General features: G+C 57.7%; 57 protein-coding genes (2 of these 57 only partly in view). 23 read left to right on the forward strand and 34 right to left on the reverse strand.

From position 1 onward, the window contains the following. The 4 genes in view from GC165_14985 to GC165_15000 are tightly spaced (at most 2 nt apart) and all read left to right on the forward strand, a layout consistent with a single transcriptional unit that may run on beyond the window. Positions 1-245 carry the end of a hypothetical protein gene (locus tag GC165_14985; protein MBI1334173.1) on the forward strand. It extends 955 nt beyond the left edge of the window, so the window shows 245 of its 1,200 coding nt (coding positions 956-1,200); its start codon lies beyond the left edge, outside the window; the stop codon is at positions 243-245. Beyond that, the gene (locus GC165_14990) at positions 242-1,789 is read left to right on the forward strand and encodes an efflux RND transporter periplasmic adaptor subunit (protein MBI1334174.1); all 1,548 of its coding nucleotides are present in this window, start codon (positions 242-244) and stop codon (positions 1,787-1,789) included. Before GC165_14985 ends, GC165_14990 begins: the two co-directional genes overlap by 4 nt. Then, complete coding sequence (locus tag GC165_14995) at positions 1,786-4,833, forward strand: AcrB/AcrD/AcrF family protein (protein MBI1334175.1); 3,048 nt, start codon at positions 1,786-1,788, stop codon at positions 4,831-4,833. The genes GC165_14990 and GC165_14995 overlap by 4 nt, the downstream gene beginning before the upstream one ends. A gap of 2 nt (positions 4,834-4,835) precedes the next feature. Then, complete coding sequence (locus GC165_15000) at positions 4,836-5,816, forward strand: PQQ-binding-like beta-propeller repeat protein (GenBank protein MBI1334176.1); 981 nt, start codon at positions 4,836-4,838, stop codon at positions 5,814-5,816. Between the two features lie 9 nt (positions 5,817-5,825). Here GC165_15000 and GC165_15005 read toward each other — a convergent pair whose 3' ends face one another. Then, positions 5,826-6,941, reverse strand: a complete 1,116-nt coding sequence (locus GC165_15005; GenBank protein MBI1334177.1) for a hypothetical protein — start codon at positions 6,939-6,941, stop codon at positions 5,826-5,828. Positions 6,942-6,959: 18 nt separating this feature from the next. On the opposite strand from GC165_15005, the gene GC165_15010 reads away from it, so the two are divergent. The 7 genes from GC165_15010 (at position 6,960) to GC165_15040 (ending at position 13,573) form a co-directional block, all read left to right on the forward strand. Then, the gene (locus tag GC165_15010; protein ID MBI1334178.1) at positions 6,960-8,489 is read left to right on the forward strand and encodes a methylcrotonoyl-CoA carboxylase; all 1,530 of its coding nucleotides are present in this window, start codon (positions 6,960-6,962) and stop codon (positions 8,487-8,489) included. Positions 8,490-8,612: 123 nt separating this feature from the next. Next, positions 8,613-9,056 (forward strand): large conductance mechanosensitive channel protein MscL, encoded by a 444-nt coding sequence (gene mscL / locus GC165_15015; GenBank protein MBI1334179.1) that lies wholly within the window; start codon positions 8,613-8,615, stop codon positions 9,054-9,056. Positions 9,057-9,112: 56 nt separating this feature from the next. Further along, on the forward strand, positions 9,113-9,520 hold the full coding sequence (gene msrB, locus GC165_15020; protein ID MBI1334180.1) for a peptide-methionine (R)-S-oxide reductase MsrB: 408 nt from the start codon (positions 9,113-9,115) through the stop codon (positions 9,518-9,520). Between the two features lie 23 nt (positions 9,521-9,543). Next, complete coding sequence (locus GC165_15025) at positions 9,544-10,293, forward strand: ATP-binding cassette domain-containing protein (GenBank protein ID MBI1334181.1); 750 nt, start codon at positions 9,544-9,546, stop codon at positions 10,291-10,293. Continuing rightward, positions 10,290-11,489, forward strand: a complete 1,200-nt coding sequence (locus GC165_15030) for an ABC transporter permease subunit (GenBank protein MBI1334182.1) — start codon at positions 10,290-10,292, stop codon at positions 11,487-11,489. The genes GC165_15025 and GC165_15030 overlap by 4 nt, the downstream gene beginning before the upstream one ends. A gap of 333 nt (positions 11,490-11,822) precedes the next feature. Beyond that, on the forward strand, positions 11,823-13,175 hold the full coding sequence (gene dnaB / locus GC165_15035; GenBank protein ID MBI1334183.1) for a replicative DNA helicase: 1,353 nt from the start codon (positions 11,823-11,825) through the stop codon (positions 13,173-13,175). A 74-nt stretch (positions 13,176-13,249) separates the two neighbouring features. Further along, on the forward strand, positions 13,250-13,573 hold the full coding sequence (locus GC165_15040) for a DUF559 domain-containing protein (GenBank protein MBI1334184.1): 324 nt from the start codon (positions 13,250-13,252) through the stop codon (positions 13,571-13,573). 282 nt (positions 13,574-13,855) lie between these two features. On the opposite strand, the gene nuoG is transcribed toward GC165_15040, so the two are convergent. The 3 genes from nuoG to GC165_15055 are packed head-to-tail and all read right to left on the reverse strand — an operon-like array spanning position 13,856 to position 17,748. Continuing rightward, positions 13,856-15,835, reverse strand: a complete 1,980-nt coding sequence (nuoG, locus tag GC165_15045) for an NADH-quinone oxidoreductase subunit NuoG (protein ID MBI1334185.1) — start codon at positions 15,833-15,835, stop codon at positions 13,856-13,858. 56 nt (positions 15,836-15,891) lie between these two features. Then, positions 15,892-16,356 (reverse strand): hypothetical protein, encoded by a 465-nt coding sequence (locus GC165_15050; protein ID MBI1334186.1) that lies wholly within the window; start codon positions 16,354-16,356, stop codon positions 15,892-15,894. A gap of 6 nt (positions 16,357-16,362) precedes the next feature. Next, on the reverse strand, positions 16,363-17,748 hold the full coding sequence (locus tag GC165_15055) for a Sapep family Mn(2+)-dependent dipeptidase (protein ID MBI1334187.1): 1,386 nt from the start codon (positions 17,746-17,748) through the stop codon (positions 16,363-16,365). 175 nt (positions 17,749-17,923) lie between these two features. Here GC165_15055 and galK point away from each other — a divergent pair, with 175 nt between their 5' ends. Beyond that, the gene (gene galK / locus GC165_15060) at positions 17,924-19,063 is read left to right on the forward strand and encodes a galactokinase (GenBank protein MBI1334188.1); all 1,140 of its coding nucleotides are present in this window, start codon (positions 17,924-17,926) and stop codon (positions 19,061-19,063) included. A gap of 73 nt (positions 19,064-19,136) precedes the next feature. Here galK and GC165_15065 read toward each other — a convergent pair whose 3' ends face one another. The 7 genes from GC165_15065 to GC165_15095 form a co-directional block, all read right to left on the reverse strand. After that, entirely contained in the window at positions 19,137-20,135 is a 999-nt protein-coding gene (locus tag GC165_15065; protein MBI1334189.1) for a hypothetical protein, read from the reverse strand. Between the two features lie 23 nt (positions 20,136-20,158). Continuing rightward, positions 20,159-21,679 carry a glutamine-hydrolyzing GMP synthase gene (gene guaA / locus GC165_15070; protein MBI1334190.1) on the reverse strand — a complete coding sequence of 507 codons (1,521 nt, stop codon included), beginning with the start codon at positions 21,677-21,679 and terminating at the stop codon, positions 20,159-20,161. 47 nt (positions 21,680-21,726) lie between these two features. Next, positions 21,727-22,527, reverse strand: a complete 801-nt coding sequence (locus GC165_15075; GenBank protein ID MBI1334191.1) for a hypothetical protein — start codon at positions 22,525-22,527, stop codon at positions 21,727-21,729. Between the two features lie 57 nt (positions 22,528-22,584). Beyond that, the gene (locus tag GC165_15080; protein ID MBI1334192.1) at positions 22,585-23,085 is read right to left on the reverse strand and encodes a group 1 truncated hemoglobin; all 501 of its coding nucleotides are present in this window, start codon (positions 23,083-23,085) and stop codon (positions 22,585-22,587) included. 518 nt (positions 23,086-23,603) lie between these two features. Beyond that, entirely contained in the window at positions 23,604-24,293 is a 690-nt protein-coding gene (locus GC165_15085) for a response regulator (GenBank protein ID MBI1334193.1), read from the reverse strand. Further along, positions 24,290-25,912, reverse strand: coding sequence for a GAF domain-containing protein (locus GC165_15090; GenBank protein MBI1334194.1), 1,623 nt, complete (start codon positions 25,910-25,912; stop codon positions 24,290-24,292). Before GC165_15090 ends, GC165_15085 begins: the two co-directional genes overlap by 4 nt. Then, positions 25,909-26,088, reverse strand: a complete 180-nt coding sequence (locus GC165_15095; protein ID MBI1334195.1) for a hypothetical protein — start codon at positions 26,086-26,088, stop codon at positions 25,909-25,911. Before GC165_15095 ends, GC165_15090 begins: the two co-directional genes overlap by 4 nt. A 116-nt stretch (positions 26,089-26,204) precedes the next feature. On the opposite strand from GC165_15095, the gene GC165_15100 reads away from it, so the two are divergent. Continuing rightward, the gene (locus GC165_15100; GenBank protein MBI1334196.1) at positions 26,205-26,633 is read left to right on the forward strand and encodes a prepilin-type N-terminal cleavage/methylation domain-containing protein; all 429 of its coding nucleotides are present in this window, start codon (positions 26,205-26,207) and stop codon (positions 26,631-26,633) included. A gap of 59 nt (positions 26,634-26,692) precedes the next feature. On the opposite strand, the gene rplE is transcribed toward GC165_15100, so the two are convergent. The 13 genes from rplE to GC165_15165 all read right to left on the reverse strand — a co-directional run bounded on the left by rplE (position 26,693) and on the right by GC165_15165 (position 33,485). Continuing rightward, positions 26,693-27,289, reverse strand: a complete 597-nt coding sequence (gene rplE / locus GC165_15105) for a 50S ribosomal protein L5 (protein ID MBI1334197.1) — start codon at positions 27,287-27,289, stop codon at positions 26,693-26,695. Positions 27,290-27,340: 51 nt separating this feature from the next. Beyond that, positions 27,341-27,742 (reverse strand): 50S ribosomal protein L24, encoded by a 402-nt coding sequence (rplX, locus tag GC165_15110; GenBank protein ID MBI1334198.1) that lies wholly within the window; start codon positions 27,740-27,742, stop codon positions 27,341-27,343. Further along, positions 27,742-28,113, reverse strand: a complete 372-nt coding sequence (gene rplN, locus GC165_15115) for a 50S ribosomal protein L14 (protein ID MBI1334199.1) — start codon at positions 28,111-28,113, stop codon at positions 27,742-27,744. The genes rplX and rplN overlap by 1 nt, the downstream gene beginning before the upstream one ends. Positions 28,114-28,218: 105 nt before the next feature. After that, the gene (gene rpsQ / locus GC165_15120) at positions 28,219-28,485 is read right to left on the reverse strand and encodes a 30S ribosomal protein S17 (protein ID MBI1334200.1); all 267 of its coding nucleotides are present in this window, start codon (positions 28,483-28,485) and stop codon (positions 28,219-28,221) included. Further along, positions 28,485-28,691, reverse strand: a complete 207-nt coding sequence (rpmC, locus tag GC165_15125; GenBank protein MBI1334201.1) for a 50S ribosomal protein L29 — start codon at positions 28,689-28,691, stop codon at positions 28,485-28,487. Before rpmC ends, rpsQ begins: the two co-directional genes overlap by 1 nt. 14 nt (positions 28,692-28,705) lie before the next feature. Next, the gene (gene rplP, locus GC165_15130; protein ID MBI1334202.1) at positions 28,706-29,194 is read right to left on the reverse strand and encodes a 50S ribosomal protein L16; all 489 of its coding nucleotides are present in this window, start codon (positions 29,192-29,194) and stop codon (positions 28,706-28,708) included. Further along, positions 29,194-30,039, reverse strand: coding sequence for a 30S ribosomal protein S3 (rpsC, locus tag GC165_15135; protein ID MBI1334203.1), 846 nt, complete (start codon positions 30,037-30,039; stop codon positions 29,194-29,196). Before rpsC ends, rplP begins: the two co-directional genes overlap by 1 nt. Beyond that, positions 30,039-30,614, reverse strand: coding sequence for a 50S ribosomal protein L22 (locus GC165_15140; GenBank protein ID MBI1334204.1), 576 nt, complete (start codon positions 30,612-30,614; stop codon positions 30,039-30,041). Before GC165_15140 ends, rpsC begins: the two co-directional genes overlap by 1 nt. Before the next feature lie 11 nt (positions 30,615-30,625). Continuing rightward, complete coding sequence (gene rpsS / locus GC165_15145) at positions 30,626-30,913, reverse strand: 30S ribosomal protein S19 (protein MBI1334205.1); 288 nt, start codon at positions 30,911-30,913, stop codon at positions 30,626-30,628. Positions 30,914-31,009: 96 nt separating this feature from the next. Next, positions 31,010-31,843 carry a 50S ribosomal protein L2 gene (gene rplB, locus GC165_15150; protein MBI1334206.1) on the reverse strand — a complete coding sequence of 278 codons (834 nt, stop codon included), beginning with the start codon at positions 31,841-31,843 and terminating at the stop codon, positions 31,010-31,012. Between the two features lie 3 nt (positions 31,844-31,846). Then, positions 31,847-32,188 carry a 50S ribosomal protein L23 gene (locus GC165_15155; GenBank protein MBI1334207.1) on the reverse strand — a complete coding sequence of 114 codons (342 nt, stop codon included), beginning with the start codon at positions 32,186-32,188 and terminating at the stop codon, positions 31,847-31,849. Beyond that, positions 32,185-32,859 (reverse strand): 50S ribosomal protein L4, encoded by a 675-nt coding sequence (gene rplD, locus GC165_15160; protein MBI1334208.1) that lies wholly within the window; start codon positions 32,857-32,859, stop codon positions 32,185-32,187. Before rplD ends, GC165_15155 begins: the two co-directional genes overlap by 4 nt. After that, positions 32,859-33,485, reverse strand: a complete 627-nt coding sequence (locus GC165_15165; protein ID MBI1334209.1) for a 50S ribosomal protein L3 — start codon at positions 33,483-33,485, stop codon at positions 32,859-32,861. Before GC165_15165 ends, rplD begins: the two co-directional genes overlap by 1 nt. Before the next feature lie 355 nt (positions 33,486-33,840). Here GC165_15165 and GC165_15170 point away from each other — a divergent pair, with 355 nt between their 5' ends. From GC165_15170 to GC165_15180, 3 genes are read left to right on the forward strand one after another with little or no spacing between them, the layout of a single operon-like run. Next, on the forward strand, positions 33,841-34,653 hold the full coding sequence (locus GC165_15170) for a hypothetical protein (GenBank protein ID MBI1334210.1): 813 nt from the start codon (positions 33,841-33,843) through the stop codon (positions 34,651-34,653). 18 nt (positions 34,654-34,671) lie between these two features. Then, entirely contained in the window at positions 34,672-34,983 is a 312-nt protein-coding gene (locus GC165_15175; protein MBI1334211.1) for a hypothetical protein, read from the forward strand. A 4-nt stretch (positions 34,984-34,987) separates the two neighbouring features. Continuing rightward, positions 34,988-36,070: a hypothetical protein gene (locus GC165_15180; GenBank protein ID MBI1334212.1), complete on the forward strand. Its 1,083-nt coding sequence runs from the start codon at positions 34,988-34,990 to the stop codon at positions 36,068-36,070. Between the two features lie 604 nt (positions 36,071-36,674). On the opposite strand, the gene GC165_15185 is transcribed toward GC165_15180, so the two are convergent. Further along, the gene (locus GC165_15185) at positions 36,675-37,670 is read right to left on the reverse strand and encodes an alpha-ketoacid dehydrogenase subunit beta (protein MBI1334213.1); all 996 of its coding nucleotides are present in this window, start codon (positions 37,668-37,670) and stop codon (positions 36,675-36,677) included. After that, positions 37,670-38,686: a pyruvate dehydrogenase (acetyl-transferring) E1 component subunit alpha gene (locus GC165_15190; GenBank protein MBI1334214.1), complete on the reverse strand. Its 1,017-nt coding sequence runs from the start codon at positions 38,684-38,686 to the stop codon at positions 37,670-37,672. Before GC165_15190 ends, GC165_15185 begins: the two co-directional genes overlap by 1 nt. Positions 38,687-38,894: 208 nt before the next feature. On the opposite strand from GC165_15190, the gene GC165_15195 reads away from it, so the two are divergent. From GC165_15195 to GC165_15225, 7 genes are all read left to right on the forward strand, one after another. After that, positions 38,895-41,543: a response regulator gene (locus tag GC165_15195; protein MBI1334215.1), complete on the forward strand. Its 2,649-nt coding sequence runs from the start codon at positions 38,895-38,897 to the stop codon at positions 41,541-41,543. Further along, positions 41,540-42,592 (forward strand): response regulator, encoded by a 1,053-nt coding sequence (locus tag GC165_15200; GenBank protein MBI1334216.1) that lies wholly within the window; start codon positions 41,540-41,542, stop codon positions 42,590-42,592. Before GC165_15195 ends, GC165_15200 begins: the two co-directional genes overlap by 4 nt. 32 nt (positions 42,593-42,624) lie before the next feature. Beyond that, complete coding sequence (locus tag GC165_15205; protein ID MBI1334217.1) at positions 42,625-43,440, forward strand: TIM barrel protein; 816 nt, start codon at positions 42,625-42,627, stop codon at positions 43,438-43,440. 198 nt (positions 43,441-43,638) lie between these two features. After that, entirely contained in the window at positions 43,639-44,082 is a 444-nt protein-coding gene (locus tag GC165_15210; protein MBI1334218.1) for a response regulator, read from the forward strand. 11 nt (positions 44,083-44,093) lie between these two features. Next, on the forward strand, positions 44,094-46,850 hold the full coding sequence (locus GC165_15215; protein MBI1334219.1) for a PAS domain S-box protein: 2,757 nt from the start codon (positions 44,094-44,096) through the stop codon (positions 46,848-46,850). A 5-nt stretch (positions 46,851-46,855) separates the two neighbouring features. Continuing rightward, the gene (locus GC165_15220) at positions 46,856-47,311 is read left to right on the forward strand and encodes a response regulator (GenBank protein MBI1334220.1); all 456 of its coding nucleotides are present in this window, start codon (positions 46,856-46,858) and stop codon (positions 47,309-47,311) included. Positions 47,312-47,583: 272 nt separating this feature from the next. After that, a complete protein-coding gene (locus GC165_15225; protein MBI1334221.1) occupies positions 47,584-48,459 on the forward strand; it encodes a DUF1684 domain-containing protein in 876 nt (291 codons plus the stop codon). Positions 48,460-48,515: 56 nt separating this feature from the next. Here GC165_15225 and ftsZ read toward each other — a convergent pair whose 3' ends face one another. From ftsZ to GC165_15265, 8 genes are all read right to left on the reverse strand, one after another. Beyond that, entirely contained in the window at positions 48,516-49,757 is a 1,242-nt protein-coding gene (gene ftsZ / locus GC165_15230) for a cell division protein FtsZ (protein MBI1334222.1), read from the reverse strand. Positions 49,758-49,843: 86 nt separating this feature from the next. Then, positions 49,844-51,052, reverse strand: a complete 1,209-nt coding sequence (gene ftsA / locus GC165_15235) for a cell division protein FtsA (protein ID MBI1334223.1) — start codon at positions 51,050-51,052, stop codon at positions 49,844-49,846. 7 nt (positions 51,053-51,059) lie between these two features. Then, complete coding sequence (locus GC165_15240) at positions 51,060-51,494, reverse strand: DUF1290 domain-containing protein (protein MBI1334224.1); 435 nt, start codon at positions 51,492-51,494, stop codon at positions 51,060-51,062. After that, the gene (locus GC165_15245) at positions 51,491-52,246 is read right to left on the reverse strand and encodes a DUF881 domain-containing protein (GenBank protein ID MBI1334225.1); all 756 of its coding nucleotides are present in this window, start codon (positions 52,244-52,246) and stop codon (positions 51,491-51,493) included. Before GC165_15245 ends, GC165_15240 begins: the two co-directional genes overlap by 4 nt. Further along, positions 52,239-52,754, reverse strand: coding sequence for a hypothetical protein (locus GC165_15250; protein ID MBI1334226.1), 516 nt, complete (start codon positions 52,752-52,754; stop codon positions 52,239-52,241). The genes GC165_15245 and GC165_15250 overlap by 8 nt, the downstream gene beginning before the upstream one ends. Positions 52,755-53,013: 259 nt before the next feature. Beyond that, positions 53,014-55,368: a UDP-N-acetylmuramate--L-alanine ligase gene (murC, locus tag GC165_15255; protein ID MBI1334227.1), complete on the reverse strand. Its 2,355-nt coding sequence runs from the start codon at positions 55,366-55,368 to the stop codon at positions 53,014-53,016. A 5-nt stretch (positions 55,369-55,373) separates the two neighbouring features. Next, positions 55,374-56,558: a hypothetical protein gene (locus tag GC165_15260; GenBank protein MBI1334228.1), complete on the reverse strand. Its 1,185-nt coding sequence runs from the start codon at positions 56,556-56,558 to the stop codon at positions 55,374-55,376. Continuing rightward, a protein-coding gene (locus GC165_15265) for a hypothetical protein (GenBank protein MBI1334229.1) crosses the window boundary here: on the reverse strand, positions 56,368-57,457 show its 3' portion. The gene runs 215 nt beyond the window's last position; the window shows 1,090 of its 1,305 coding nt (coding positions 216-1,305); its start codon lies off the right edge, out of view; the stop codon is at positions 56,368-56,370. Before GC165_15265 ends, GC165_15260 begins: the two co-directional genes overlap by 191 nt.

Below are 57,457 nucleotides of genomic sequence, written 5' to 3' on the forward strand. Positions count from 1 at the left end.
TGCAGTATGAAGCCGCACAAAAGGCTGTCACAACCTACCAAAAACTGGCGGACGGAGCCCGTGACCTGTTGACCAAAATCCAAAGTGGCTTCGAACTCGGAGCAAGCTCGCTCATCGAGGTTTGGGACGCCAAGCGAGCGTACGCCGATGCCCTCGACGAACTATCCGCCGCTCGCCTGAAGCGGGACCTAGCCGCCACTGACCTCTATGCCGCCGAAGGCCAAATTCTGGGAGAGAAGGCATGAAGAAGATTCTTTTATTCGCCTTGTTTGGTGCCTTACTGGTCGGTTGTGGACCAAAGGGCGGCTCCGAGGAAGGGGAAGGCGCTGCCGTCGATGCGGTGGTGACCGTCGATATGGCAACCGCCACCACCCGATCGGTTCGCGATCTGCTTCCAATCGATGGCTCGTACGTCCTCGCCACCAACGACTTCGCCAAACTTGCCCCGCAAACCTCGGGACGATTACTTGATGTTTATGTGAAGGAGGGCGACGCGATCAAGCAGGGCCAACTCCTGGCAAAGATCGACACTTCGGTTCAGGATGCCGAACGTTCGAGCGCCGTCTCCGGCTCTGCCGCTGCTGACGCGCAAGCCAAGCAGAGTCAGGCATCGTTCCAAGCGGCGAAAGCCGAATACGAGGCCACGGTACGCGCCGCTAAACTGAACCTTGAAACAACGGTTACGGAAGAAAACAGCTCGGTCGATCAAGCCAAAGTCGATCTCGACCGCATCCGCGCTGGAGCTCGACCGCAGGAAATCGCCCAAGCGGAACAAGCCGTGAAGCAAGCCAAAGTCACTCGTGACAAGGCAAAGATCGATGCCGACCGTGACCAGAAGCTTCTGAAGGACGGTCTGGTTTCTGGACAGCAAGCCGACGCCAGCAAAGCCGCGTTTGAAGTCGCCGAGTCAGCCCTGACCCAAGCCAAATCGCAACTCGATTTGCTGAAGGCTGGAGCACGCCCCGAAGAATTGAAAGCCGCTGAACTGCGGTATCAGTCGGCGGTGGACCTGCGAAAGAAGAGGATCGACCTCGCCAAGGCGAACCTGGAGCAAGCCCAAAAGGCCTCCCTAGGGGTAGACGCCAAACGTCAGGAAGCCCTGGCGACGGCGCTCGCCGCACAGGGCAAGCGGTCCGACTCCTCAGCGGCGGCCGGCATGGCGGCTTACGGCGACATCCGAGCGCCATTCGACGGCGTTGTGACGAGGAAGCTCCTTGGCAAGGGTGCCTCGGTCGATTCGACCACACCGGTCCTCGAGGTCGCCCGCAAGAATGCGTTGGTTGAGTTCCTCGGGCAAACCTCCCCCCGAAACAGCACGAAGATTCGCGAGGGTATGTCTGTTCTGATCGAAGGCACGGACGACGAAGCTGGAATCGTTCGGTCGGTCGGCGTCGCCGACCCTCAATCGGGTCAAGTCCCCATCCGAATTGTCTTCAACCATCCGCCCGCCCACGTTTCGGCAGGGCTCTACGCTCGCGTCGATCTCGTCTTACGGCACATTTCGAACGCCATCGTCATTCCCGATGGTGCGATTGTCACGCGCGACGACAAAAAGGTTGCGTTCGTGGTCGAAGGCGACGAAGCGAAGATGCGAGAGATTGACCTCGGCCCGTCGGAAGGCGGCTTCACTGCCGTCGAAAAGGGTATCAAGCCGGGCGAGAAAGTCGTCATTGTTGGGCAGCACGAACTCTCTGATGGAGCCAAAGTACAGGATGCCGCCGCCCAACCCGACGAGAAGGCTGCTCCCGCTGGAGACAAGAAGCCGGCCAAGCAGGGAGACGGCGATTGAAACTCACGGATTGGGCCATACGGAACATCCGTCCAATCGTCTTTCTCACGACCATTCTTTGTCTGGCCGGAGCAGCGATGTATGCGTCGTTCCCGGTCTCCATCCTCCCCGACGTAACATTTCCCCGCGTCGTCGTCGTCGCTGAGGCAGGTAGCCGACCGACCAAAGTTATCGACGTCACCGTCGCCGCTCCGTTGGAGGAGGCCTTCGCCACCATTCCCAACGTAAAACGGGTTCGGTCAAAGACCAAGCCGGGCTCGACCGAGATTTCGGTGGACTTTCTCGACGGCACCGACGTCATCCAAGCCGAACAACTCGTCAACGCGAAGGTCAACGAGGTTCGTCCTCTCCTCCCGTCCGAGACGCTGACCGAAGTCGAGCGCATGAACCCGACCGTATTCCCTGTGCTAGGGCTTACGGTCAAGTCTAAGTCGCTCACGCAAACTGAACTTTGGAGTCTGGCTCGCTACACCCTTCGACCCAGGCTCGCCCGAGTGGATGGCGTCGCCCGCGTCGTGGTCCAGGGTGGACGTCCGCCCGAAATAGCGGTGACGCTTCGGCCTACCGATATGGCGGCCGCCGGGGTCACGAATACCGAGGTCGTATCGGCCATCCAAGCCAGCAACATCGTCCGGGCCGTCGGGCGAATCGACCACGAATTCAAGCAGTATCAGGTTCTGGTGGACAGCGAGCGTCAATCGGCGGCAGATATCGCAAAGATTGTGGTCGGCCAGCGAAACGGTGCACCGATCCAGCTAAGCGACATTGCCACCGTCCAGCCCTCGACCGAAGATCGCACCACGATTGTGTCGGCCAATGGCAAGGAATCGGTGCTCATCAACGTCATTCGCCAGCCCAGCGCCAACAGTGTGGCGATGGTGGATGCCGTTAACCAGGAGCTTCAAAAGCTCCGTTCCAGCCTGCCGAGCGACGTCGAAGTCGGCCTCTACTACGATCAATCGGTCCTTATCAAGGAGGCGGTTTCCAGCGTCCGCGATGCCGTCATCATCGGCGCAATCCTCTCGGTTTTCGTCCTCACCGTCTTCCTGCGAAACGTCCGCGCAACGGTTGTCACCGCTAGCATCATCCCGATCACGCTCCTCGTCACGTTCGTGCTGATGCGACTGTCGGGACTCACTCTCAATCTCATGACGCTCGGTGCCCTGGCAGTTGGAATCGGACTCGTAATCGACGACGCCATCGTCGTTGTCGAGGCCGTGTTCCGCCATCTTGGACCCGACGTTTCCGTCAAGCGCGCCGTGCAGGAGGCGTCCAGCCATATCTCCGCGCCGATGGTCTCCTCTACACTCACGACCGTCGTCGTCTTCCTTCCGCTGGCGTTTCTTCAGGGTGTCGCTGGAGCATTCTTCATGGCGCTTGCCCTTACGCTGACGATCGCCCTCCTTGTTTCGCTCGCCTTGGCGCTCTGCGTGAGCCCAAGTTTGTGCGCGGGATTCCTCCGCTACAGCCACGGCCTCCACGAAGAAGGTCGCTTCTTCACCTGGGTTACCCGGCGATACGAAGCGTCCCTGCGGTGGATGCTGAAGCATCGCTGGATCGTCCTGCCAATCGGGTTGGTCACCATCCTTGGAACCGTCTTCATGGCCGGTCGCCTGCAGTCGGGCTTTATGCCCGAAATCGACGAGGGCGCGTTTGTCCTTGACTACTGGAGTCCGCCCGGCACGTCGCTGGACGAAAGCGACCGCCTTCTTAGCCAGGTCGACAAGATTCTGGCCGAAACGCCGGAAGTGTCTTCTTTCTCGCGTCGAACCGGGGCCGAACTGGGTTTTGCCATCACGGAAACCAACCGCGGCGACTACGCCGTCATGCTCAAGCCTAATAGAGATCGATCCATCGACGACGTGATTTCCGAGGTTCGAGCAAAGGTTCAAGAGCAGGTCCCGTCGCTAGATGTTGATTTCATCCAAGTTCTTCAAGACCTGATCGGCGACCTGGCTGGAAACCCCGACCCTATCGAAATCCGCGTATTCGGTGAGAACAAACAGGACATCGAATCCCTGGCCGACAAGCTGGTGGAAAAGCTTTCGAACGTCAAGGGCTTGGCCGACGTCAAGTCGGGAGCCATCGAGTCCGGTCCGCAGATGCAGTTCGTCCCGAACGATGTCGAGATCGGGCGGCGGGGCATGAACAGCGATGAACTGGCCGACCAGCTTAATGCTTCCCTTCTCGGCACGGTCGCGACTGAGGTCGTCCAAGGCGACCGCCAAATCGCGGTTCGCGTTCGCTTGCCTATCGCTAACCGCTCCACTCTCAAGGCTCTGGAGACTCTTCCCGTCAGCACACCTTCTGGCATCGTCCAACTTGGCGATCTTGGCGAGATTAAGCTGATTCCCGGCACCACCCAATCCACCCACGAAGACCAGCGACGCTTGGTCGCTGTAACCGCGAGGCTCGAAGGTGTTGACCTTGGAACGGCGGTCAAGGAAGTCAAAGGCGTATTGGCCCAGGTAAAGCCGCCCCCCGGTGTCACGCTCGACCTGGCCGGACAATACCTCAGTCAGCAGGACTCGTTCCGTAACCTGACCTTGGTGCTCGCCGCTTCGGTCATCCTCGTCTTCTCGGTCATGCTGTTCCAGTTCCGACGCTTCGAGGCTCCGACCGTCATCCTCCTGCTGATGCCGTTGGCGATGTTTGGCGCGGTTCTGGCCCTATGGATCACCGGTACCGCGCTCAATGTCAGTTCCTTCATGGGCGTCATCATGCTTGCAGGAATCGTCGTCAAGAACGGAATCCTGCTCCTCGACCAAGCTCAAAACGCTTGGGAAAAGGGCGAAAGCGCCGATGTTGCCGTCATCAGCGCGGGTCGGACTCGCTTGCGCCCGATCCTGATGACGACCCTTACTGCCGTACTCGGCCTTTTGCCCCTCGCGTTTGGCATTGGGGCGGGTGCGGAGATGCAGAAACCCCTCGCCGTCGCCGTCGTGGGAGGGCTCCTCTTCTCCACCCTCATCACGCTCCTGCTCGGCCCCACGATTTACGCCGCCGTTTTGCGGCGCAAAAAATCAATTCAAGAGACAGACTAAAAATGCTTACCTTTCTACCCCTCTTTCTTCCGCCTCCCTCGGCACCTACTTTTGAGATCAAGCGACAATTCTCGGTTACCGGCGACGGAGGCTGGGACTATCTGACCGTCGATCCCGACTCAAAGCGGCTTTTCATCACACGTGGGACTCACGTGCAGGTCATGGACACCGAATCTGGCAAGTTGATTACGGACATTCCTGACACGCCAGGAGTCCACGGCGTAGCCCTCGATAAGGCCGCCAACAAGGGGTTCATTAGCAATGGACGAGACGATTCCGTTTCGATCATCGACCTGAAGACCCTCAAAGAAACTTCTCGCGTCAAAGTGGGCCAGGGCCCCGACGCGATCCTCTTTGATTCCTCATCCAACACCGTCTTTTCCTTCAATGGACGAAGCCACAATGCCTCGGCCATCGATGCGAAGTCGGGCAAGGTCCGCGGAGAGGTCGCCCTCGAAGGCAAGCCGGAGGACGGCATTAGCGATGGCAAAGGCGACGTCTACGTGAACCTGGAAGACAAGAGCGAGGTCGTCGAATTCGACGCCAAGTCGTTGAAGGTCCTGAAGCGATGGAGCCTTGCGCCCGGTGAAGAGCCAACCGGCATTGCCTATGACGCCAAGAAGGGCCTCGTCTTCTCTGCCTGCGGCAACGCCATGCTCGCGGTGTCGGACGCAAAGACCGGGAAGGTGCTCCAAACCACGCCGACAGGCGACGGAACCGACTATGCGGGATACGACCCTTCTTCGGGGACGGTGTTCACCTCCAACGGCGAGGGCACGCTTTCGGTCGTTCAGGCGAGTAGCGGCAAGTACTCCACGGTCCAAAACCTGAAGACCAAAACGAGCGCCCGAACGATGGCCGTCGATGCCAAACATCACTTGATCTACCTCATTGCCGCCGACTTTGAAGCGCCACAACCGGGCCGACGCCGCGGTGCCATGAAACCGAACTCGGCGATAATTCTGGTTGTGGGGGTTAAGTAGCCGCCCCGCCTATTGGGAGGGAGACCGAAACTCTTCGTCGAAGGCTTTCTTGGGTAGGTCCATTTCTGGGTCCTTCACGCCTTGCAAAGCCTTCCAAATCTGGTCGGCAGTAGCCTTCGGACCAGCGATGGCCTTCCCTTTCTTGATCGCGGTATCCACGAGGCTCCAATGCTCCAACTCACGGATGCCGCGCTTGCGCTTACCCATCGGATTCGAGTTCAGCCAGTCGATGGCGATCTGGGCATCGACCTTCTGCACGGCTTCGGCCTTGGCGGCCTCATAGTCGTCCATCTCCTCCCAAACATCGTTGATCGCCTGATCAAAGAGTCGGTCGAGTTCCTCATCGTTAGCCGCGTTGTTCCCGCTTAGGACGCCAACGATGGAGTTGGTGCCCTTCGCCCCACCCAAATGGGGAATCTGCACCCATGCCAGGCTGATAAGGGCCAAAAAGACGGCGACCAGAGTCAGAAGCTTGGTGTAACGAAGACTCCGGCGGCGGCGAACCCCTGTTCCCCAGGTGTAAATCTCGATGGGATTTTCGATGCCCTTAAGCTGAACTTTGCCCTGCTTAACCGGGTCGGGTAGGCCCTGGGCCTCGATGAGATCGACGACAATCTTGCTGGCGCAGACCGAGCCGGGCGTTGAGATCGCCTCCAGGCGCGAGCAAACGTTCACTGCGTCACCGTACGCGTCTCCTTCGGCACGGGTCACTTCGCCCGCGTGAATCGCCATCCGATGCTTCAGCGTCGAGTTCTCAAGATCGACCTGCGAGTCGATGCAGGCCCGAACCGCCTTCGGCGCGCTGGCAAAGAGGGCGAGGATTCCGTCGCCCGCGACCTTGACGACTTCCCCTCCATTTCGGGTGATGTGGTCGCGAATAATCTCGATGTCCGAACGGAGGAGTGACAGCACCTGCGGCTCGTTGGTCCGCATGAGTTCGGTAAAACCCGCAACATCCGTCATGACAACGGTTTTTAGGGATTGTTGGACTGTCACTAACGCAATAGCATAACGAACAATCCCGATCCTTCGTTCGCCCCACGCCGACAAATCTGGACGCGGCGGTAACATTTCTTTACTTTGGAGAAAATTGTTTCGCAGGTCGACATCAACGACGATGAGCATCGGAAGAACCGGGCCGCCATGGAGGCGACTCTGGCCGAGTACCGAGAGCGGATGGCAGTGGCCATGGCGGGCGGCGGTCCCGACAAAATCGAAAAGCACAAAAAGCGAGGCAAACTCCTGGCCCGAGAGCGCATCGACGGCATCCTCGATTCGGGAACTTCCTTCCTGGAATTCTCGACGATGGCGGCAAACGGAATGTACAACGACGACGCCCCGTGCGCGGGCGTGGTAACCGGCATCGGGCGGGTTCATGGCCGAGAATGCGTGATCGTCGCCAACGACGCCACCGTCAAGGGCGGCACCTACTTCCCCATAACGGTAAAGAAGCATCTGCGGGCCCAAGAGGTCGCCATGGAGAACGGTCTACCGTGCATCTACTTGGTGGACTCAGGTGGCGCATTTCTGCCTCTCCAGGCCGAGGTCTTTCCCGACAAGGAGCACTTCGGACGCATCTTCTTCAACCAAGCCCAAATGAGTGCCAAAGCCATTCCGCAGATCGCGGCCGTCATGGGCTCTTGCACGGCTGGTGGCGCCTACGTTCCGTCAATGTGCGATGAGTCGATCATCGTCAAGGAGCAAGGCACAATCTTCCTGGGCGGACCGCCCTTGGTGAAAGCCGCGACGGGCGAAGAGGTCGCGGAAGAAGAACTGGGCGGCGGCGATGTCCATACGCGCCTTTCTGGCGTGGCCGATCACCTCGCCGACGACGACCAGCACGCCCTCGACATCATCCGCAACATTGTCGAAAGCCTTGGTCAGCCCAAGCGACGCGAATCGGGCCAGATCGAGCCGGAAGACACCGCCTACAACGTCGAAGACCTCTACTCACTGGTGCCCAGCGAGACCAAACAGCCGATGAACATGCGCGAGATATTGGCGCGCATCCTCGACGGCAGTCGCATCCACGAATTCAAAGCCCGCTACGGCACAACCCTCATCTGCGGATTCGCTCGCGTGCACGGCCACCTCATCGGCCTGCTCGCCAACGATGGAATCCTTTTTTCAGAGTCAGCCCTCAAAGGCGCGCATTTCATCGAACTCTGCTGCCAACGCCAGATTCCCATCGTCTTCTTCCAAAACATCACCGGCTTCATGGTCGGCAAAAAGTACGAGAACGAGGGCATCGCCAAGAACGGCGCGAAGCTCGTCACCGCCGTCAGCACCGCCAATGTGCCGAAGTTCACCGTCGTGGTCGGCGGAAGCTATGGCGCGGGCAACTACGGCATGTGCGGACGCGCCTACGGCCCACGTCAGCTTTGGATGTGGCCTAACGCCCGAATCAGCGTCATGGGCGGAGAGCAAGCCGCCAACGTGCTCCTGACCGTGAACCGAGACCTGCCCAACATGACGGTTGAACAGCAGGAAGCGTTCAAGGCCCCAACCTTGGCGAAATATGCCGAGGAATCTTCGTGCTATTACTCCACGGCAAGACTGTGGGATGACGGCGTCATCGACCCTGTTGACACCCGCCGCGTCCTCGCTCTGGGCATCGAAGCATCCCTCAATTCACCGATCGAGCCTGCAGGATTTAGTTTGTATAGAATGTAAGTCCTTGGGCCGGACTATTCTTGACAGCCCCGAACTTGTTAAGATACATTTTCCGCTGTGAAAAAGCTTGATCCAGACAAACTGGACGAAGAAATCCAGGCGGTTGAAAAGAAGGTCTCATCTGTGTTTAAAGAATTTAGGGATTTCATCAACAAGGGCAACATGCTCGACCTCGCCATCGGTGTGGTCGTCGGTGCCGCTTTTACAACGCTTACCGGCGCGTTCATGTCCAGCGTTGTCAATCCGTTGGTCGGCATGATTTCCGGTGGCGCCGACTTCAGCAACAAGTTCATCGTGCTGAAGGACGGCCCCAAAGCTCCGGCACCATACGAGACAATGAAGGCCGCGACCGATGCGGGTGCGAACGTCCTTGCCTACGGGTCGTTCATCAGCGCCATCGTCAACTTCCTTGTCGTCATGCTCGTGATGTTCTTCGTGGTCAAAGCCTACAACCGCATGAAGGAATTCGGCAAGAAGGAGGAAGCTCCCGCCGAAGCGCCAGCCAAGCCGGAAGATGTCGCTCTGCTCGAAGAAATCCGCGATCTTCTGAGGAATAAGGCTTCGTAAAATGCTCGGGTCGAACGGGGATTTTTGTGCTAAGTTGGACGTAAAGAGCTAAGGCTATGGAAGAAACGAAAATCCCCCAGACCGAAGAAGAGTGGCAAGGCATCCTCACGCCCGAGCAGTTCCATATCCTGCGCCAAAAAGGCACCGAACGGGCCTTCACCGGCGAGTACTGGAACCATAAGGGCGACGGCATCTACCGTTGCGCTGGATGCGGAGCCGAACTGTTTTCTTCGGACGCAAAATTCGACTCCGGCTGTGGATGGCCGTCGTTCTACGAGGGCTTGGACAAAGACAAAATCGAGGAACACGAGGACCTAACCCACGGCATGCGGCGCGTCGAAGTGACGTGCAAGCAATGCGGCGGGCATCTGGGCCACGTTTTCCCCGACGGATTCGGCACACCGACCGGCCTGCGGTACTGCATCAACAGTGCCAGCATCAAGTTCGACGGCAACGAAAAGTAGTCCCGAACCGTACTTACCTTGGCATGGTTCGTACAGAGGGACTCCGCAAAGTCTTTTCAGACAGCAAGCGCGGAGACGTGGTCGCAGTCGAGAACGCGACATTTGAGGCTCAGGAAGGTCAAATCCTGGGCCTTCTTGGCAAAAATGGGGCGGGCAAATCGACGCTCCTGCGAATGCTTTCCACCGTTCTGACTCCGACCTCTGGCCGCGCGTGGGTCAACGGCATCGACACCCAAGTCGATCCCAGTAAGGTGCGCCAGAACCTCGGCTTTATGTCGGCGTCCACCGCTCTTTACGGTCGCATGAGCCCTCGCGACCTGCTTCGGTACTTTGGCGAACTGTACGGGCTGAAGGGCGACGGACTGACTCGCCGAATGGACGAATTGATTCAGAAACTGGAGATGGGAAGCTACGCCGACGGTCTCTGCGACAAGCTTTCGACTGGGCAAAAGCAACGCGTAAACATTGCCCGCACCCTACTCCACGACCCCCAGGTGCTGTTCTTCGACGAACCGACCTCCGGCCTCGATGTGGTGATGAGTCAGGACGTCATGTCATTCGTCGAGGACGAGAAGAAGCGCGGCAAAACGATCATCTATTGCACGCACATCATGAGCGAAGTCGAGAGGCTGTGTGACCGCGTCGTCTGCATCCACGACGGCAAATTGATGGGCCAAGGCACGGTCGAAGAGGTGAAAGCCGAAACCGGCCAGAAGACCCTGGAGCAAGCGTTCCTCTCCATTGTCGGATATCAGCGGGAGGTGCCGGCATGAACTGGGCGTTGATCGTTTTCAAGAAAGAATGGCGCGAAATGCTTCGCGACCGGCGTGTGCGAAAGGCCATGATTTTCGGTCCGATTATCAGCGTCGTCGCGATGATGTCGCTCTTCGGGCTCATCTTTTCCAGCGTTGATAAGGCCACAAAGACGACTGTTTACGTGGTTGAACACAAGCCTGATCAGGCAGTCAAGGCATTTGAAGATGCCCTCACTGCAGCGGGAATGAAGATTGAGCCAGTCGCTTCAGTAGCCGCCGCGAAGGCTGGAATTGAGAAGGGTGACATCCGATTGGCTCTCGATTTCGGAGACGGCATGGAAGCCACCCTAAGCAAGCCCGAGCCGTATGTTTTCAACGCCTACTTTGACCCGCAAGAGCAGAAGGCGCAAATAGCCCTTAGCGCAGTCGACCAGGTGGCCGCCAAGGCTGGAGAGATCAGTCTGAAATTCATTCTGAAGTCAAAAGGCATCGACGAGGCGTTCGTCAAACCGCTTAGCGTAAAGCGGAACGAAGTGAAGGTCGGAGAGTCGAGTTCGAGCGAGTTCATCGTCCAACTCCTTCCCTACTTTGTGGTCATTTGGGCATTCTTCGGCGCGCTCAGTTCCGCCAGCGACCTTGTCAGCGGCGAGAAGGAGCGTCAAACCCTGGAGACCTTGCTGATCTCACCTGCGCCGCGCAACCAGATCGCCATCGGCAAGTTGCTGGCGCTTATCGCGGCGAGCCTGACCGCCACGACGGTGGCCCTCGGCTCGATCTTTGTGATGGCGACGATGAAGATGAAGTTCCTCGAAAAACTGTTCGAGAACGGCTTGGGCCTAACCCCGGCTGGCTTCGTCGTGGTCGTGATCACCGTCCTACCCACCTGCGCATTCTTCGGCTCGCTCCTCTTGGCGATCTCCTCATTCGCCAAAAATAGCCGCGAAGCCCAGACCTACCTCTCCCAGGCATCGGCCTTCGTGACCCTTCCCGCGGCGTTCAGCCAGTTCATCGGCCTGACCGACTTCGCTCAGTCGAAGTTGGTTTACGCGATCCCGATCCTGAATACCGCGAACGTGGTCCGCAATGCCCTGATGGGCAAGTACGACGCCGCGGGCATCGCGATCACCATTGTATCCGGCGTGATTCTAGCCTCGATCGCGGTTTGGTATAGCGTGAGACTGTTCAATCGCGAATCGATATTGAGTAGGATCTGAGGGGCAAAGTCGCCATTCAAACCACCAGCTTTTGGCTACGAAGCACGTAGGGCTGTAGGCCCGTCCTAGCTTAGCCCAGTCCGTAGAGCCGTGAGCGGCTCGGAGGGCTGGGGCAAAAGCCAAAAGTAAAGAGTCCAAGGAGTCCCGAGAGTCGGGGCGACCCGGCGATTATCGCCGTAGGCTTGTCCATGTCATCAGAATGTCCATAATTCAAACATTTTCTGGCAGAAAGGGTTATCCAATCGTAATCCACAGTGGGCCACGCCTTATACTGATTTCTCCGTGATCCAAGAATCCTCCGCCCGACTGCCGCTGTACAGCATCGAAGCCGAAATGAGCGTGCTCGGCTCGATGATGCTGGCCCAGCGAGCCGCGGAGGAAATCGTCACCATCCTCAACGAAGACGACTTCTTTCGCCCCGCCCACCAGATCATCTTTCGCGCCCTCAGGCAACTGATCACGAACCACAAAGAGATCGACATTGTCACCCTGCGCACCGAGCTGACCGAGCGCGCCGCCATGGCCGATGTCGGCGGCGTCGACTACCTGCTCCAGGTCGCCAACTACGTTCCCAGTGCCGCCAACGCCAAATATTACGCGCAAATCGTGCTCGACAAGGCCACGATGCGACGCCTGGAACTCGCTGGTCGAAACATCATCGACATCGTCCATAACCCCGAGCTAGAAGGGGCGGATGAGAAGATCGACGAGGCCGAAAAAGAGGTCTTCGAAGTGGGCCGAAAGCAGTTAGGCAAGTACTTCGAGCATGTCTCCGGCCTGGCCAAAGAGTTCTTTGTCGACGTCGATCGCATCGTCGAAACCGGCAAGCCAATGTTCGGCCTCCCAACCGGGTTCATCGACCTCGATAGGATCACGTCCGGTCTGTATCCCGGCGATTTCGTCATCATCGGCGCACGACCTGCGATGGGTAAAACATCGCTGGTCCTCGACTTAGCTCTAAACATCGCCCTTGGCCGAGGACGCGAGGGCAAGCGTGGCTCGGTCGCCTTCTTCTCGCTCGAAATGAGTTCGATTCAGCTTGTTCGACGTATGGTCAGCATGATCAGCGGCGTCTCGATGGGCGTCCTAAAATCGGAAAAAGGACTCAGCGAGAAGCAGTACCTGGCCCTAGCTGATGCCTGCGAAAGCCTCTATTCCCTGCCGATCTACATTGACGATGGCAGTGACATTTCGCCGATGGAAATGCGCGGAAAATGCCGCCGTCTCAAGGCCGAGCACGGCCTTGACCTCGTCGTCATCGACTACCTCCAGTTGATGCGCGGGGCTAAGCGAACCGAAAACCGCGTACAAGAAATCTCCGAGATCGCCCGCGCGTGCAAGTCGATGGCAAAAGAACTTGAGATACCGGTCATCGCCCTCAGCCAGCTCTCGCGCGCGGTCGAAAACCGCGAAGACAAGCGCCCGCAGCTCTCCGACATCCGTGAGTCCGGCTCCATCGAGGCCGAAGCCGATATGGTCATGTTGCTCTACCGCGACAGCTATTACAAGGCGAAAGAGGAGCACCGCCCAGAGATCGAGACCTTCGACGAAGTGCAAGAGGCTGAGGTCATCATCGCCAAGCATCGAAACGGACCGGTGGGTAAAGTCATCCTTGGCTTCCAGCCCGCGTTTGCGCGATACCGCAACCTCGATCGAGGCTCCGCTTACGCGTCAGACCACGACTAAGGCGAGTCCAATCTGGTTATGCTTCTGATGTGAGAGCACGAAAGAAGAATCTTGCCAGGCATCTACGTTCGAACATGAGCAAACCTGAGGTTCTGCTTTGGCTCCAAATTAGGAACGACCAACTCGGATTTCGCATCAAACGGCAGTATTCGTTTGGGCCCTACATTCTTGACTTCTACTGTGCTAAGGCTCATGCCGCTATCGAGGTCGACGGCTCCGTACACTCACTCCGCGAAAAATCGGACGAAGCGAGAGATACCTGGCTTATCGCGAACGGTGTAACGGTTATTCGAGTCTCAGCGAGGTCTGTGCTTCAAAGTCCCTTAGCCGTTGCGCTTGAGATAAAAGAACAGCTCGAAGCGTTAAGTGCGAAAGGTGAAGGCGGCTCAGACGAGTAGCACCCTAACAGAATTTTGCGACCTCCGCCGACAAATCGGGTCCTACCCAACAAGATGCCTCTCTTGAGAGAGAGGCCGGTAAGCGCCACTCTAACCGTGATTCCTCAGCAAACTGCTCCGGCGCGAACCGGGAGAGTAGATCTTCCGAATGGCAAGGTGGCAAGGCCACTAACTTGATCCATAGCAACGAGCCGACATCTACTCTCCCGGTTCGTAAACTCACCGACCTCTCTCGCAAGAGAGGTACCGGTACGCCTTGACTAATTTAGTTATGGGAACAAATCAGGCCAACGCCGGGATCGTCGCTCGAACGTCTTCGGCCTGCATCAGCGGCACTCGTGGAGCGATGCGAAGGCTTAGCTCCTCAAAGGTCCGCCAAACCGGCTTAGCCTCGCCAACCGCCGGAATGACCGCCTTCAACTCCTGCACCTTGCCTTCCATGTTCGTGTACGAACCGTCGGCCTCAGCCTGCAAAGTCATCGGCACCGCCGCACTGGCGTAGTAGAAAGTCTCCGTTCGCAAAGCGTCCTGAACCACTAGGTAGTCCACATTCTCCAGGGCTCGCTCGACCAAATTTCGGTCCAAGCCAACCGAGAAAAGATCAACGCCGACCAGCCACAGCGCGGACAATCGTCCGTTGGCCGCCGCTGCCAGCATCTCCTGTGTTGCAAGGCCATCGCCTTGTGGAACTGCACCCATCAACTGAAGGCCTCGCTCGTTCGCGCCGCGAGCGTAGCAGTTGAACGAGCCGCCGGTCGCGCTCGCCAGCGCATCCAAGCTCTGGACCGCCTCAGCGCCCGTCTTGTCGTTGTAAATGCCGGTCGAAGTCACCACCGGCGCGCCCTTTACCAACTCGACGGCTTCCTGCAGGTCGGCCAGCCAGACGCCACTCTTCTCGGCAACCGCCGCCAACTTCTCGCCGGTTCGCAAAGCCTCGGCCAGTAAGCCCGCCGTACCCGGCTTGTATCGAAGCACGAGGTGGGCAAACGAGTCCACTTCGGTCTCGCGGTCGGCGGCCACGATGACCTTCGCGCCTTTCTGGAACCAAGCCTTGCGCACCCGCAAGTAAAGCATCGGGAGGTCGTCAGCCAGCGATGTGCCGAACACCACGATGGTTCCTGCACCTTCAAATGAGGCAATCGAGCTTGAAACCTTTGGCGTCGAATAGGATTCCGGCAGGAACCGCTCAAATCGGTGGTCGATGTTGTTCGACCCGACGTGCTCGCGGAAAAACTTCACCGCATTCCACGCGCCCTCGTTCGAGACGCCATGTCCAAGAATCAGACCGGCTTCGCTACCTTTGCCCACAAACTGAGCCAAAATCTCAGGGCTTGCCTCGCGCCAGTTCGACTTCGCGAGTTCATCGCCCGAGCGAACGAACACGGAATCGAGGCGCTTGTCGCCATTGTAGTGTGCGTGGCCAAATTTGCCTCGGTCGCAAGTCCACTCTTCGTTGATCGCCTCGTTCGTGCGGCCATTGATCCGGGCAAACTTGCCCCCGCGATGGTCGAACCAAACCGCGCATCCGGCCGAACATTGGGTACAAATCGCCTCGCTGGATTCAAGGTCCCACGGGCGGGCTCGGAACCGGTACTTGCGGCTGGTCAATGCACCCACAGGGCAAATCTCGATCACGTTGCCGCTAAATTTCGACGTGAACTTGGTCTCGTTGAACGTGATCGGCTGGGTATCGGCGCCGCGGAAGCGGAACGCAAGCTGAGCATCGCCAGAAATCTCTTCCGTAAATCGCACGCAACGCGCGCACTGAATGCACCGTTCGAGGTCGAGCGTTACATACTCGCTGAGCGGGAACGCCTTCGGCGCGTGGCGCTTCATTTCGATAAAGCGGCTAGTGCTGGGGCCGTAGAAAAGTGTGTTGTTCTGCAGGGGGCATTCGCCGCCTCGGTCGCAGATCGGGCAGTCCAGCGGGTGGTTGACGAGCAGAAACTCCAGCACGCCCTTGCGGTCGTTCTTCACCGCATCGGATTCGGTGTCCACCACCAGACCTTCGCTTACCGGCATGGTGCAGGCCGCCGCCGGTTTGGGGAACATGCGGATTGTGCCGTCCGGCTGTTTCGCGCCCGTCATCACCAGGCACATGCGGCACATACCCACCGGCTTCAGGCGCGGATGGTAGCAGAAAATCGGAATGTCGACGCCGATCCGCTTGACCGCCTCGACTACCAATTCGCCCTTGGGGACCGCCAATTCGATTCCGTTTACGATGATGTTGACGGTCTGGATCTCGGTTGCGGCAGCCATGGGTTTGCTTGGTTCGAGTCTACCCAGATATTTGCGAATCTGATTCGATCAGACATTCAAGGTTTTTGAAGCACGCGAATCAGAGACCGAACCTTGTCAAGGTCCATGCCGTGCGCCAAAAGCACTTCGATTCCCACCGCATCACCAGCCGATACGATGCCGGCAAGGATGTGCTCTGGACCGACTGTTTCAGAACCGATCCGTTTGACTTCATCGTACGTACGTGCGATAGCCCGCTCACTGGATGGGGCAAGCCTCATGTCGTCAGGGCTGGTACCCGCCACCTCTTTACTTCCCCGGTCTTCGATTTGGTCAAATACATTTGAGGCCTCCGATTCGCATCCTAACTCGATAACTCGGCAAGCCTTGTTCGAGCGTCCCGTTAAAACACCGAGGAGAAGGTCGTCAACCTCAACCAACGAACTTCCCCTCTTGCGCGCGGTTTCTTGGGCATGCCAAATGGCACGCTTGGCCTCTTCCTCAAACGTGTCCCAATTGGTTTTCCTTTTGCGGCGCAGCATCAATACTTAGACCGTCGCCAATCGATACAGAATGGCCGCGTAGATTCGCGATGCTTTCTTCAACGACTCGATCGCCATGCGCTCGTCCGTCTGGTGTGCGTCGCCGTCACCCAGCCAGCCGGTGCCGATCGAGATTGTGTTCGGCACGGCTCGCGCGTAGGTTCCGCCGCCCATCGTGCCCGGCTCGGTCATGTCGCCCGTCTCCTCGCGGTAAGCGTCGACGATCGCCTTCACCAACGGATGGTCCAGCGGGAAGTACAGAGACGGCGAGTCGCGCTCGACCACGAACGACCAAGCCGAACCCAACTTGTCCATCTTGGTTTGGCACAAAGCTTTGAGTTCCACGCCTTTCCACGTGGCGGGATAGCGGACGTTGGCAAGCAGGTGAATCGCGCCCTCCGAGAACGACACAACGCCAATATTGCACGTTAGGTCGCCGGTCGCGTCGTCTCTACCATGAATGCCAAGCCCAACCCCGCTCGGGTGGAACGCCACCAACAAATCGTCGAAAAACTCTCGCTCAGAAAGAGGTGCGATGGCGAGCAAAAGACGAGCGATTCGCTCTGCCGCATTGTCGCCGTAAAACGGCGTACTGCCGTGGGCCGCCTTACCAACCGCCTCAATGTTCAGGATGTCGCCCGACCACGACCACGTCACGTTCTTGTCCCAATTGTCTTCCAGCTTCGCCTCGACGCCCGGCATCGCCGCCGCCCCAACGCGAACCTTCGCCGTCGCATGGTCGATCACGATATTTGGCCGCTGACCGCCCTGAAAGTCCAGCACCTCGAAGTGGTCCATCGGCACCTTCACCGAGACCAGCAGATCGCCGATTCCCTTCTCGCCGTGGTAGCACGGCCAACCCGAGTCCGGCGCGACGCCGTAGGTCGGAGCTTCCTCGGTCTGCACATATCGCTCCACGCATCCAAACCCGCTTTCTTCGTCACAGCCAAAGGCGGCCCGGAAACGACAGTTCAGGTCAGGGAAACACTCTTTGATCGCCCGAAGGGCAAAAAACGACGCGATGGTCGGCCCCTTGTCGTCGACCGCACCACGCGAATAGATGTATCCATCCACGACCTCGGCCCCAAACGGGTCGTGCTTCCAACCCGGGCCCACCGGCACCACGTCGAGGTGGCCTAGCGTCATCACCAACCGCTCACCCTGGCCAAAGTCGGCGTAGCCCAAGTGCCCTTCCAGATCGGTGGTCTTCATGCCCAGGCTCTGCGCGTAATTCAGCATGAAATCGAGCGCTTCTCGGTTCCCCTTTCCGTACGGGGCGTTGGGCTCGGCGGGACCCTCCACGGTATCGATACGGAGCACGGAGCGCGTCGTTTCGATCAGTTCGTCTTCGTGGGCAGAAAGCCAGTCGTGGAGCTTCGAAATGTCGGACATGGAGTCCGCATTTTACTTGGAAAAATGAGGCGGCGCGAGACGCAGGCAGATGGATTTTCTCGCCCCGACGCCGCTCACTTATCCAGATTCCACCGAACCCGCGCGATTTACCTAGTAACACTGACAGCCTTAACGGGTTTTCTCCCTTTCGGATTGGGTATCAACTAAGGCCATCATGTCCTCCGATCTCGCAATCGACCTCCATAAGAAGTATTTCGGCACCGCCCCCAAGGTGATGACCTTCGCACCCGGTCGAATCAACCTGATCGGCGAGCACACCGACTACAACGGCGGCTTTGTAATGCCCGCCGCAGTCAACTACGGCATCTGGGTTACCGGACGAGTGGTCGATGGTGAGACGCGCATGATCTCTAGCGTGGCGGGTACAGCCAAAACCTTTTGTGCCAATACGACCGAGCCAGGAGACGCCTCGGGATGGGCGAAGTATCCAGCCGGCATGGCCTGGGTTCTGCGCGAGAAGTTCGGACCAATGCCGAACGTCGAATGCGCCGTCTACAGCACCCTGCCAACCGGAAGCGGTGTGAGCAGTAGCGCAGCCATCGAAATGGCTTACGGCATGCTCTGGAAGGCGCTGGTTGGGTTCGAGGTGACACCTACCGAATTGGCTCTGCTAGGTCAGAAGTGCGAGAACCAGTACGTCGGCGTGAACTGCGGAATCATGGACCAGATGGCTTCGGCCTGCGGCAAAGCCAACAGTGCGGTCTTCATCGACACGCGCTCGCTTCAGTACGAATATGCTTCGGTTTCCGACCAATACGCCGTCATGCTTTTGGATACCAAGAAGCCACGCGCACTGACGACCTCAGCCTATAACGAGCGTCGTTCTCAATGCGAAGAGGCTGCCAAGGCCATGGGGGTCGAACTGCTTCGGGACGCGAACCTTTCTATGCTGGCATCCTCGAAAGGAAAGCTTGAAGACGTCGTCTATCGCCGCGCCAAACACGTCATCACTGAGAACAATCGATGCGAAGAGTTCCGGTCGGTACTCGGCAACGACGACCGCGAAGGCATCTTCGCTCTGATGAAGGGCTCACACGACTCCCTTCGCGACGACTACGAAGTTTCGTGCGATGAACTTGACGCGATGGCCGAAAGCGCCTGGGTCTCACCTGGTGTAGTGGGAGCGCGCATGACCGGCGCCGGGTTCGGTGGCGCCTGCGTCGCGCTGGTCGAAAAAGATTCGGTTTCCGAATTTACTTCCACCTGTCTTCAGGGCTACGAAGCGAAGACGGGCCAGAAGGGCGAAATCCTGGAGTGCTCCATCGACGACGGCGCTCGTATCCTGATGTCCTGAGGCGAAACAGCCACGCTACTCCCCGGGAGGAGTCGCTAAGCGTAGTGAAGCGGTGGGGAGGACAAAGCCATCCCTACCTCTCAAACGCAAAGACCGGCTCAGGCGTGTGGTCGATCGTCCCCCGCAGAATGTCCTCGGCAATCGCAAACGAGAAGATCGCCAACTGGGGGTCTTGCTCCTTCTTGCCATTCTCACGCAGGGTGTGGACGACCTCGTCCGTCATCTCCGGCACCCACTCGCACACGTGAAACAACCCATGGATCGCCGAGCGGCGACCGATGATGCTCGGTGATGTCAGGCACTCCAGAAGCGCATTCCCGCCTCGCCGATGCGGCAAGTGCCCGCCCAGCACCACGCCCGCTTTGTACACCGTCCGCGCGTAGTCATCCTCGGCATCCATCAGCAGGCTCTTCATCGCCTCCACAGCGTCGATCTCATCCTTCTCTGAGGCAATAAAGCTCGGCAGGTCCTCAAAAAGGTCCAACACGCACCACTGTGCGCTCCGACGCCACGGGTGCGTACGATCTCGCAGGATGTGACACAGCGACGGGAAATACGCGTTGCGGAACTTGCTAACCTCGATGGTCTCGTGCGCCGAGTTCGCCACGTCTCGATCCTCGCAGTAGAACAACTTCAGAATATCGACTGGCGGCAGATCGCGAATTTCGCCCTTGTACCGCGACGGGTGCCCAATCGACCGGGAAATGGATAACTGGCGTTGGAGAATCGGCTCCGAGGAGTCGCGCAGTTTAATCAGCATTTCCTCTTCAGTGTCGGCCTTCGCCTCGTTCCAGAGCTCCGAGCATCGCCCAAAAACCCCGAAATTCGTCTTGGCAATCTCGACATGGAACATCTCGCCGTGGGCCACAAAGCTCGCCGTGCCCGTCCAATCGCTGTTCAGAACGTGGTACTCGTAGCTAACTGGGTGCGGCGGCCAATGAAACTTGATGCGGTGGGGTGGGCGAATCGCCTCGGTCGTGCCGTAGCTCGCCGCCGCCAACGTGATGAACTCGCGAAGGCCGCGCAGGACCTCCGCGCCGTTAACCGGTTGCTCAATGTGCTGGTGCGGCATGATTCTTCCCTATAACCATACCGCTACTCCAGTTCAATCGTTGCGGGAGGCTTGCTGGTTAGATCGTAAAACACGCGGTTCACGCCGTCGACTTCGTTCACAATCCGGCTGGCTACGAGTTCCAAAACGTCAAACGGAATGGCCACCGCCCGTGCCGTCATCGCGTCCTCGCTTTCCACCGCCCGAAGCACGATTGGCTGTTCGTAGGTTCGCTCGTCGCCCATTACGCCCACGCTCTTGACGTCCAGCAACGCGGCGTAAGATTGCCAAATTCCCTTATTGAGGCCTCGCGACCGTAGTTCAGATCGGAATATCCAGTCGGCATCCTGAACCATTTTCACTCGCTCGGGCGTGACCTCACCGAGAATTCGAACCCCAAGCCCCGGTCCCGGGAACGGCTCGCGGTCGACCATGTCGTCCGGCAGTCCCAGAGCCCGCCCAACGGCGCGCACTTCATCCTTGAACAGCCAGCGCAACGGCTCGATCAGCTTCATTCGCATCCAGTCCGGCAGTCCGCCGACGTTGTGGTGGGTCTTGATCTTCGCCGCCGTCGGCGAACCCGACTCGATCACGTCGGGATAGAGCGTGCCCTGGGCTAGCCAGTCGCAACCCGAAAGCTCATTGGCGTGGTCCTCGAAGACCCGCACGAACTGCTCGCCGATGGTCTTGCGCTTGGCCTCCGGCTCTTTGATCCCTTTCAACGCCCCGAAGAATCGGTCATGCTCGTTGAAGGCGATGAGGTTGGCATGGAAATGGCCCCGGAACGTCTCGATGACCTGCTCTGCCTCGCCCTTTCGCAGGAGGCCGTGGTCCACAAACACGCACACCGCGCGGTCGCCTAGCGCCTTGATGAGCAGCGCAGCCATGACCGAGGAATCCACACCACCCGATACGGCGCACAGCACCTTCTCATCGGCCGCCACCGTCTCCTGAATCTTCCTGACCTCTTCCTCAATGAAGTTCTCTGTGCTCCAATCGCCGGTCAGCCCCGCCACTTCCAAGAACCGCTTCAGAATTCGCTTGCCGTCCGGCGTATGCGTCACCTCGGGGTGGAACTGCACCGCATAGAATCCCCGCGAGGGGTTTTCCATCGCCGCCACTGGACAGCTTGGCGTCGTCGCCGTCACCGTAAAACCGGCCGGAACCGCCGTCACTTGGTCGCCGTGCGACATCCAAACCTGAGGGTTGTCTAGCAAGCCCGCCATGCCCTTCTGGTCGGACAGTGTCCGCAAACCATACTCCTTATGCCCGGCGTTCTCGACCGTGCCGCCCAGTCGATACGCCATCAACTGCTGGCCGTAGCAGATGCCGAGGGTGGGGATGCCTTCCAGACAAGAAAAATCGAGGGTCGGCGAGTTGGCTTCAAGAACCGACTTTGGTCCGCCGCTGAGGATGACAGCCGTGGGCTTTTCCGCCGAGATTCTCTCGAAGGCGGTAGTCCAGGGCACCATTTCCGAGTAGACGTTCTGCTCCCGGATTCGACGAACGATCAGTTGGGTGTACTGTCCGCCGAAATCAACGACGAGGACTTTCTGGTGGGTCATGGACCCTACTAAGTTTGACAGATACGGCGGCCGAATTGCTTGCCGAATCAGAGGCCGACGCCTGAGAACTGGCGCAATCCCTTCGCCCATAAAATCTTCGAAATGCCGAAGGTTAGAGCAATGTAGAAGCACTGCACACCGAGCCCCACCAGCGCCGTGTCCCCGCCCACTCGCCCGATTCCGATGTCCACCGGGAGGTTGGTGGTGTAGTAAAACGGCAGAACCTTGGCCAACTGCTGAGCCCAATCGGGAAGCATCGCTACCGGCACCACCTGGCCGGAAAGAAACAGCATTGGGAAGTAGTAAAGCTCAAATAACGCCATCGCCTCCTCAACGAACAGCGCGATGAAACCAAGCATCATCACCGTCGTAAAACTAAGCAGATGGCCCAGCAGGAGGGCGGAAAAGAACTGCCAATTCCAGTTGAATGTCGCGTCGTGCAAGATGCCGCGGTAGAACCACATGAACAGGAGCAGGAACGGCACGCACAGGCTCATGCGCACAATCCGCCAGGAGAAATTGCGGAAGAAGTAGACCTGGTAGGTCGAGATCGGACGCACCAACTGAGCCGAAAACTGCCCGTCTTTGATCTCAATGGCGAGCTCCCACATGAAGTGGCAGACCACAAATCCGCTCACCATCAGCATCGCCAGGTAGTACCGTACGATATCGCCTTTGTTGAACCCGGCGACTCGCCCGCCCCCCATCGCGCTCATCCACACCAGCGGCATAGTGAACATAGTGAAGGCGTCGGTGAGAATCCAAATAATGCCGTTGACGCGGTAGGCGATGCCGTCCTTCAAGTAGACGGAAAACAGCGCCAACCATTTGCGAAACGTCGCGAGCATCCCTTCTGAGTATGACCGACGAAAAAGCCCCCGGAATACGGGGGCCTAAGGTCGATCTTACTTCTTGACGATGTCGTTGTGACTAGCCGAGATGGCGGCAAAGATTTCGCCCTGCTCCTTGGCTGGTACCTTGTAGCCGTCAAGAACCTTTTTCAGGATGGCGGCAGCGGACTGCCATTCCTTCTCGGTGATGGCGAGGTTCTTGTGGGACTCCTTCATGCTCTTGCCCGTGTATTTGAACGGACCACCAGCGGCCATTGCCAACTGCTCGGTGACCAAATACTTCAGACCCGCAGCCGTGACCTTGCCCGATGTAAGCGACTTCACGACGTTCTTATTACCCAGTTGAACCGGATCGGTAGCAAGCTGATCGATGAAGTCATTGACGACCATGCTGATCGGCACGATGCCACCCAAGCGGGCGTACAGCGACTGGGGGTTCGAAAAGGTCTCCTGCCCCGGCATGGCTGGCTGGGCCGCATCAAACTTCTTGAGGTAGAGCGATTTGAGTTCCAGGAAATCCTTCTTGGAGATACCGGCCTTCGTAAAGGCATCCATGCGAATCATCCAAGCGTGCTCCCGCTCTTCGGGAGATAGCATCAGGGCCTTGTCAAGGGCGGCGATGTCAGTCGGCGGCATCTGCGGGCCACCGGCCACATTGGCGAGAAAGGCTGTCAGGCCAAACTTCATGATCGACTTCGGCGTCTGCTCGGCGTTCATTTTGACGTGGTCGTTCATTAGGAGCATCTTGTCGGAGAACTCCATGTCGATGCAGTTGCTGGCGCCTTGGGCGAGCTTATGGATGCCGATTCGGTCGTAGAGCGACTTCTTAACGGCATTCGCGCTACCGATGGCGGCCACCCCAAGGACGGCCAACGAGACGAGAATGTTGCGTGCTGTTTGCTTCATTGCATAAGAATGAAACCAGTACGAAATGACCGCATCATTGACGGTTGCTGAACGAGAAATGAACATTCGCACGGCAACTTAGAACCGGACAATCAAAAAGGGTGGAAGGCTCCCCTAGCCCTTGCGAAGCACGCCCTAAGCGAAGCGTGCCCTAAGCCCTCGCGAAGCTAATCCTCAACCGCAAACCGATAGCCAAAGCCTCGAACCGTCTGGATCGCCTTCTTCCCCATCGCCTTCTCCAGCTTCGTCCGCAAGCGATACACGAAAACGTCCAGACTGTTCGAGTTGAACTCGTCGTCGTAGCCCCAAACCGACTCGAAAAGCTGTTCCCTCTCCAGTACCCGCCCAGAGTTCGCCATCAAATAATGCAGGAGCCGAAACTCCAGCGCCGTCAGCACCACGCGCTGGCCATCCACCGTGGCCAAACGCTGATTCATATCCAGCGTCAGCGGCCCCACCGTCAGCGTCTCGGACTTATCGTCCTCGACCTTGTATTCCGAGGTCCGGCGCAGGCAAGCCCGAATGCGCGCCAAAAGCTCGCGTGCCTCGAAAGGCTTGGTGACATAGTCGTCCGCGCCAACCTCCAGACCGATGATCTTGTCGAGCAGATCGCTCCGGCTCGTCAGCATCAAAATCGGGAAAGTCCACTTGGTGCGAATGCGCCGACACAACGAGACCCCATCCTCATCCGGCAAACCAAGATCAAGGATCAAGAGCGAGGGCGCGTGCTCCGCAATCGCGGCAAAGCCTTGCTGCGCATTACATGCCTCGCGCACCACAAAGCTGTTCGCTTCCAGCAGTTGCTTCAGGCTGGACAGCAAGAACGGGTCGTCTTCGATGATCAATATTTCGCTCATTTCGCCCTCGGAAAAGTCACTTTCATAGTCGTCCCTCGCCCCACGTCGCTTTGGCAGTCGATGTTCCCCTTATGCTCAATCGCAATCTGCCGACAACTGTACAGCCCTAATCCGAACCCGTTCGACCGCGTCGAGGAGAACGGTTCGAACAAGCGGTTCCGAATCTCCTCCGAGATGCCCGGACCATTGTCGGACACCAACAGTACCACCTGCTCGTCATCAGCCTCAATGCAAATCGAAACCTTCCCGCCCGAGCCAACCGCGTTCAGCGAGTTCAAAAGCAGGTTGACGATCAAGTGCTCCAGCCGCCCTTCGTCGCCCATCACATACACCGAGTCGTCCGGCATCGACATCTCAAGCTCGACCTTCGAAATTCGAAATTGAGCCTGGATCAGGCTCAGCACCTTCTCCAGCACCATGCACAGGTCGAGGTGCTCCAGCACCGCCTTCTGCGGACGCGCATAGCTCAATAGGCGGTGGGCCAGCACGTTGAACCGCCCCAAGGAATCCTGCACATAGTCCAGCGCTTTCTCCGGTTCATGCGATCCAAGCGAAATCTGTACGCCAATCGACGACAAGATATTGCGGATATCATGCGCCACCGACGCGGCCAAAGTCCCCGTCACCGCCAGCTTTTCGCTTTGTACCAGTTTGTCCTGCGCCCCGCGAAGCTCCTCGGTGGTCGTCGCCAGCCAGTCTTCTAGCTTGCGGATGCGGGCTTCGCGCTCCAGTTCACTGCTAATGCGCATCGCCAAGACCGATAGAAAGTCAAGGTCGTCGTCGGTCAACCGCTCATCCGAGCGGTCGTCGAGGATGCACAGGGTCCCAATCGCATGACCCTCGGGATCATAAATCGGCACTCCCGCATACCGAGTAAAGCCCATTCGTAAGGGAAAGAGGTCGCGACACCGTTCGTCCAGGCGAGCATCCTGGATGATGAGTGGCTCCGATACCGCTAAGCAGAATTGGCAGAACGAATCCGTCAGGTCGTTCCCCCGAATGTTGGGCGCTCCCTCCGGCACGCCCGCCGCAGTATGGAAACGGAGAAACGCATCGTCGAGGATCGAAAGCAACGACACCGAGCCATAGAACACCGAAATCTTGTCGATGATCTTCTTGACGACCTGCGTCGGGTCGTGGTGGAACAAGATGGCGATCTCGCTAAGGGCGGTCTGGTAGCGTTGTTTCTGCGAGCCCAGCGTCACGTCCAGAAACGTCCATAGCCGTGCCACCACTTCCCTTTGCTCGTTACGCACAGGCCCTGTGTATCGGCGCAGAACCGTCTTCGGGTTCCGCAAAATCAGCTCGTCTTCCTGCTCTCGCGCAGGGTCAGCGTACACCTCATCCAGGTTCACTTCCCACCCTTTCACATCGATGATCCGATCGCGAACCATCCTTCGGACGGCCATCACGTCGTTACGCAGGACCTTCTCGATCGAAATGCCAAACAGTTCGCCGAACTTGCCGTTGCAGATCAACGACTGATGCTCCAGGTCGGTAACCAGGATGCCGTAGTCCACCGCGCCCAAGACGGCGCGAAGCGAATGCTCGATCTCCGGCGGAAGCAGTTCGCGCATTCGTAATTCGTCTTGTCGTTCAGAGCGTCGGTCCAACGTCATAAAGATAGCGGGTCGCGAGACTTTTCGGTAGAGTCTTCTTCTTCTTTCTCCGTTTCTTCCGTGGTATCGCACCGAAGCATCTGAATAATCCCTTCGCTTGGCGAGCCTTCTGGGGTTCCGGCGTCGGAGATGGCGATGGTGCGGAGCCGGGCTTTAGAGTTGGGTTCGGTATCCATTGGCGATTGCCCTCTAGGATAGATGCCGAACCTGAACGGATTCTGAACGCTTCTCGAATGTCCGGTGAATCCATCAACCTAGCGAGTCTGCTCACATCTGCCGATAATCAAGCCTTGTGAGGAAGCGAAGAGCCTTTACGCTGGTGGAGCTATTGATTGTCATCATTATCATGGCCGTCATCACCACGATTGCGATTCCTAAGTTCGCCGACTCCAATCTTCGCGCCAAAGAAGCTCGCCTGAAGGCCTACTTGCACCTTTTGCGCGACGCCACCAACCGATTTCACGCCGACACCAATCTGTGGCCCAAAAGCGCCGACCTGCTGAACGGCACCACGCCTACGCAGGGCTACGACGACACGGGCACACTCAAAAATATCACGTCCGGCACCTATTTTGGACCGTACATGGACAAGAACAACATGAAGCTGGAGATCACCGGCGTCGGCCTTGGCTATGGCACCGGTTCGCCGTACCAGGTCGGCTCTTGGCGGCTGACCGGCAGTGGCGTAGCCCTTGACGGCACCGCCTACAGCAGTTGGTAAAGAAAGAAGCCCCGCGGCCAACGCCACGAGGCTTCGATTCATTCTCCAGTTCTTAAGATTTACTTTTCGCGGATCGGGAGACCCATCGCCTTCAAAAAGACGCGAGCTTCTTCGTCCGTCTTGGCCGTCGTGCAGAACACGATGTCCATACCGCGGATGCGGTCGAAGTTGTCGTACGGAATTTCAGGGAACACCAACTGCTCCTTCAGGCCGATGGCATAGTTGCCGCGACCGTCGAAGGACTTGGGCGAGAGACCCTGGAAGTCTCGGATACGGGGGAGGACGACCGAAGCCAATCGGTCGAAGAAGTAGTACATTCGCTCGCCGCGCAGAGTGACCTTACATCCGATCTTCATGCCCTCGCGGAGCTTAAAGTTCGAAATCGCCTTTCGAGCGACGGTCGCCACCGGCTTCTGGCCAGCGATGGTCTGGAGGTCGCGAAGCGAGTTCTCCAGGTTCTTGCTGTCCTTATCGGTCGAGCCGGTACCCATGTTGATGACGATCTTGTCCAACTTGGGAAGCTGCATGGACGACTTGTACTTGAACTGCTCCTGCATTTTCGGAGCAACTTCCTTTGCGTACTTCTCGCGCAGTCGCGACTTCGGCAGGGCGCCGGACGGTGCGTTCGAAGCGGATTCTTCTTTTTTCTTTGCCATTGTTCTTTTGCCTGAGTTCTGACCAGGCGGTCATTGACGGGGGCTTTCGCCTTACTTCGTGTCGTCGGTCTTGATGACCGTGCCGCTCTTCTTTGCGTAGCGGACCAGGCTGTCGCCTTCCTTCTTCTTACCCACGCGGGTCGGCTGGCCGGTCTTCGGGTCCAGCACCATCACGTTGGAGATGTGGATCGGAGCCGGGAGCGCGATTCGTGCGCTTCGCTCACCCTGGGTTCGCGCCTTTCGGTGCTTGATGACCTGGTTCAACGGAAGCGGCTGCTCCGGATTCTCCGGGTTCTCCTTCAGGACGATAACCTTGTTCTCCTTCGGGCTCACGGCGGCGACGAAACCGACTTCGCCTTTGTCCTTGCCGGCGATGATCATAACCTTATCGCCGCGTCGGATCTTCAGCTTGATCGGCTTTGCAAGTCTCTTAAGTTCTGCTTTCGTTGGCATTACAGCACCTCTGGTGCGAGCGAAACGATCTTCATGAAGTTCGCGTCGCGAAGTTCGCGAGCCACCGGGCCGAAGATTCGGGTGCCGCGAGGCTCATTGTTGGCGGGGTTGATCACCACGCAAGCGTTTTCGTCGAACCGCAGGGTGCTGCCATCCACACGGCGGCAGGCCTTTTTGGTTCGAACGATCACGGCGCGGACAACATCGCCTTTCTTAACCGGCATGTTGGGAGTGGCGGACTTCACCGCAGCCACGATCACGTCTCCGACGCGTCCGTAGCGCGGCTGAGAACCCTTCAGAACGCGAATACACATCACTTCGCGCGCTCCCGAGTTATCTGCTACTTTCAATCTTGTGAATTGCTGAATCATTTTTCTTCGGTTAAAATTCCTTTTTCAGAGGCCATTCCCAGCCGAAGCCGGGGGTAGGCGTGAGATCTCGTCCTCTCCGCCGAAGCCGAGAGGACCGTCGTTCCGTTACTTGACCTTTTCGAGAATCTGAGTGACTCGCCATCGCTTATCTCGCGAAATTGGGCGGGTCTCCATAATCTCCACGCGGTCTCCTTCGTCACAGCCGAGCAGGTCATGGGCTTTGAACTTTTCAGTTCGAATAACGACCTTGCGGTACAGCGGGTGCTCGATACGCCGTTCGACTCGAACGACCACCGTCTTCTGCATTTTATTGCTGACGACGATGCCTTCCCGGACCTTTCGTCTGTTTCGAGGCGCTTGGGATTCTGCCATCAATTGCTACCTCTGTTCTTTTCAGTGATGACGGTCAAAATCCGGGCGATGTTGTGTCGTCGGACTTTGAAACTGGTGGTGTCGGTCAGCTGCCGGAAGACAAGATCACGGCGAGCTTTGTACATTGCTGCACGCTCGTCATGGATCATTTGCTCCAGTTCGGCAACTGATTTCTCGCGAAGTTCTTTAGCTTTGAAGTTCTTCATGTTTGTCAGCGCCGTTATTCGGCGGCCTCCTCGGTGGTGGTCGTCGTATAGTTGCCGCCGATGTTGTTGGCTCGCAGTTCGGCTTCCAATTCATCCTTGGTGTAGAACTTGCATCGCATCGGCATCTTGTAGATGGCCAAGCGCATCGCTTCTCGAGCCAGTTCGACCGGAACGCCGTTCATTTCGAACAGCACTCGGCCAGGCTTCACGACGGCTACCCATCCCTCGACGCCGGCTTTACCCTTACCCATACGGGTTTCGAGCGGCTTCTTGGTGTACGACTTGTGAGGGAAGATTCGAATCCAGACCTTACCACCTCGTTTGATGTGGCGGGTCATGGCGATACGAGCGGCTTCGATTTGTCGGCTCGTAACCCACGCCGGCTCCTGAGCGACGATGGCGAAATCGCCAAAGTCGATGTGGTTGCCTTGCGTCGACAGTCCCTTCATGCGACCGCGAAACATCTTTCGTCGGCCTTCTTTAACTCGCTTCGGCATTAACATTAGCTTTCACTTCCTTCGGTTGCCACCGGAGCGGCAGGTTCTTCAGCCGGAGCTGGAGCCGGTGCCGGCGCCGGAGCAGATTCGGTCTTGGTCGAAGCGAAGGCTCGTCGATCGCCGCGGTCGCCGCGATCTTCTCGCGTTCGTCGCTGTCGCTCTTCCTGCTGGCTCTGAACGATCGCATCAAGCTCTCGAAGTCGCTTTTCGGGAAGAACCTCACCCTTGTAGATCCACACTTTGCATCCGATGATGCCGTAGATCGTATGGGCTTCGGCGAAGCCGTAGTCGATGTCGGCACGAAGCGTGTGAAGCGGCACCTTGCCGTTCATGTCGCCTTCGGTTCGAGCGATTTCAGAACCGCCCAATCGTCCGGAGACCTGAATCTTGATACCGCGGCCGTTCAGGCGGACCACTCGGGTCATAGCCTGTCGCATGGCGCGTCGGTGGCTGATTCGCTTTTCGAGCTGAGCGCAAACATTCTCGGCAACGATCTGAGCATCGAGTTCCGGCTGGCGGACCTCGCTGACGTTGACCTGAACGACGAGCGTCTCGTCGGTCTTTCGAACTCGCCTATTCAGCGTGTCCGTCAGTTCGTCGATGCCCTTACCGCCTCGGCCGATGATCGCACCAGGGCGAGCCGTGAAGATGTTGACCTTCAGTCGGTTAGCCGCTCGCTCAATCTCGACTCGGCTGACGTTTCCGAGGCCGACTCGCTTCTTGATATAAGCACGGATATCGTGGTCCAGCTTAACGGCGTCCGCGTATCCCTTCTTTTTGTAGAACCAGTGGCTGTCGTGGCCTCGAATGATGCCGACGCGCAGACCAACAGGATGTATTTTTTGTCCCATTAGTTTTCGGTGCTCTCCTCAGAGGTCTCTTCGCTTGCGGCGGGAGTCTCTTCCGTGGCAGGCGCGTCAGCCTGCTCGACAACAGTTTCTTCCACGGCTTCCACTGCCGGAGTCTCTTCGACCACCGGCGCGGCTTCTTCAGCCGGAGCGGCCTTGGCTTCGGTCTTCTTCTTGGCCTTAACCGATCCAAAGGTCGGTCGCGGCTTGGCCTTGGTTCCGTGCGGCTTGACGGCGGCTTGCGGCTCGAATTCTTCGACGACGACCGTGATATGGCTCGTCTTCTTCAGAATTCGGTTTGCTCGTCCCATCGACCGGGCTTGAATTCGCTTGATGTGCGGTCCTTCGTTCACTTCGATTCGAGCGATCTTCAGACCTTCGGGAGCGAGATTGTTGTTCTCGGCCGCGTTAGCGACGGCGGAGACCAGCACTCGTCGAAGGTAGTAAGCGCCCTTACTGCTGTGGTATCGAAGCTTGTTGGCCGCGTGGCTGACCGGCATTCCCTTGACTTCGTCCGCGACGATTCGCACCTTTCGAGGCTGAACGCGAACATATTTAGCTGTAGCTTTAACTTCCATCGTTGAACCTCTTAGCGGAGCCTAACTCCTCGCTCAGGGATGCCGCCGGCATGGCCCTTATACGTACGCGTCGGTGCAAATTCGCCAAGCTTGTGACCGATCATGTTTTCCGTCACAAACACGGGAACGTGCTTTCGACCATCGTGAACCGCGATCGTGTGCCCAATCATCTCGGGGATGATGGTCGACCGGCGGCTCCAGGTCTTAATAAGATTTTTTTGGTTCGACTCGTTCATCTTCGCCACCTTTTGCATCAGGTGATCGTCGACGAAATAGCCTTTCTTTAATGATCTTCCCATTGATTATCCTGTGTTAACCTTCGCCTGAACTTATTCAGAACGGGCAGTGCACGAGGAGCTGTCCCTCCCACAAATGGGAAGGGACGAACTCAAACTTTACTTGCCTTTGCGTCTCCTCACAATGAAGCGATCTGTTCGCTTATTGCTTCGGGTCTTCTCGCCCAGAGCCTTGTTGCCCCATCGGTCGACCGGACCCTTTCGGCGTCCAACCGGAGACTTGGCTTCACCACCACCGTGTGGGTGGTCGCGTGGGCTCTTGACAACGCCTCGGACGTGCGGCTTGCGGCCCAGTCCACGGCTCTTACCGGCCTTACCGAGCGATTCGTTTTCGTGCTCGGCGTTGCCGACCTCGCCAACAGTCGCGCGGCAGGTGTTGTGAACCATTCGCATTTCGCCGGAAGGCAGTCGGAGCGTGACGTAGGAACCTTCTTTCGCCATCACCTGCGCAGAAGCGCCGGCCGAGCGAACCATCTGGCCACCGCGACCCGGCTGAAGCTCGACGTTGTGGACGAGCGTACCGAGCGGGATGTTCTTCAGCGGAAGTGCGTTACCCGGAAGGATATCCGCCTCAGGACCGCTGTAGATCTTCTGGCCGACAGTGACGTTGCGGGCGGCGAGGATGTATCGCTTCTCGCCGTCTGCGTAGTGCAGAAGCGCGATGCGGCACGTGCGGTTCGGATCGTATTCGATCGCGGCGACCGTCGCCTCAACTCCGTCCTTTTGTCGCTTGAAGTCGATGATTCGGTAGCGTCGCTTGTTTCCACCGCCACGGTTGGCCATGGTCAATCGGCCATAGCTGTTGCGGCCGCCGGACTTCGACAGCGCGGCGGTCAAGCTCTTTTCCGGCTTGCCCTTGGTCACTTCCGCGTAGGTCGAAACCGCTTGGAAGCGTCGTCCCGGAGAGGTTGGTTTTAATCGTCGTACTGGCATGGTTTAGACTCCGAAATCCTCCAGCATCTGTCCAGCCTTCAGCGTGACGATAGCCTTCTTTCGATCCGGCTCATAGCCGATGCTTCGTCCGCGTCGTCGGCGCTTGCCGAGAACTTTGATCGTGCGAACCGAAGTCACCTCGATGCCTTCGTTCTTCTTCTTTCCGTCGTTATAGAGCGCTTCGATAGCGGCCTTGATTTGAATCTTGTTCGCATCCTTCTTAACCAAGAAGGTGTACTTGCGAACGATCTTCTCTTCGTCGCGGATGTTTGGATCGCCATACGAGAGGGCGACCGCCTTTTCCGTCAGGTGCGGCGCAATGATGATGTCGTAAGGGTTCGTCATTTGGCCCAAACCTCCTCGATGCGGCTCAGCGCATCCTTGGCAACCACGATCTTGTGGGCAATCAGCACGTCTCGGGCCGAGAACGCTTGCGTCTTAACCGCCGACTCGTCGTCCTTCTTCACGCTCGCAGGAGCGGTTCGCAAGGTGACGTTCGACAGGTTTCGGAAACTCTTGGTAGCGACGTCGTCGACTTCGGGAACGATGACCAGCACTCGCTTGGCTTCGCCAACTCCGAGCGCGCTCAGGAACGCAACCGCATCCTTGGTCTTCGGCGAACCGAAAGCGATCTTGTCGACCACGACCACGTTGCCAGCTTCGAAGTGCATTGCAAGCGCGCTCAGAATGGCGGCTCGTCGCTCTTGTCGGTTGACCTTCTTGGAGTAGTCACGTGGCTTGACGGCCAGCGCCATACCGCCGTGGGCATAGTGCGGAGCGCGGATCGTACCCTGTCGGGCGTTACCGGTCTTCTTCTGCTTATACGGCTTGCGACCGCCGCCTCGGGTTTCGCTTCGCGTCTTGGCGCTCTGCGTTCCCTGTCGGCTGTTCGCTTCTTCGGCAACAACGGTTCGGTGAATCGTCGTGTGGCTTGCTCCGATCGTCGTGAGCGCAGCGCTCAGGTCGTGCGATCCGACCTTCTTACCGGCTTTATCCTTGATTTCGATAGCGGCCATTATTTGCTCACCTTCTTCACGATCACGAGCGCACCGTTCGGTCCGGGCAGGCTGCCGTCGATGAGGAGCAGATTTCGCTCAGCGTCGACTCGAACAACACTGAGGCCCTTCTGGGTGACCTGCGCGTCGCCCATGTGGCCGGGTCCGCGCTTGCCCTTGAAAACTCTCTGGGGTCCAGTTGCACCGTTCGAGAGCGGTCGGCGGTGGGTCATGTAGCCGTGGGTCATGTGCTGACCCTTGAAGTGATATCGCTTCACGCCACCCGCGAAACCTCGTCCCTTGCTCACGCCGGTTACGGCGACCGCTTCGCCATCAGCGAAGATGTCTGCGCCGATCTCCTGGCCAAGCTCGAAGCCGTCGGTCTTCTCGACGCGAAACTCCTTGAGGGTGCGAAGGTTCTTGCCGACACCCGCTTTCTTCAGGTGTCCGAACTTCGGAAATGTCAATTGTTTTTCTTTGGCTTCGCCGTAACCGACCTGGACCGCCGTATATCCGTCCTTATCCTCAGTTTTGATCTGAGTAACGAATACCGGACCGGCTTCCACGACGGTAACTGGCACCATTTTGCCCGCATCGTTAAAGATGTGGGTCATGCCAACTTTTCGTCCTAAAATGCCTGGTAGCATAGTTTTTCCTCGCTTCAACGCATCGTTCGACATGTCGGATTCGTCCTGAATCACTGACGTTGCCCTGCTTTTCGGGGTGTCCGAATGGGGTCGCCCTGCCAAACGCGCTACGAAGCACGTTGATTTCGCCACGCACAGCGCAGCGAATCATAAGTTATACCCACCGCCTCAGCCAATTATCAACGGGCTAGCCAGAAACTAGTGTCGCATTCAACCGGACTGAGGATGAGAACGTTTTCTGCCGACAATTTTGCCAGGGGCTATGTCGATTCGAGATCCGTATCCATCCAGGTTTAGGCATGCTTGTCGGGAAGCGTTGGAATACTTCGCCGACCGTATGCCTATGGGTAACTGGATGCTGAGCCGCGTGAACGGCGACGACTGGATCATTTTCGACCTCATCGACAACGCCTACGGCCTGAAGCCGATGACCGTCCACCAGTGGACCGACTCCTTCAGCCACCGAATGGTCCTCGGCCTTGGGCCCAAGGTGGCGCCTCGATGCGCCGACGTGCCTGCGTATGTCAACTCGCCTGCCTACGAGCGAGCCCGCCTCGGTGCGTACATCGCCGCTACCCTCGAATTCCCCGATGGTCGCCTCTGGGGCCTCATCTCGGGAGTTGATCCCGAACCGATGGGTGAAGATCTGCACCACGTCCTGCCCGAAATGGAGTTCTGTGCCAAGAACCTCATGAACCTCTATCTTGCCGAACTACACCTGGGCAAGTTGGATACCGAACTTCTTCGTCGCGAAACCCCACAATGGCTCGACGAGGTATCGTACGCTCTTAATAACCTGGCTTGGAATCGTGACTGCGCCGAAGACGACTGGGTGCGCACGACCTACTTAGACCCGAACGGCGTGATCGCCCTTCGCACGACGTCCGAAACCGAAGTCGAACGCCTGGTCGAATGCCTCTCTCACATCGACGACGAACCGACCACCGTCTATCGCCTCGATGAGCAGACTTTCGCACTGACGCTCCGGGGACTCATCAAAGTTCGCCAGCAAGGCTTCCACAAAGAAGTTAAGAAGGTCCTCGAGCGCCGATTCCCCGGCGTCACGTGCGCCTATGCCTACCGCGGCCCGACCTCGACGATGGCCCAAGCCCTCACCGAGGCAAAGAAGCATCTCGGATGCTCGAAGGACGACCGAAGCGCCGCCTAAACCAGATACACTGTCCCTATGGACCCCAAGGATGTCAGTTACAACTGGCTTAGTTCTGGAGGGGCATACATTCTCATCTTCTCGATCTGGTTCCTCAGTGCCCTCTTCTTCGCCATCATGGCGTTCGGTATCGGACGAGAAAAGCAGAGTTCGGGCGATGGATGCCTGCTGATGATCTCCACCACCGTCTTCGTCGGTATCGGCGGTGCTATCGGCCTGGTCCTCCTCAAAAGCTTCTTCCCCTGGTTCATCTTCTCCTCCGCTATCGGCGCAATCGTCGCCCCGATGTTAGTGGTTCGCACCTTCAAACACGGCAGGCGACGGTACTGATGTCATGCGAACAGGCTCCCTACTGGTCGGAATCCTACTAGCCGTCACGGGTTGCAAAGGCACCTTGCCCAAGGCCCTGAAGTCTTCTCCCGGTTCAATCCTCACTGGTAAAGTGTCGACGGCTGGGCTGCCCGGAACCGCTGCCCCCGACTTCGTCGGCGAGGTCCTCTTTGGACATTCTCCGCGCGATCTCTCGCCCGATACGATCTTGGTTGTCAGCCGAGACTTAGAGATGGACGGCGGCGTTTACTTCCGCCATAGCCGCTTTGCGCCCCAAGTACAGTGGGTGTTTCTCTTGGATTCGACATACGCTCCCAAGGTTGTCAAGAACCTACAAAAGAAGGTCGAGGGCGGCGACCCCTGCGACAACATCACGATCGTCGGATACGACGGAAAGACGCAGGTGAATACATGGATCGTTTCTCCCTACCACGAATTCGTCATTACTCAAAGTGGCAAGATTCTCGCCCTCTGCAATGATCAAGACCTTGAGTCGATGCTGGCCAAAGCCGTCCAAGGCAAGATTGATCCGGCAACCCAGAGCGCAACAATTCTGGCGCAAGCCGCCGACTTCGTGAAGGCGCAGAAGGTCCTCAACAGCATCTATCCCGGACCAGATACCCAGTTCCCAAGTTTCGCCCAAATTCGGTTCAAGCTTATGTCCAAGATGAACCAGGTCGGCCCGGATGGCAAAGGTCTCCTGGCGATGGCAATCGCGACCTATTCTCAGTGCCGTCCCGTTTCCGAAATCCGCGATGTGCTTAAGATCGTCGCAAAGCTTCCCCATCCCGCCAATGTCCTCATGCACGAGGTCAATTCCCACATTGGCCATCCAGATTGCACAGAGAGGCTTCGAACGGAACTCCTCATCGCCAAGGCTGACTTTAGTCTCGCCGACGATCCGTTCTATTGCAAGAACTACGCTCAAGTTGCCTTGAGTCTAAAGGACAAAAGCCTCGCTATCTACTTCGCCAACCTCATGATGAGGGCCCCACAGTTCAGGCACCGAGCCGAAAAAAGGCGTCGTGACTACTACCAAGCCGAATACGACGACCTCGTGTACCACGCCAACCACCTCTCGCCGTAGGCCGAGGGCGAAGGAAGGCACATTTACCAGTGTTCGAAGTGCGGAGCGCCTAGGAGGGTGGGTATCTACCCACGGAGAATTCCAAATGGGATCAGATTTTGAGGACTGTGAGCGTCCTACACGGATCGTTGAGCGAGGTATCCCGGGACTGCTATCCCCGTGCCGTGGCTTAGTGCAAAATCTAGAATCGGTAAGCAAAGGTTCTGAGGTTCAAAAGTTCCCATGGCTTCGCAAATTGAACAGATTAGCCAACCCTCGTCCCGCTCACAAGTCAAATTGTCGTGGCACTGGTAAAGACCTCTGCTTGTTCACCAAATTCCGAGGGGCGAGGGCGAAGCCGGATTGACCGGTGCTGCACTTATGAGTTCGGATTCGAACTTCATCCTCGCCAATGAAGATGAACATGTTACCAATCTAGCCCCGAAGGGGCGTTTCAACTGAGCCCAGCCTGAAAGGCTGGGTAAGAAATCGGAACCGTAGAAGTCCAAGGAGTCCCGATTCTCGGGACGACCCGGCGATTATCGCCGCCAAAAACAAAGGTCCCTCTCGGATCTCCGAGAGGAACCTACGCTAGAAGCTAGTAGCTGACAGCTAAAAGCTCAAATTAGCCAATCTTATGGACGGCCTTCACGACGTCCTCTTCGCTCGGAATACACAAGAGCTCAAGGTTCCGCGCGTAAGGCATCGGCACATTCAAACCGCCAACTCGCCCTACCGGCGCATCCAGATCGTCGAAACAATCTTCCTGAATCCGCGCCGTGATCTCCGCGCCAAAGCCGCCACTTCGCCAATCTTCATACACCACGACCGCGCGATGCGTCTTCCGCACCGACGCGTAGATCGTCTCGGTGTCGAGCGGCAACAGCGATCGAACATCGACCACTTCCGCGTCGATGCCGTCCTTCGCCAATAGCTCAGCCGCTGCTAGGTTCACCTGCGTCATGCGCGAGTAGCCAACCAGCGAGATGTCCTTCCCTTCCTTCAGAATCTGCGCCTTTCCGATCGGGATCGAAAAGTTCACGTCGTCGGGAATCTCGCCCTTCAGCGTATAGAGGCCCGGATTCTCGTAGAAGATGACCGGATTGTCGTCCGCCACCGCCGACTTCATCAGGCCGTAGGCGTCGAGCGTGGTGGCCGGAGCCAAAACCTTCAAGCCAGGAACGTGGGCGTACCAACCGTCCATCGAGTGCGAGTGTTGGGCCGAAAGCTGCTTCGCCGCACCACCCGGACCGCGGAACACGATCGGGCACTTCACTTCGCCGTTGGTCATGTAGTGGACCTTTGCTGCGTGGTTTACGATCTGGTCCAGCGCCAAAATCGAGAACGACATCGTCATGAATTCGACGATTGGTCGTAGACCCGCCATCGCCGCACCAATACCGATACCAGCAAAACCGGCTTCAGTAATCGGTGTGTCCAAAATGCGATAGTTGTACTGGCTCTGTCGGCTGCCGAACTTCTCGACGAAGCCTCGCGTGACTTTAAAGGTTCCCTGATACCGGCCGATGTCTTCGCCCATGATGAAGACCTCCGGGTTCTTTTGCATCTCTTCTTCGATGCTCTTGCTGAGGGCCTCGCGGTAGGTTAGTTCCGTCGGCATTAGTGTCCCATCTCCGGTTTCATATCGCTGTAAATGTTGTCGTAGACCTCATCCGCCTCGGGGAACGGGCTCGCGTCGGCCTCTTCGTAAATCTTCTCAACCTGCTCGATCAGCTCTTCGTCGATCGCTTCATACTTTTCCTCGGTCATATAGCCGAGCTTCATCATCTGCTTCTTCAGCCGAGCGATCGGGTCGCGCTCCCAAGCGATATCCTCTTCTTCCTTGGTTCGATAAAGCTGTCGATCGTTGTCTGCCGCACCGTGGCCCGAGTAGCGGTAGGTCATGATCTCGATCCATGCCGGGCGCTGTTCCTTGCGAACCCATTCCACGATCTCCGTCGCCTGTCGCTTCATCTGAATCACGTCCATGCCGTCGATTCGCTCGGAGCGAATATCGAACGGCAAGCCGCGTTTCCAAAGCTCCTTGTCGGCCGCGTGGTACTCCAGTCGTGTGCCCATCGCGAACTCGTTGTTCTCGATGATGAAAATGCACGGCACGTCCCACAGCGACGCCATGTTCAGCGTCTCGAAGACGACGCCTTGGTTCGAAGCGCCGTCACCCATAAAGTTGAGCGTGACCTTGTCGTCGCCGCGATAGCGCGAAGCGAACGCCAGACCCGCACCAAGCGGGATGTGGCCACCAACGATGCCCCAGCCGCCATAGAAGCCGTTCTTCGGGTCGTAGATGTGCATGGAGCCGCCTTTGCCGCCGGCGGTTCCGCAGCTTCGACCCATGATCTCTCCCATGACCGCCACTGGAGGCGTGCCCAAAAGCAGGGCGTGGGCGTGGTCGCGGTAGGCGGTGATGACGTTGTCGTGACCTCGTCGGATGGCCTTCATCCACCCTACGGCGAGCGCTTCCATGCCGATGTACACGTGCATGTAGCCTCCCGCCTTCCCTTCCCGGTAAACCCGGTTGCACTTCTCTTCGAAGTGCCGGATGAAAAGCATGTCGCGCAAATGGTCTTCTAGTTCAGCTGCGCTTTCGGTGATTTTGTACTCGGCTTTACTGGCCACTCTTGATCCTCAATCGAAATATGGTTGGTGCAAACAACGATGGTTGAACCGCCAGTAGGATACCCCGAAAAAACGGACCCTAAATCGGCCCTCCGTCAACCCCAGGGCCTCCCTTCGACTCAGACTTTTTCCGGGACAACTGCGCAAAAACCTCTCAAGTTCTCTCAATATTCGCCCGACAAAAATACTGGGTTGGGTAACTCAATACATGGGTGGTAATCGAACCGGGAGGGGGTTCAGAAGCTTCGCCAAGAAGATTCTGCCGTGGCTGCAGTCGTCTGTGGTCGGAACCGCCGTGCCGATTGCCTTCGGAGTTTTGGTCTCCATCTTCCTCTGTCTCCGTTACCGAGACGACATCGGATCGCTCCAAAACCAATACCATCTGGAACTCGATTCCAAGGCCAAAGTCCAAGCTCAGCAGATTCAGGGGATGTTCCAGGAAATCCACCACGGTCTGCAGACCGTTGCCAACATGCCCGGCATTCGGCGAATCGACCTGACTCCACAGAGTCTGAGAACCAACCCTGCTGAATGGGCCGGTGATGCCTTCGAAGGTACCGAACAAATCTTCCTCAGCCTGGCCCATGACCACGGCATCAGCGAGATCACGGTCTCACCGGTCGGCCTCGACCCCGAAAAGATCAACCCGGCGACGGGTCGCAAGTGGGCCCCATCCGCCGTTTTCGATTCCGACACCGTCAGCCAGATTTCCGACAATCAGCTTTCGCTTGAGAAGGTCGTTCGCCCAGGAGAAGTCACAGACTACGAATATGGGGCGATGAAGAAGCAGATCGCCTTCTTCCAACAGGTTTGTCCTCGAAAGGATCAGGTCACCCTCCTCAATTACCCGGCCGTCATGAGTTCGCAGGTCACCGTCTGCGATAACCGCAACTTTCGCGTGACTCACGATGAGGCTGATCGCCGTGGATTTGTCTACTCGGTTCCCTACTACGGCCCGCAAGGTCGGCTTCGAGGAATCATCTCCTGCGTGTTCCTCACAAAGACGCTCCGCGATCTGCTGCCGAGCTCGGATGCCGCGATTGTCGACACAAGGGGGCACTTTGCCATCTATCGAGAAGGCATGGGCACCGCCACCACAAGTGCCGAAGCCATCCAAACCGCCCAGCAGGACCCTTCGCTGAACTATTCCAACGTGATCGCGCTGGCCTTCCCCGATGACTGGGGCAAGTGGCACTACTGGACTGGCAAGTCGAACCGCGATTTCCTCGGTCGAGAAGACGTCCAGATTCTCCGCACCACGATTCTCATCGGTCTCGCCGTGCTCTGGACCGGTGTGCTCTTCCTCGTTGGTTTCATGGCCGCCGTTCGCAAGCGTCAAGAACAGCGACTAGAAACTCTTCTCCGAAGCAGCCAAGAAATCCTTTTCATGACCGATGAGAAAGGCAAAGTTCTCACGACTGGCGGCCAGATCAAGAAGGAATTGGGCTGGAATCGGGGCGACTTTGTCGGCGTCAACCTCGGCTTCTTCGTTGTTGAGGAATCTCGACAAGAATTTGCCAAGCATATCCGGCGCGTGGCCGAAAAGGCCTACGGCGAAGAGACGGCAGAGTTCCGCATCGAAACCCAAGACGATCGCCCAATCTGGTACGAATTCACCACCACCAACATGTCGCACGTGCCGGAGGTTGGCGGCGTTCTCATTTCGCTCCGCAACGTCGAAACCCGCAAGCAGGCCGAACTCATGCTTCGCACCGCCAAAGACGCGGCCGAAAGCGCCAACGAGGCCAAAAGCGAATTCCTTTCGCGGATGAGCCACGAGCTCCGCACCCCCCTTAACGCCATTCTCGGCTTCGGACAGCTCCTCGAAATGACCCCCGAGACGACGCAGGACCAGGAAAGCGTGGGCCAAATCCTCAAGGCCGGGCGTCACCTACTCAATCTGGTCAACGACATTCTTGATATCTCGAAGATCGAAAGCGGTGCCGTCTCAATGTCCGTCGAACCCATCGATTGCCTCGACGTCATCGACACGGTCGTTACGCTCGTCGATCCGCTCGCCAAGCAGACTGGCATCAGCCTCGCTGTCGAGTGCGACTATCCCTACCTCGTCATGGGCGACCGCCAGCGCGTCGTCCAAGTCCTCACCAACCTTTGCACCAACGCCATCAAGTACAACCAACCCGGCGGATCGGTCACCATTGAGGTGGAACAGCGAGCCAATGGCCAAACCACGTTCCGCATCTGCGATACCGGAATCGGCATCAACCCGCAGGTCATCGACCGGCTCTTTACCCCGTTCGACCGTTTGGGTGCCGAACGGCTAACCGTCGAAGGAACCGGGCTCGGACTAGCCCTTTCAAAGTCGCTCGTTGAAGCTATGAATGGCACCATTGAGGTGAATTCCACCCTCGGCAAAGGCACCATTATGGAGTTCTCGTTGCCGACTGCCGACAATCACCTTTATGTGGTCGATGGAGACCGGCAATTCGAGTTGCCGGAAACACCGACCCCGAAGAGTGAAAGTGTACGCATTCTACACATCGAAGGTGATGTCGCCAATTTACGGCTTGTCGAGGACCTCCTCCGCGACGTGCCACGGTACGAGCTTCGCAATGCGAGCCAAGGTAGCGTCGGCATCGAGCGAATGGCCGACTTTCGGCCTCACATCATCCTTCTCGACCTTCATCTGAACGACATGTCCGGCCTACAAGTCCTCGAATTCATCCGATGTGGCAGCCCGTTCACCGAGGCAAAGGTCATCGTTTTAAGCTCGCAAGTGGACCCGGTCCAACTCGAAAAGGCTCTCTTTCTTGGAGCCGACCATATCCACTCCAAGCCAATCGACACTCAAGAACTTCTTCACCTCTTGCACGAACTATCGGAAGCAGCAGCATGACAAACCCCATTCGACTCCTGAGCTCCAGAATCCTCATTTTGGACGACGAACCAGCCAACGTTCTCCTATTGGAACGCTTGCTGGAGCAGCTGGGCTACAACAACATCGAAACGTACACCAATCCGCTGGAAGCGCTTCCACGCATCTTGGACGTGAACGTGGATCTCGTTCTTCTCGATATCCAGATGCCGCAGCTCACCGGCTTCGAAATCCTCGAAAAGATTCGCGACCACAAGTTGGAGAATGAGTTCCGGCCCGTGATGGTCCTCACCGCCGATGCCACCGCTTCTACCAAGCGAAAGGCGCTCGCACTCGGAGCCGAAGACTTCCTCACCAAGCCGTTCGAAGCCTACGAAGTCGCTCTGCGCGTCAAGAACCTGCTCCGCACCCGACAGCTTTACAAGGAAATTTCGCTCGAAAACGACCTGCTGGAACAGCGTGTTCGCGAGCGAACGACGGAACTCGAAGAGGTTCAGCTTGAAATCGTTGACCGCCTTGGTCTCGCCACCGAATACCGAGACGACGACACGAAGGCGCATACAGCGCGAGTGGGAGACATGGCGTCCCAATTGGCTGCGACGATGGGGTTGTCGCAGAAATTCGTCCAGTTGATCCGCCTTGCTGCACCACTGCACGATATCGGCAAGATCGGCATCTCCGATCTCATTCTCCTCAAGCAGGGCAAACTTACGCCCGAGGAGTTCGAGACGATGAAGAAGCACACCGAAATCGGTGCGTCCATCCTCTCCGGCAGTAAGTCGGAAATCCTTCAACTCGCGCAGGAGATCGCTATCTCCCACCACGAGCGATGGGACGGAATGGGCTACCCACACAAGATCGGAGGAGAGAATATTCCGCTGTCCGGTCGAATCGTGTCCGTGGTCGACGTCTTCGACGCCCTCACCCACGAGCGAAGCTACAAGAAGGCTTGGCCGGTCGAAGAAGCCCTCGCTGAGATCGAAAAGAATGCTGGAACGCAGTTCGACCCCGTGGTCGTCGATGCGCTCCTCACGCTCTTCCCCGAATATCGTATGCCTAAGGCCGCCTAAACCGAACCGAAATCTTCTAATATTGAGACAAGATGGTCCTAAGCGCTATTCTTGTCGCCTCGACGCTGAGCGCGTCCCGCCCCGTGCCGTTCCTCATGGGCGTCCAAGCCTGGACGTTTCACAACTTTTCTGCCTTCGAAGCCATCGAGAAAACCGCCCAAGCCGGCGCAAAGTACATCGAATTCTATCCTGGCCAATCCTTCAAACCTGGCTCCAAATCTTCCATGGGTCCTGGCCTCACCGCCGAAGAGATGGCCGACCTCAAGGCCCAGCTCAACAAGTTCGGCGTGACCCCGACTGCTTATGGCGTCACCGGCATCGACAAGGACTACGACAAAGCCAAGCCGCTCTTCGTTTGGGCGAAGTCCCTCGGCCTCAAAGTCCTCAATACCGAGTCGGTCGAGTCCATCGATACTATCGAAAAGCTCGTCAAGGAGTTTGACATCAAGGTCGGCTTCCACAACCACCCCAAGAGGGCCGACAACCCCTCCTACAAAATGTGGGACCCAAACTACGTGTACGGCATCGTCAAGAACCGCGACCATCGCATCGGCTCCTGCGCCGACACCGGTCACTGGGTAAGGAGCGGCATCAAGCCCATCGACGCCCTCAACATGCTCCACGGGCGGATCGTCAGCAGTCACCTCAAGGACCTGAACGAGTTTTCACCTGACGCCCACGACATGCCTTACGGCACCGGAGTCTCCGACGTACCCGCCATTCTCGCCTTTTACGACAAGATCGGCCTCAAAGGCACCGTATCCGTGGAATATGAATACAATTGGGACACAAACGTGGACGAAGTAGCGCAATGCATTGGCTATGTTCGTGGGCTCTATGGGCGTTAGTTTGCGATACCTAGTTGTATTTGAACGTCAAAAGTGATAAATCATTTACTCGGCGCGAAGCGTTTTCAAAGCGTGGACCGTCAAGAACATACATTGTGCGGAACCGGGGGGCTTCCGCGTCGAATCGTCTGGGCGCTCTGATCAAAGGCGTTCATTGGGGTTCGGCCGATTGCGTCCCTTGATCGCATCGAGAGAACTATGGGCAGAGAACCCAAAATAATCGACATATTGCTTGTGGAGGACAACGCTGGCGACGCCTTGCTTGTTCAAAAGGCCTTTGAACTAGGGCGGATTGCCAACCACATCTTCACCGTACCAAACGGCGAAGAGGCACTAAAATTTCTGAAGGGTGAGGGTGACTACGCGGGTTCACCCCGGCCCGACCTCATCATCCTCGATCTGAACATGCCAATCATGGACGGACGCGAGGCGCTGGGAAAAATCAAGGCCGACCCCGACCTTTTGTCGATCCCGATCATCGTGATGACGACATCCGACGACGAGCGGGACATCATGAACAGCTACAAGCTGCACGTCAACTGCTACATCACCAAACCCGTGCAAGTTCGCGATTTTCTTGAAGTCATCAAGGCAATCGACTACTTCTGGATTGGAGTCGTATCGTTGCCCGGAAACGATTGACGGGCAAGACTATGTCGCAAAGCCCTCGCCCGTCTGAAGCGGAGATCACGAGCCTCCAGGTTAGCAACACCGAAGACTACGCGATTTTTGCACTCGGTGTCGATGGCGAAATCCTAACCTGGAATCGGGGGGCCGAATGCCTTCTTGGCCTGAAGCGGAACGAGGCCGTTGGTCAGCCGTTTGCCCTGCTCTGCCAGACCCTCGACACGACACCGGATAAGCCGGAAGAGATTCTTTCCTTCGCCCTCTCGAAGGGGCGATACGAGGAACAGAGTCACCGCCACCGTCCAGATGGCTCTACCTACTGGATTGAGTTCTCGGTGTCCCCCCTCTATGACGAGGGCAAATCTCATGTCGGCTACTCCGTCGTGGCAAAGGATATTAGCGACATACGTAAATCACTGGCCCGAGAGCGTCTTATCCACAACATCGCTACGATCTCGGCCGAGGCAGGAGACCATATCGCCTTCCTCTGGACAGTAATGTCGCAAATTGGCCATTACTTTCAGTGGCAGGTCGGCCACGTTTTCTTGAGGGAAAAGCCAAGCGGTCCCCTCAAATCCACCGATATCTGGTACTGTCTCGACAACTCCGAAAACTATCGCGAACTCATCGAAGTCACCAAAGGAATCGAAGTCGAACCGAATGTCGGAACCCCAGGTCGAGCGCTGGCCACCAAGAAAGTTGTCTTTGTACCGGACCTCTTTGCCGACGACGCTCTCCTCCGATTCGAACAGCTTGTTGCGACTGGTCTAACTGCCACCATCAGCATCCCAATCCTGGTCCACAACGAGGTTTTTGCCATTATCGAGTTCGCAACGCGGGAAAAGGTTGCCGACACCGTATTTGTCGTCGACCTCGCCGAAGTTCTCAGCGCCCAAATATCCCAAATATTTGAGTTGAGGCGAGCCCTCGACGACCAAATGGCTTTCGACAATGCCTCGCGCGATCTCCTCTGTTGGGTCGGCTACGACGCTTATTTCAAGTTCGCGAGCCCGAGCTGGTCGACGGTACTTGGGTACACCCCAGAAGAAGTTCTGAAAATCCCTTGGCCCGAACTCGTCCATCCCGACGAGCTTGACTACGCTCTCCAAAACGGTCGTCGTCAAATCGAAGAGGGCGCAACCGTAGAAATCATTCTTCGCTTCAAGCACAAGGACGGCTCTTTCCGATCGATAGAGTGGCACTCGGTTCCCCTCCCCGAGCGGGAAATGATATACGCAATCGGCCGCGACGTCACGCAAAAGATCGCCACCGAACGCCAACTTCAAGAAACCCTTGCGCTCCAAGACGCCGTTCTTAACGCGTCGCACTACGGCATCATCTGCGTCAACTTGGAAGGTGCGGTCACCGTCTTCAATAAAGGTGCCGAAAGGATTCTAGGCTACACAGCCGAGGAGTTTGTCGGCGTCAAAGGCCCACCTCGCCTGACCGATCCCACTACATTGGCCGAACGTGCGTCGGACCTTTCCAAAGCCCTTGGCCACCCAGTACAAGCCGACGTGGCCGGATTCACCGAACTGGCTGAGTCTGGCATCGATCAAGAATTCGAGTGGACCTACATCCGAAAGGACGGTACCCGCTTCCCAGGCCTGCTTGCCGTCTCTGCGTTGCGCGACGAGAGCGGCGAAATGAACGGCTACATGGGCATCATCCAGGACATCACTAAGCGCCGCGAGGCCGAAGATGCCACGGAGCGCCTGCTCGCCATCGTTTCCCAGTCGCCGGACCTGATCGGTTTCATCGATTCCAACGAACGAATCGTTTACCAGAATTTGGGAGGCAATCGCATGCTGGGTTATGCCGACGACTTCGACTTCGTTGGGCAGGACGTCACCCAGTTCATGACGGAGGCAGCCATCGATCGAGCCCGAAATATCGTTGTTCCCGCTATTCTGGAGCACGGCATCTGGACTGGCGAGTCCGAATTCATGCGCCAAGATGGAAGCCGAATTCCCGTGTCCCAGGTCATCTTCTTCCTGCCCAATAAGGACGGCGAGCCGCCGTACATTGCAACGATTGCACGGGACATCACGGAGTTCAAGCGTTCCCAGGCCCAAATGTCCCTTCAGGCCCAGAAGCTTCAGCACTCAAACCAGGAACTGGAACAGTTCGCATACGTCGCCTCCCATGACCTCCAAGAGCCGCTCCGTATGGTTTGTAGCTTCCTTGGCCTCCTCGAAATTGAGTTCGACGACCAACTCACCCCCGACGCACGGGAATACATCCGCTATGCCGTCGATGGTGGCATGCGGATGAGAAGCCTCATCGACGGCCTCCTCGATTTCTCACGGGTGGGTCGGCAAAATCTCGCCCTCGAATCAACATCGATGGAGTTAGCCCTTCAGGACGCCGTGCAGAATCTCAAGATCGCTGTGGCAGAGTCCGGCGCAACCGTCACCCACAGCCCCCTTCCTACGGTCATGGGAGATCGCACCAGTCTCACCCGTCTTCTCCAAAATCTCGTCGGTAACTCTATCAAATTCCGAGCCGATCAGCCGCCTCAGGTTCATGTTGGAGTGGAAGACACGGATGGAGACGAGTACCGATTCTGGATCGAAGACAACGGCATTGGCATCGACCCCAAGCACGAGGAGAAAATCTTCCTGATTTTCCAACGTCTCCATGCTCGAGACAAATATCCGGGCAATGGAATTGGACTCTCGATTTGCCGTAAAATTGTCGAGCGCCACGGCGGCAAGCTTTGGCTCGATAAAGAGAAAACCGGGGGAGCGAGGTTCTACTTCACCCTCAAAAAAGGGACCTAGCACGAATGAGCTACAGCGGACAAGTGATCGATATCCTTCTGGTCGAAGACAATCCTGGCGACGCCAAATTGGTGCAAAAGGCTTTTGAGCTCGGCAAGCTTGCCAATCGTATCTGGCATGTGCCTGACGGCGAGCGAGCCTTACAGTTCTTGCACCACGAAGGGGAGTTTGCCGAGGCCCCTCGTCCCGACATCATCCTCCTCGACCTCAACATGCCCGGCATCGATGGCCGCGAAGTCCTCTCCCACATCAAGAACAGCCCGGACCTGATGACCATCCCCGTCATCATCATGACCACCTCGTCCGCCGAACAGGACATCCTAGAGAGCTACAAGCTCCACGTCAACTGCTACATCACCAAACCCGTCCAGGTTCAGGACTTCATCACCGTCGTGAAGACTATCGACGAATTCTGGATCGGCGTCGTCAAGTTGCCGCGCCACGCCACGAGCGATAGCTGATCAACTAGTTGAGGTCAGCGAGGGAAATGATGCGAAGCGGAATCGGGGCGAGACATGTCTCGCGGGATTGGAAAGTGGGCGTCTTGTGGGTGGGTCATTGGGCGAGAAAACCCAGGAGTGCTACCTCACTGCCGAGGCTTAGGGCAAACTACTGAATCTGTAATCAGAGGTTCTGAGGTTAAGAGCCGCTAAGCGACACCATGACTTCTCAAGGAAAACGCATTGGCCCACCCAAAGCAATGGACATGAACCCACTTTGGTAAAGTGACAATATGAGTTTGATTGCCTATTCCACTGCGCTGATCCTAGCCATGAGCAACCCCAAAGACTACAAAGCCGAAATCGAGAAGTGGCGTCACGATGCCAACGCCCAACTGCTCACCCCCGAAGGTTGGCTCTCGGTCGCTGGACTATTCTGGCTCCAAGAAGGCGACAACTCTCTCGGAACCAAAGCCGACGAAGCCGTCACGCTTCCCCACTACGCTTCGCCCCTCGCCCAGGTCGGCACCCTCACCCGTACCGGCAAGAAGGTCACGCTCAAAGTCGCCGACGGTGCCGATGTGAAAGTCGACGGCAAAACCGGCTCGACCTTCGATCTGAAGTCCGACAACGACCAGGACACCAGCACAGTGTCCGTCGGCCCCGTCACCTTCAAGATCATCGTCCGCGGCGAAAGAGTCGGCGTCCGCCTCTTCGATTCACAATGCAAAGCCGTCAAGGAATTCAAGGGCCGCAAATGGTATCCCGTCAAGCCTGAATTCAAGATTGAGGCGAAGTTCGTCCCGTATACACCCGCCAAGACGGTGTCGATTCTCAACGTCCTTGGCGACTCATCGCCGGCAAAAGTCTCCGGCTACGTCGAATTTCCCATGCACGGCAAGACCGTCCGCCTCGATGCCATCGATGAAGGCGGCGAAATACTCTTCTTCAACTTCCGCGACGCCACCAGCGGCAAGCAAACCTATGACGCCGGGCGCTTCCTCTACAGTGGTCCGCCCAAAGACGGCAAAGTGACCCTCGACTTCAACCGCGCCGTCAACCCGCCCTGCGCTTTCACGTCCTATGCCACTTGCCCGCTCCCGCCCAAGTCGAACATTCTCGATGTCCCCATCGAAGCCGGCGAACTCATACACCACCCGACGCACTGACAAAAAAATCCCCTGGGTGGGTGACCCCAGGGGATTTTTCAGTAAGCCGAAGTAGCCTAGCTCTGTCGGTTTCGGTGTTCGCGGATGAACGCCGGAATATCGAGGTCGGTTTCATCGAACAGATCGGCCGCTTCTTGCTGCTTGCGCTCGAACATTCTTTCCTTGGCCGCCGCTACCACATCGGCGCTCGTCACCGCATTGGGAAGCTCAGGCTCCACTGTCGAGGTCACTTGCGTCACAGGGCCGGTGGGCTTGTCCGTGTTCACCGTCAAGCGGGTCGGAACCACCGGCGCCGCTGGTTGCTCTTCGACCGGCTTGGCTGCCGCCGGAGCGTTGACCACCGCCGTGCCCGGCGAGAACGGGTTGAAGTCCGTCGCCAGAACCGTGATTCGGACCGTGGTATCCAGCGTAGAATCCAAAACCGTACCGAAGATGATGTTGACTTCGTCCTGGTCGCATAGAGACTGGATGTACTCCATTGCCTCGCTCGTCTCCGCCAGCGTCAGGTCGTCGCTGCTCGTGATGTTGACCAGCAGGCCCTTCGCGCCGTTGATCGTCTGCTCAAGGAGTGGCGACGAGGTCGCGCCCTGGGCCGCCTGAAGTGCGCGTCGCTCACCAACGCCGTAGCCGATGCCCATCAGGGCCGGACCGGCGTCCTTCATGATCGCTCGCACGTCGGCAAAGTCGACGTTGATCTGACCGGGAATCGTAATGATGTCCGAGATACCTTGCACGCCCTGTCGAAGCACATCGTCCGCCACGCGGAACGCCTCGCTCAGCGTCGTCTTCTTCTCGACCACGTTCAAAAGCTTATCGTTGGGAATCGTGATGATGGTGTCGCATTTGCCCATCAGCGAATTGACGCCTTGCTCGGCCAGGCGGTCTCGCTTCGGACCTTCGAATCGGAACGGACGAGTCACCACACCAACCGTCAGCGCGCCCAATTCCTGAGCGATCTCCGCCACGATCGGAGCAGCGCCCGTGCCCGTACCACCGCCCATACCGGCGGTGATGAAAACCATATCGGCGCCATCCAGAGCCTTGCGAATGTCGCCTTTGCTCTCTTCGGCCGCGGTTCGGCCGACTTCGGGATTGCCTCCCGCGCCAAGACCACGGGTCGAATTCGTACCCAGTTGAACCTTTTTCGGCGCGTTGCTCAGGTCGAGAACCTGAACATCCGTGTTCATCGTAATGAAATCGACACCCTTGATGCCGCTTTCGATCATTCGCTCGACGGCGTTTCCGCCCCCGCCGCCAACACCAACTACTTTGATTACAGCGTTTCCAGTCACACTCATCACCCAAACGTTCCTACAAAGCAGGAACAATTCCTCATTCTAGCAAGTTTCAGATGTGGAAAACCTGGGGAAATGTGTGGAAAACCCTAGTTTTTCCCACTCAACATTGACCAGAGACCTTTCACGCGGTCCTGCCAACTCTCGCCGCCCGAAATCGGGCTCAACTCATCCGAGGTCTGCAGAATAAAGCTGGTTGCGCCGACTGCCGCCGCCAAACCGACATGATCTCGGCCATTCTTGATGCGCGGCTCGCTCACCCGAACCGGCATGCCGTTCATCGCCTCGGCAAAAAGCTCCTGAGTCTTTGGCAACATCGAGCCGCCACCCGTCAGCACCAAGCCGCCTTCCAAGACCCCGCCGTAGCCGGACTTTTCCACATGCTGGCGAATGAGCTTTGCCACCTCGCGCATGCGGCTCTCGATGATCTCGCACAAAACCTTTCTCTGCATCGGACGCGCGACCGGATGCCCAAGCTGATGAACCTCGATCGCTTCCTTCTCGCTTACGCCTGCCGAAATCGCCACGCCGTAGTCGATCTTCAGCCGCTCGGCCTCGTCGGCATCGCAGTTCAGCAACTGACAAAGGTCGTTGGTCACGTTGTTGCCTCCAACCGGGATGCACACCGCCGACGCCAATGCGCCGTTTACGAAAATCGCCAAATCCGTCTTGGTCGCTCCGATGTCCACCGCCACCGCGCCCTTCTCGAGCTCGGTCTGCGACAGCACGCCCAGGCCCGAAGCCAAAGGACCGAATACCATCTGGTCGATCTCCCGACCCGAAAGCTTCACCGCTTGATCAAAATTATTCACGTGGCTGGTCAGGCCCGTCACCAGGTAGCTGATGACCTCGAGTTTGCCTGCGTTCATACCGACCGGCTTCGACGTGCTCCGCACCTCGTCCACCCGAAATTCGCGTGGGATCGCCTGAATCTGAACCCGGTCCGGAGGAAAGATGCCCGTCTGGCTGTGCTTCACAACCTCCATCACGTCTTGGTTCGTAATCGCCCGGTTCTTCGGGATGATCGGCTTAAAGCCTTGCACGGTCGAGCCCTCAAGCTGAGGACCGGAAATGACCAGAGAAACTTCGTTGACCTCGTCGCGACCGAGGTCGTGGGCCAGGTGTCGCAGGGCCGTATCGACCGCCCGAGAGACCGCGTCGAGTTCGACGATCGCCCCTTTTCTCATGCCGTGGCAGTCAACCACCACCAGGCCGTTGACATCGAGTTTGCCGCCGTCCCCCATCGACGAGGCCATCGCCACGACCTTCGTGGAACCTATTTCGACAACCGTTACCATCGCCTGATTACTCTACACCCTCTGCGGTCGTCAGGTTACCGGATTGGGAGTTTTCTTTTTGGCTGGCTTCTTCTAGCTTCTTGCGTTTGATTCTCGACATCATGTCTATGTAGTTTTGCAGGACGTACCGGCGGATAATGCTCAGGTTGTTGAAGATGCGCATTCCCATCACCAGCGTCACGACCAGGTACAGGTTGATGCCGATCTGGTCGCCCAGCCAAGCGATGGCGAACGCGATAATCGTGTTCGTGAAGAATCCCGTCAGGAACACGTCGGTTTGAAACTTGTTTTCGTGGGCCGACCGAAGGCCACCCAGCACGGTGTCGAATCCCGCCACGCACGCTACCGCCAGGTACTGCGCGGCAATACCGTCGACCCGCACCCGGAACGCCAGCGCGATCACGGCTCCGATGACCATGAAGATGATCGGGACGAGAATCACTGCTTCGGCTGCTCCTTCGGAACCACACCGAACTTCATGGTGGAAACGCCGAGGTAGGCCGGGATGCGGAGCGAATCCTCCTTCGAAATGGCGACCATCGTCGGGCTCGCGCTCGCAAGCTCGGCCATCATGCCGCCCGTCATCGTAAAGCTGTTATACAGAACCGTTTGGTTGCCGATCGCCAGAATCACGAACGGCGACGTGACCTTCACATCGTCGACCAAAATCGTGGGGCCCGCACAGCGCACGCTACTCGTCGCGACCAACCGCTGGCCGTTGACCGAGATCGCCTCGGCTCCCGCCGAAAACAGTTCATTCGTCACTCGGAGCACATCGATATCGTGAATCAGATCCGCATCCTGCGGCATCGGTCCCGCCTTCGTATTGTCTCTCAACGTGACTTTGACGCCCGGACCTTCCAATTCGGTCAGGCCCGCCATCACTTTCGCGTCCTGCAATTGGTCGTTTAAGGCTTTGGACCCCTTGCTGTTATCCGAGATCGCCTTTTCCAAGGTCGTCTCCTTCTTGCGAAGCGTATCGACTTCTGATTGGAGTTGTTGGTACTTGACCAGATCGATGACATTTTCAGCGACTCTCGATCTCTGATCACCTGTAAGGTACATGTAGCGTGAATTACGCGTCTCTTTCGTCAGCCACGCCCCAACAAGCATAAATCCAAGAATCCCCGACAGAGCGCTGACGGGAAGAACCCATTTGTCGTTGCTGCTGATTTTTGTAAAGGGATTAACCATTTTCTTTCTTTCTCGAAACAACCTGCGGGTTCTCGGGAACCATCAGGTTGAGGGAACTATTGACCTCAAATAAGTCAGGTTTAGTTTGCAGAATCTGCTTCAATTTTTCGATCTTTTCCGGCAGTTGCTCGCTGGTGCCAAGATCAACGGTTCCGTTATTCATATTTAAGCACAAGCCACCAGTCTCTTGGACCTCGATTTCAATCGGATTTTCTTTGTCCTCGATGTCTGCCAACTGTTGGTGAACCAAATCCGCCAAGCGAGCGACGCTCTTATAGTTTATGACGCCGGAAAGCGCCACCACCGACACACGTATCTTAGGTTCCAATCGAATTTGAGGAAAGGTGCCCTTTTCTTCCGGATCGGTGAAGACCACCCCCGTACTATCCAGATACGTACTCTTCGAACCCACGATCGCCGCCACGGGTTCCCGGTATTCCAGCATCAGCCTCGCAACCCCAAAGATGTTCCGCCGGAAATCCGCGCTCTTGACGCGCGACTCGTTCATGAAGAAGTTCTCGACGAAACGCGGATCGACTTTCAGAGCCGGTTGGCCCTTGATCGCTTCCGTAATGCGGGCCAAGCGTTGCCGCTCCGACTGCCGCACCCCATCGAGATTGAGAGACCGAATCGCCGTAATTTTTGAGTTAAAGCAAGCGAGAAAGACGTTTACGCCGAGCGCGACGAGCAAAACCGGACCCCAGTTGATCCGTCGTCGGGCGCGTGGTCGAGCTCTGAGCCGAGGTTTGGGACTAGGTTGAACGGGCTTAGACTTTTTGTCCATCGCGCGCCAACGCATCCTCCACGATCTTGGTGCACAGGGCTTCGAACGAAATGCCCGCCGCCTGGGCCGAATTCGGCAAGAGCGAGGTCGTCGTCATCCCCGGCAGGGTGTTCACTTCCAGGACGAACAACTCGTCGTCCCGCACGATGATGTCGGTTCGGGTCGCCCCGGTGCATCCCAACGTGTGATGCGCCAGCAAGGCGATGCGCTGAGCTTCCTTCAAAATCGCATCCGACAGCCGCGCCGGAATGATCTCCTCCGTCGCGCCCACCGTGTACTTGTTCGCAAAGTCATAGCCGCCGTCCTTCGGGCTGATCTCCACCACCGGCAGAGCCTCGCCACACAGCACCGGCACCGAAATCTCGGTTCCCTGCACCCACTCTTCGATGAGGACGCCGCCCGGATACTGCAGCGCTTTCACCACGCCCTTTCGCAGTTCCTCTTCAGTGTGCGCAAAGGAGAGTCCAACCGTGCTTCCCTCTTTGTTGGGCTTCACTACCGCCGGAGCGGAAATCGTCACCGGCTCATCCGCAGAAAACACCAACTGACCTTGCGGAACCCGCACTCCCGCGGCGCTCAAAATCTGCTTGGTCCGGTCCTTATCCATCGCCAGCGCGCTAGAAAGAATGTTTGAACCCGTGTACGGAATGTGAAGGAGTTCGAACAGACCCTGAATCGCACCGTCCTCCGCGTGCGTGCCGTGTACTGCCAGGAACGCCACATCGGGCCGAATCGATCCCGTAAACTCCAGCAAAGCGCCTTTGCGAAGCAGAAGATTCGTCACATCGTACGTCTCGACCTCGAATCCCGCCTTCTCCAAAGCCTTCGCGATGCAGTTCCCACTGAGGATCGAGACCTCGCGCTCGCTACTATCGCCACCGTAGATCACCGCTACCGACTTCTTCGGTCGAATGTCCCGCTCGATCTCTCGAATCAGGTCCGGCGCAAATTCGTGGATGTTCCCGGCACCCATGCCGCACACCACGTCCCCGGTCTTAATTATGGCCCTCACCACTCTCGGCAACAGGTACCGAGACGGCACGTATCTCATTGGCTTCGTCAGCCGCTCAGCGATTCGAACACTGCTGACGCCAGGAATCGGCGCTTCCCGCGCCGGATAGATGTCGGTGATGAACACGAAGTCCGCCTCATCCAGCGACTTCGGAAAATCCTTCAAATGCTCTAGGGTCCGCGAGTAAAGGTGCGGCTGAAACGCCACCACGATCCTCCGCCCCGGAAACTTCTGCTTCAAAGCCTTGATCGACGCCGTGATCTCCGACGGGTGATGCGCATAGTCGTCCACCACCGTGATCGGACCATCCAGCAAAACCTGTAACCGCCGCTCCGCGCCGTTAAACCGCGCAATCCCCATCTCGACCATTCCGAGGTCGGCGATGGTCTCATCGTTGTTCAGCAGCGAGGCCGCCGCCAACGCCCCCGTCGCGTTCATGCGGTTATGATCGCCCGGCAAATTCAGACTCAGAGCCTTCCCTGCGTCCGTGTTTTTTGCGTCGATGCCCATCTCGAACTTGTTCGAAATCTGCTGGAGCCACGTATCGCTGAGGCCGTACGGCATACACCGCACATCCGTCAGTTCCGCCACTTCCGCCGCACCGCGGTCATCCGCGCAATACACCAGGCCCCCGCTCGGCGGAATCTTGCTCACGAACTTCACCATGCTATCGCGCAGGCTCTCGTAGCTTCCGTGGTAGTCCAAGTGGTCGGGTTCCAAATTCGTCAGCACGACGATGTACGGGTCGATATCGTTGTACGCCTCGTAAGCCTCACAGGCCTCGACGATCGCATACACTCCGTTGCCTTCCCGCACGGGCCCATTCCAGTCGATCACCGGCGCTCCGACAACCACCAGCGGGTCAACCCCGGCCGCGATCAATCCCGCGCCAAGCATTCCTGTCGTCGTCGTCTTGCCGTGTGTGCCGGTCACGGCAATCACCTTGTACGGGCGTAACAGCCAACCCAAAGCCTGAGACCGTCGCACGACGGGCAAGCCCAGCTTCCGAGCCTCTGCCACCTCAGGCGAATGCTCGATATCGACCGCATCGGTCACCACCAACGCCACCTTTTCGTCACGTTGGGCAAAAGCAAAAACCGGCAAACCCGAGTGGCCGATGGAAACGTCGTGCCCCTCTTCGATCAATCGCGCCGTCTCCTGGGAGGCCACCGCGTCCGTGCCCGCCACCGCATAGCCACGATGCGACAGCATCCGGGCTAGCGCGCTCATTCCCGCGCCGCCGATCCCCACCAAAAAGAACGCTCGACATGGAGCGAGCGACTCGGTCGGAGAAAACGATGATTCGATTTCGGTTCGCCTCCGCATGAAACCTATTGTGCCGCCTTCTTAACCGCAGACCAAATTCGATAAGTTGCGTCTGGTATATCCCATTCTGACAGAGCTTGGGCCGCCTTGTCCCGCCTTGTCTCGTCTTTCAACCACGCCGCGATCTCTTCCGCCAACGATTCCGGCGTACAGGTCCCTTGCTCCACGAGCGACGCCGCCCGCATTTCCGTAAACTCTTGCGCGTTCCGATGCTGGTGGTTGTCCGCCGAGGTTGGAAGCGGAATCAGGATCGACGGCAATCGCGCCATCGCAAACTCGCTCACCGTACTCCCGCTTCGCCCGATGGCCAGCGTCGAAGTCCGATACGCCTTCGCCATCTCCTCCGCCTCCAGATACGGCTTCAAATCGTACCGATCCTCTAGCCCCAGCGTCGAATTCTTAAACTCCTCGTACTGCGACCTCCCCGTCGAGTGAACGACTTGGATGTCCGGCAGCAGCCGCGTCGCCTTTGGCACTACTTCGTTCAGGAATTTCGCTCCGCCCGATCCACCGACCACCAGCACCAGGTTCTCGACCGGTTGCCGCCGAGCCACCGCCTCGCGCAGTTCGCGTCGAATCGGATGTCCGGTCCGCACCACGTTCCGGCCCAAAATCTCGCCCGTAGCCTCGAAGGTCGATGTCACGACCTTCGCGTAGTCAACAAACATCCGCAACGACCGACCCGGAATCGTGTCGCAAGCATGAATCGCCAACGGAACCCCAAGTGCCTTCGCTGCCCGCATCACCGGCGCGGAGCTGTAGCCGCCCGTCGAAAAAACAATGTCCGGTTTCATCGCCGCCATCGCCTTCTTGGCCTCCAGCGACGCCTTCAAAATCTGCGCCAACGCCTTTAGGCCCGCAAGCGACTTATAGCTGTAAACCGGAACCGAGTCGAAACCCTTGAATAGAAACCCACGCTTCCCGCATGCTTCGCCCTCCATCCCCCGATTCGAGCCGAAATACACAAGATCGGCCTCCTCCTGAGCGATGGACGCGACCTCAAGTGCCGGATAGACGTGTCCGCCGGTTCCGCCACCCGTGACGATGACCCTCAACGACAACCTCCTTGCTGGGTTCCGGCGCGCTCGAAAGCCGGTCGCACAGTCCAATGGCGATCCAAAGCGCCACCAAACTCGATCCGCCCGCCGAGATGAACGGGAACGGAATGCCGATCGCCGGCAACGTCGCATTCGCCATCATCAGGTTGGTACAAGCCTGAATGCCGAGCCACCACGCCGTCCCCGTGAGGAACAGCGCCCTAAATCGGTCCTTTTGCTGCTTCGCGTTCTGCAACAGCTTGAAGCAGATTCCGCCGATCAGCGCCAGGCAGACCGCCGGACCCCAAAAGCCGCATTCCTCGCCGACCGTCGCCATGATGAAGTCGCTCGTCGTCGCCGGAAGCATGTACTTCGCGCGTCCGCTTCCAAAGCCGACGCCCACCAGCTTGCCGCTGACCATCGCCAGCTCGCTCTGCGTCGTTTGGTACGTCTCGTCGTTGATGTATTCGCGCTCCCACCGATGCGGGTGAACGGTAAATCGCTCAAGCCGATAAGGTTCTTTCCATACAAACCCGACCAATCCCAAAATCAGAATCAGACCGATCGTCGTGACCGATTTCCAAGTCACCGGAGCCGAGAAGAACATCGCGATCGACGTCGCCAAAATCACGCTCGCCGTGCCAAGGTCCTTTTCGTGTTCGACCAACGCCACCGCCAGCAGAATCACGAACGCGGGCCACAGGCGCTCCAGCTTCGGAACCAAAACTTGGTTCACCCAGCCTCGTTCCCGCTTGCGCTTCTCCCACGTCGCCTGCCACGCCTTCTTGCGCGCCAGCGCATACGACAGGTACAAAATCGCGCCGACCTTCATAAATTCCGCCGGCTGGAGGTTGATCGTGTCCGTTCCGAGCCATCGCTTCGCGCCGTTCTTCGACACACCAACGACCTCGACAAGGATCAAACCCAAAAAGGCCACGCCCATCCAAACCAAAGCTCGTTTCGATAGCTTTTGCGGGTTAGCACGACGGACCAGGAAGAACGCACCGACGCCCACGCCAAGCATGATCGCTTGCATCAAGAAGGGTCGCGGC

It is taken from the genome of Armatimonadota bacterium (genome assembly GCA_016125185.1).
In the GTDB taxonomy this organism is placed as follows: Bacteria; Armatimonadota; Fimbriimonadia; order Fimbriimonadales; family Fimbriimonadaceae; genus Fimbriimonas.

Bases quoted from the DNA above. Each gene is read 5' to 3' on its own strand.
- rplE (MBI1334197.1), bottom strand. From the start codon at position 27,289: ATGGCAAAGAAAAAAGAAGAATCCGCTTCGAACGCACCGTCCGGCGCC.
- rplD (MBI1334208.1), bottom strand. From the start codon at position 32,859: ATGGCCGCTATCGAAATCAAGGATAAAGCCGGTAAGAAGGTCGGATCG.
- GC165_15170 (MBI1334210.1), top strand. From the start codon at position 33,841: ATGCTGAGCCGCGTGAACGGCGACGACTGGATCATTTTCGACCTCATC.
- rplB (MBI1334206.1), bottom strand. From the start codon at position 31,843: ATGCCAGTACGACGATTAAAACCAACCTCTCCGGGACGACGCTTCCAA.
- GC165_15075 (MBI1334191.1), bottom strand. From the start codon at position 22,527: ATGCTCGCGACGTTTCGCAAATGGTTGGCGCTGTTTTCCGTCTACTTG.
- GC165_15085 (MBI1334193.1), bottom strand. From the start codon at position 24,293: ATGAGCGAAATATTGATCATCGAAGACGACCCGTTCTTGCTGTCCAGC.
- GC165_15050 (MBI1334186.1), bottom strand. From the start codon at position 16,356: ATGCTGCGCCGCAAAAGGAAAACCAATTGGGACACGTTTGAGGAAGAG.
- msrB (MBI1334180.1), top strand. From the start codon at position 9,113: ATGGAAGAAACGAAAATCCCCCAGACCGAAGAAGAGTGGCAAGGCATC.
- GC165_15180 (MBI1334212.1), top strand. From the start codon at position 34,988: ATGCGAACAGGCTCCCTACTGGTCGGAATCCTACTAGCCGTCACGGGT.
- GC165_15175 (MBI1334211.1), top strand. From the start codon at position 34,672: ATGGACCCCAAGGATGTCAGTTACAACTGGCTTAGTTCTGGAGGGGCA.
- ftsA (MBI1334223.1), bottom strand. From the start codon at position 51,052: ATGGTAACGGTTGTCGAAATAGGTTCCACGAAGGTCGTGGCGATGGCC.
- rplP (MBI1334202.1), bottom strand. From the start codon at position 29,194: ATGTTAATGCCGAAGCGAGTTAAAGAAGGCCGACGAAAGATGTTTCGC.
- GC165_15000 (MBI1334176.1), top strand. From the start codon at position 4,836: ATGCTTACCTTTCTACCCCTCTTTCTTCCGCCTCCCTCGGCACCTACT.
- GC165_15025 (MBI1334181.1), top strand. From the start codon at position 9,544: ATGGTTCGTACAGAGGGACTCCGCAAAGTCTTTTCAGACAGCAAGCGC.
- dnaB (MBI1334183.1), top strand. From the start codon at position 11,823: ATGAGCGTGCTCGGCTCGATGATGCTGGCCCAGCGAGCCGCGGAGGAA.
- GC165_15210 (MBI1334218.1), top strand. From the start codon at position 43,639: ATGGGCAGAGAACCCAAAATAATCGACATATTGCTTGTGGAGGACAAC.
- GC165_15065 (MBI1334189.1), bottom strand. From the start codon at position 20,135: ATGCCGCACCAGCACATTGAGCAACCGGTTAACGGCGCGGAGGTCCTG.
- rpsC (MBI1334203.1), bottom strand. From the start codon at position 30,039: ATGGGACAAAAAATACATCCTGTTGGTCTGCGCGTCGGCATCATTCGA.
- murC (MBI1334227.1), bottom strand. From the start codon at position 55,368: ATGCGGAGGCGAACCGAAATCGAATCATCGTTTTCTCCGACCGAGTCG.
- GC165_15215 (MBI1334219.1), top strand. From the start codon at position 44,094: ATGTCGCAAAGCCCTCGCCCGTCTGAAGCGGAGATCACGAGCCTCCAG.
- GC165_15155 (MBI1334207.1), bottom strand. From the start codon at position 32,188: ATGACGAACCCTTACGACATCATCATTGCGCCGCACCTGACGGAAAAG.
- GC165_15205 (MBI1334217.1), top strand. From the start codon at position 42,625: ATGGTCCTAAGCGCTATTCTTGTCGCCTCGACGCTGAGCGCGTCCCGC.
- GC165_15040 (MBI1334184.1), top strand. From the start codon at position 13,250: ATGAGCAAACCTGAGGTTCTGCTTTGGCTCCAAATTAGGAACGACCAA.
- guaA (MBI1334190.1), bottom strand. From the start codon at position 21,679: ATGACCCACCAGAAAGTCCTCGTCGTTGATTTCGGCGGACAGTACACC.
- GC165_15245 (MBI1334225.1), bottom strand. From the start codon at position 52,246: ATGGTTAATCCCTTTACAAAAATCAGCAGCAACGACAAATGGGTTCTT.
- GC165_15080 (MBI1334192.1), bottom strand. From the start codon at position 23,085: ATGGATGCCTTTACGAAGGCCGGTATCTCCAAGAAGGATTTCCTGGAA.
- GC165_15225 (MBI1334221.1), top strand. From the start codon at position 47,584: ATGAGTTTGATTGCCTATTCCACTGCGCTGATCCTAGCCATGAGCAAC.
- GC165_15010 (MBI1334178.1), top strand. From the start codon at position 6,960: ATGGAGGCGACTCTGGCCGAGTACCGAGAGCGGATGGCAGTGGCCATG.
- rpmC (MBI1334201.1), bottom strand. From the start codon at position 28,691: ATGAAGAACTTCAAAGCTAAAGAACTTCGCGAGAAATCAGTTGCCGAA.
- GC165_15095 (MBI1334195.1), bottom strand. From the start codon at position 26,088: ATGGATACCGAACCCAACTCTAAAGCCCGGCTCCGCACCATCGCCATC.
- GC165_15140 (MBI1334204.1), bottom strand. From the start codon at position 30,614: ATGGAAGTTAAAGCTACAGCTAAATATGTTCGCGTTCAGCCTCGAAAG.
- GC165_15220 (MBI1334220.1), top strand. From the start codon at position 46,856: ATGAGCTACAGCGGACAAGTGATCGATATCCTTCTGGTCGAAGACAAT.
- ftsZ (MBI1334222.1), bottom strand. From the start codon at position 49,757: ATGAGTGTGACTGGAAACGCTGTAATCAAAGTAGTTGGTGTTGGCGGC.
- GC165_15250 (MBI1334226.1), bottom strand. From the start codon at position 52,754: ATGAACGAGTCGCGCGTCAAGAGCGCGGATTTCCGGCGGAACATCTTT.
- GC165_15200 (MBI1334216.1), top strand. From the start codon at position 41,540: ATGACAAACCCCATTCGACTCCTGAGCTCCAGAATCCTCATTTTGGAC.
- GC165_15030 (MBI1334182.1), top strand. From the start codon at position 10,290: ATGAACTGGGCGTTGATCGTTTTCAAGAAAGAATGGCGCGAAATGCTT.
- rpsQ (MBI1334200.1), bottom strand. From the start codon at position 28,485: ATGGCAGAATCCCAAGCGCCTCGAAACAGACGAAAGGTCCGGGAAGGC.
- rplX (MBI1334198.1), bottom strand. From the start codon at position 27,742: ATGCCAACGAAAGCAGAACTTAAGAGACTTGCAAAGCCGATCAAGCTG.
- GC165_15005 (MBI1334177.1), bottom strand. From the start codon at position 6,941: ATGCTCATCGTCGTTGATGTCGACCTGCGAAACAATTTTCTCCAAAGT.
- rpsS (MBI1334205.1), bottom strand. From the start codon at position 30,913: ATGGGAAGATCATTAAAGAAAGGCTATTTCGTCGACGATCACCTGATG.
- nuoG (MBI1334185.1), bottom strand. From the start codon at position 15,835: ATGGCTGCCGCAACCGAGATCCAGACCGTCAACATCATCGTAAACGGA.
- GC165_15165 (MBI1334209.1), bottom strand. From the start codon at position 33,485: ATGCTACCAGGCATTTTAGGACGAAAAGTTGGCATGACCCACATCTTT.
- GC165_15195 (MBI1334215.1), top strand. From the start codon at position 38,895: ATGGGTGGTAATCGAACCGGGAGGGGGTTCAGAAGCTTCGCCAAGAAG.
- galK (MBI1334188.1), top strand. From the start codon at position 17,924: ATGTCCTCCGATCTCGCAATCGACCTCCATAAGAAGTATTTCGGCACC.
- rplN (MBI1334199.1), bottom strand. From the start codon at position 28,113: ATGATTCAGCAATTCACAAGATTGAAAGTAGCAGATAACTCGGGAGCG.
- GC165_15090 (MBI1334194.1), bottom strand. From the start codon at position 25,912: ATGACGTTGGACCGACGCTCTGAACGACAAGACGAATTACGAATGCGC.
- GC165_14990 (MBI1334174.1), top strand. From the start codon at position 242: ATGAAGAAGATTCTTTTATTCGCCTTGTTTGGTGCCTTACTGGTCGGT.
- GC165_15260 (MBI1334228.1), bottom strand. From the start codon at position 56,558: ATGCGACGTTGCCGGCGATCGGCATTCCGTTCCCGTTCATCTCGGCGG.
- GC165_15185 (MBI1334213.1), bottom strand. From the start codon at position 37,670: ATGCCGACGGAACTAACCTACCGCGAGGCCCTCAGCAAGAGCATCGAA.
- GC165_15055 (MBI1334187.1), bottom strand. From the start codon at position 17,748: ATGTCCGACATTTCGAAGCTCCACGACTGGCTTTCTGCCCACGAAGAC.